Annotated in this window: 54 protein-coding genes, 1 riboswitch and 1 other annotated feature (2 of these 56 cut by a window edge); of the genes, 16 read left to right on the plus strand and 38 right to left on the minus strand. The window is 39.2% G+C overall.

What is annotated here, in order from left to right; all coding sequences use genetic code 11:
- The 4 genes in view from NE558_RS11290 to NE558_RS11305 are tightly spaced (at most 8 nt apart) and all read right to left on the minus strand, a layout consistent with a single transcriptional unit that may run on beyond the window.
- Window positions 1-171: the beginning of a hypothetical protein gene (locus tag NE558_RS11290; protein WP_256150177.1), read on the minus strand. It extends 177 nt beyond the left edge of the window; the window shows 171 of its 348 coding nt (coding positions 1-171); its start codon is at window positions 169-171; its stop codon lies beyond the left edge, outside the window.
- On the minus strand, window positions 155-709 hold the full coding sequence (gene scpB / locus NE558_RS11295) for an SMC-Scp complex subunit ScpB (RefSeq protein WP_256150178.1): 555 nt from the start codon (window positions 707-709) through the stop codon (window positions 155-157). The genes NE558_RS11290 and scpB overlap by 17 nt, the downstream gene beginning before the upstream one ends.
- Window positions 706-1476: a segregation and condensation protein A gene (locus NE558_RS11300; RefSeq protein ID WP_420314597.1), complete on the minus strand. Its 771-nt coding sequence runs from the start codon at window positions 1474-1476 to the stop codon at window positions 706-708. Before NE558_RS11300 ends, scpB begins: the two co-directional genes overlap by 4 nt.
- A gap of 8 nt (window positions 1477-1484) precedes the next feature.
- Complete coding sequence (locus NE558_RS11305) at window positions 1485-2084, minus strand: site-2 protease family protein (RefSeq protein WP_256150181.1); 600 nt, start codon at window positions 2082-2084, stop codon at window positions 1485-1487.
- A gap of 172 nt (window positions 2085-2256) precedes the next feature.
- Between NE558_RS11305 and NE558_RS11310 the strand changes: the two genes are divergently transcribed.
- Both NE558_RS11310 and NE558_RS11315 read left to right on the plus strand, forming a co-directional pair.
- The gene (locus NE558_RS11310) at window positions 2257-2463 is read left to right on the plus strand and encodes a helix-turn-helix transcriptional regulator (RefSeq protein WP_256150182.1); all 207 of its coding nucleotides are present in this window, start codon (window positions 2257-2259) and stop codon (window positions 2461-2463) included.
- Entirely contained in the window at window positions 2460-2891 is a 432-nt protein-coding gene (locus NE558_RS11315; protein WP_256150183.1) for a hypothetical protein, read from the plus strand. The genes NE558_RS11310 and NE558_RS11315 overlap by 4 nt, the downstream gene beginning before the upstream one ends.
- Window positions 2892-2987: 96 nt before the next feature.
- On the opposite strand, the gene NE558_RS11320 is transcribed toward NE558_RS11315, so the two are convergent.
- From NE558_RS11320 to NE558_RS11360, 9 genes are all read right to left on the minus strand, one after another.
- Complete coding sequence (locus tag NE558_RS11320) at window positions 2988-3899, minus strand: ketopantoate reductase family protein (RefSeq protein WP_256150184.1); 912 nt, start codon at window positions 3897-3899, stop codon at window positions 2988-2990.
- Window positions 3900-3923: 24 nt separating this feature from the next.
- On the minus strand, window positions 3924-4871 hold the full coding sequence (locus NE558_RS11325; protein ID WP_256150185.1) for a DUF2971 domain-containing protein: 948 nt from the start codon (window positions 4869-4871) through the stop codon (window positions 3924-3926).
- 13 nt (window positions 4872-4884) lie between these two features.
- Window positions 4885-6132: a glutamate-5-semialdehyde dehydrogenase gene (locus tag NE558_RS11330; protein WP_305145056.1), complete on the minus strand. Its 1248-nt coding sequence runs from the start codon at window positions 6130-6132 to the stop codon at window positions 4885-4887.
- 2 nt (window positions 6133-6134) lie between these two features.
- Window positions 6135-6698: a 5-formyltetrahydrofolate cyclo-ligase gene (locus NE558_RS11335; RefSeq protein ID WP_256150188.1), complete on the minus strand. Its 564-nt coding sequence runs from the start codon at window positions 6696-6698 to the stop codon at window positions 6135-6137.
- Window positions 6695-7318: a DUF2085 domain-containing protein gene (locus tag NE558_RS11340; RefSeq protein WP_256150189.1), complete on the minus strand. Its 624-nt coding sequence runs from the start codon at window positions 7316-7318 to the stop codon at window positions 6695-6697. The genes NE558_RS11335 and NE558_RS11340 overlap by 4 nt, the downstream gene beginning before the upstream one ends.
- 5 nt (window positions 7319-7323) lie before the next feature.
- A complete protein-coding gene (locus NE558_RS11345) occupies window positions 7324-7803 on the minus strand; it encodes a hypothetical protein (protein WP_256150190.1) in 480 nt (159 codons plus the stop codon).
- Window positions 7804-7824: 21 nt separating this feature from the next.
- Window positions 7825-8619, minus strand: a complete 795-nt coding sequence (proB, locus tag NE558_RS11350) for a glutamate 5-kinase (RefSeq protein WP_256150191.1) — start codon at window positions 8617-8619, stop codon at window positions 7825-7827.
- A 163-nt stretch (window positions 8620-8782) separates the two neighbouring features.
- Window positions 8783-11506: a diguanylate cyclase gene (locus tag NE558_RS11355; RefSeq protein WP_256150192.1), complete on the minus strand. Its 2724-nt coding sequence runs from the start codon at window positions 11504-11506 to the stop codon at window positions 8783-8785.
- A gap of 503 nt (window positions 11507-12009) precedes the next feature.
- A complete protein-coding gene (locus tag NE558_RS11360; protein WP_330643472.1) occupies window positions 12010-13686 on the minus strand; it encodes a glutamine--tRNA ligase/YqeY domain fusion protein in 1677 nt (558 codons plus the stop codon).
- A 536-nt stretch (window positions 13687-14222) separates the two neighbouring features.
- Here NE558_RS11360 and NE558_RS11365 point away from each other — a divergent pair.
- From NE558_RS11365 to NE558_RS11380, 4 genes are all read left to right on the plus strand, one after another.
- Window positions 14223-14678: a DUF5721 family protein gene (locus NE558_RS11365; RefSeq protein WP_256150193.1), complete on the plus strand. Its 456-nt coding sequence runs from the start codon at window positions 14223-14225 to the stop codon at window positions 14676-14678.
- A 121-nt stretch (window positions 14679-14799) separates the two neighbouring features.
- Window positions 14800-16818, plus strand: coding sequence for a molecular chaperone HtpG (gene htpG / locus NE558_RS11370; RefSeq protein ID WP_256150194.1), 2019 nt, complete (start codon window positions 14800-14802; stop codon window positions 16816-16818).
- Between the two features lie 405 nt (window positions 16819-17223).
- The gene (locus NE558_RS11375; RefSeq protein ID WP_256150195.1) at window positions 17224-17724 is read left to right on the plus strand and encodes a hypothetical protein; all 501 of its coding nucleotides are present in this window, start codon (window positions 17224-17226) and stop codon (window positions 17722-17724) included.
- Window positions 17725-17921: 197 nt separating this feature from the next.
- On the plus strand, window positions 17922-19604 hold the full coding sequence (locus NE558_RS11380; RefSeq protein WP_256150196.1) for a carbon starvation protein A: 1683 nt from the start codon (window positions 17922-17924) through the stop codon (window positions 19602-19604).
- A gap of 65 nt (window positions 19605-19669) precedes the next feature.
- On the opposite strand, the gene NE558_RS11385 is transcribed toward NE558_RS11380, so the two are convergent.
- Window positions 19670-20425 (minus strand): exodeoxyribonuclease III, encoded by a 756-nt coding sequence (locus NE558_RS11385; protein WP_256150197.1) that lies wholly within the window; start codon window positions 20423-20425, stop codon window positions 19670-19672.
- Between the two features lie 236 nt (window positions 20426-20661).
- On the opposite strand from NE558_RS11385, the gene NE558_RS11390 reads away from it, so the two are divergent.
- The 3 genes from NE558_RS11390 to NE558_RS11400 all read left to right on the plus strand — a co-directional run bounded on the left by NE558_RS11390 (window position 20662) and on the right by NE558_RS11400 (window position 22355).
- Entirely contained in the window at window positions 20662-20997 is a 336-nt protein-coding gene (locus tag NE558_RS11390; protein WP_256150198.1) for an arsenate reductase family protein, read from the plus strand.
- 16 nt (window positions 20998-21013) lie between these two features.
- Window positions 21014-21826 (plus strand): nitrilase-related carbon-nitrogen hydrolase, encoded by an 813-nt coding sequence (locus NE558_RS11395; RefSeq protein WP_256150199.1) that lies wholly within the window; start codon window positions 21014-21016, stop codon window positions 21824-21826.
- A gap of 157 nt (window positions 21827-21983) precedes the next feature.
- Window positions 21984-22355 (plus strand): hypothetical protein, encoded by a 372-nt coding sequence (locus NE558_RS11400; RefSeq protein ID WP_256150200.1) that lies wholly within the window; start codon window positions 21984-21986, stop codon window positions 22353-22355.
- Between the two features lie 66 nt (window positions 22356-22421).
- Here NE558_RS11400 and NE558_RS11405 read toward each other — a convergent pair whose 3' ends face one another.
- The gene (locus tag NE558_RS11405; RefSeq protein WP_256150201.1) at window positions 22422-22772 is read right to left on the minus strand and encodes a winged helix-turn-helix transcriptional regulator; all 351 of its coding nucleotides are present in this window, start codon (window positions 22770-22772) and stop codon (window positions 22422-22424) included.
- 113 nt (window positions 22773-22885) lie between these two features.
- On the opposite strand from NE558_RS11405, the gene NE558_RS11410 reads away from it, so the two are divergent.
- Window positions 22886-23542: a flavodoxin family protein gene (locus NE558_RS11410; RefSeq protein ID WP_256150202.1), complete on the plus strand. Its 657-nt coding sequence runs from the start codon at window positions 22886-22888 to the stop codon at window positions 23540-23542.
- Between the two features lie 326 nt (window positions 23543-23868).
- Window positions 23869-24333 (plus strand): low molecular weight protein-tyrosine-phosphatase, encoded by a 465-nt coding sequence (locus NE558_RS11415; protein ID WP_256150203.1) that lies wholly within the window; start codon window positions 23869-23871, stop codon window positions 24331-24333.
- A gap of 209 nt (window positions 24334-24542) precedes the next feature.
- On the opposite strand, the gene trpA is transcribed toward NE558_RS11415, so the two are convergent.
- From trpA to NE558_RS11455, 8 genes are all read right to left on the minus strand, one after another.
- A complete protein-coding gene (gene trpA, locus NE558_RS11420; protein ID WP_256150205.1) occupies window positions 24543-25337 on the minus strand; it encodes a tryptophan synthase subunit alpha in 795 nt (264 codons plus the stop codon).
- Window positions 25330-26520: a tryptophan synthase subunit beta gene (gene trpB, locus NE558_RS11425; RefSeq protein WP_256150206.1), complete on the minus strand. Its 1191-nt coding sequence runs from the start codon at window positions 26518-26520 to the stop codon at window positions 25330-25332. The genes trpA and trpB overlap by 8 nt, the downstream gene beginning before the upstream one ends.
- A gap of 17 nt (window positions 26521-26537) precedes the next feature.
- Window positions 26538-27149: a phosphoribosylanthranilate isomerase gene (locus tag NE558_RS11430; protein WP_256150207.1), complete on the minus strand. Its 612-nt coding sequence runs from the start codon at window positions 27147-27149 to the stop codon at window positions 26538-26540.
- Window positions 27146-27928, minus strand: a complete 783-nt coding sequence (gene trpC / locus NE558_RS11435; protein WP_256150209.1) for an indole-3-glycerol phosphate synthase TrpC — start codon at window positions 27926-27928, stop codon at window positions 27146-27148. The genes NE558_RS11430 and trpC overlap by 4 nt, the downstream gene beginning before the upstream one ends.
- Before the next feature lie 13 nt (window positions 27929-27941).
- Entirely contained in the window at window positions 27942-28952 is a 1011-nt protein-coding gene (trpD, locus tag NE558_RS11440) for an anthranilate phosphoribosyltransferase (RefSeq protein ID WP_256150210.1), read from the minus strand.
- 17 nt (window positions 28953-28969) lie between these two features.
- Window positions 28970-29533: an anthranilate synthase component II gene (locus NE558_RS11445; protein ID WP_256150212.1), complete on the minus strand. Its 564-nt coding sequence runs from the start codon at window positions 29531-29533 to the stop codon at window positions 28970-28972.
- On the minus strand, window positions 29530-30993 hold the full coding sequence (gene trpE / locus NE558_RS11450) for an anthranilate synthase component I (RefSeq protein WP_256150213.1): 1464 nt from the start codon (window positions 30991-30993) through the stop codon (window positions 29530-29532). Before trpE ends, NE558_RS11445 begins: the two co-directional genes overlap by 4 nt.
- Window positions 30994-31043: 50 nt before the next feature.
- Window positions 31044-31301: a binding site (T-box leader), on the minus strand.
- A 270-nt stretch (window positions 31302-31571) separates the two neighbouring features.
- Window positions 31572-32357, minus strand: coding sequence for a PhzF family phenazine biosynthesis protein (locus tag NE558_RS11455; RefSeq protein ID WP_256150214.1), 786 nt, complete (start codon window positions 32355-32357; stop codon window positions 31572-31574).
- Between the two features lie 117 nt (window positions 32358-32474).
- Here NE558_RS11455 and NE558_RS11460 point away from each other — a divergent pair, with 117 nt between their 5' ends.
- Window positions 32475-33887 (plus strand): PLP-dependent aminotransferase family protein, encoded by a 1413-nt coding sequence (locus tag NE558_RS11460; protein ID WP_256150216.1) that lies wholly within the window; start codon window positions 32475-32477, stop codon window positions 33885-33887.
- Window positions 33888-34017: 130 nt separating this feature from the next.
- Here NE558_RS11460 and NE558_RS11465 read toward each other — a convergent pair whose 3' ends face one another.
- The 6 genes from NE558_RS11465 to hemW all read right to left on the minus strand — a co-directional run bounded on the left by NE558_RS11465 (window position 34018) and on the right by hemW (window position 41233).
- Window positions 34018-34935: a cation diffusion facilitator family transporter gene (locus NE558_RS11465; RefSeq protein WP_330643474.1), complete on the minus strand. Its 918-nt coding sequence runs from the start codon at window positions 34933-34935 to the stop codon at window positions 34018-34020.
- Window positions 34936-35019: 84 nt separating this feature from the next.
- Window positions 35020-35099, minus strand: a riboswitch (NiCo riboswitch).
- A 55-nt stretch (window positions 35100-35154) separates the two neighbouring features.
- Window positions 35155-36312, minus strand: a complete 1158-nt coding sequence (gene dnaJ / locus NE558_RS11470) for a molecular chaperone DnaJ (RefSeq protein ID WP_256150217.1) — start codon at window positions 36310-36312, stop codon at window positions 35155-35157.
- 86 nt (window positions 36313-36398) lie between these two features.
- On the minus strand, window positions 36399-38231 hold the full coding sequence (gene dnaK, locus NE558_RS11475) for a molecular chaperone DnaK (RefSeq protein WP_256150218.1): 1833 nt from the start codon (window positions 38229-38231) through the stop codon (window positions 36399-36401).
- A 39-nt stretch (window positions 38232-38270) separates the two neighbouring features.
- Window positions 38271-38864 (minus strand): nucleotide exchange factor GrpE, encoded by a 594-nt coding sequence (gene grpE, locus NE558_RS11480; protein ID WP_256150219.1) that lies wholly within the window; start codon window positions 38862-38864, stop codon window positions 38271-38273.
- Between the two features lie 17 nt (window positions 38865-38881).
- Window positions 38882-39940, minus strand: coding sequence for a heat-inducible transcriptional repressor HrcA (gene hrcA / locus NE558_RS11485; protein WP_256150220.1), 1059 nt, complete (start codon window positions 39938-39940; stop codon window positions 38882-38884).
- A gap of 150 nt (window positions 39941-40090) precedes the next feature.
- Entirely contained in the window at window positions 40091-41233 is a 1143-nt protein-coding gene (hemW, locus tag NE558_RS11490) for a radical SAM family heme chaperone HemW (protein WP_256150221.1), read from the minus strand.
- A 136-nt stretch (window positions 41234-41369) separates the two neighbouring features.
- Here hemW and NE558_RS11495 point away from each other — a divergent pair, with 136 nt between their 5' ends.
- Window positions 41370-43247: an LTA synthase family protein gene (locus NE558_RS11495; RefSeq protein WP_256150222.1), complete on the plus strand. Its 1878-nt coding sequence runs from the start codon at window positions 41370-41372 to the stop codon at window positions 43245-43247.
- A gap of 145 nt (window positions 43248-43392) precedes the next feature.
- On the opposite strand, the gene dpaL is transcribed toward NE558_RS11495, so the two are convergent.
- The 4 genes from dpaL to NE558_RS11515 all read right to left on the minus strand — a co-directional run bounded on the left by dpaL (window position 43393) and on the right by NE558_RS11515 (window position 47528).
- The gene (dpaL, locus tag NE558_RS11500) at window positions 43393-44607 is read right to left on the minus strand and encodes a diaminopropionate ammonia-lyase (RefSeq protein ID WP_256150223.1); all 1215 of its coding nucleotides are present in this window, start codon (window positions 44605-44607) and stop codon (window positions 43393-43395) included.
- A 163-nt stretch (window positions 44608-44770) separates the two neighbouring features.
- Window positions 44771-45646 carry a protein translocase subunit SecF gene (secF, locus tag NE558_RS11505; protein ID WP_256150224.1) on the minus strand — a complete coding sequence of 292 codons (876 nt, stop codon included), beginning with the start codon at window positions 45644-45646 and terminating at the stop codon, window positions 44771-44773.
- Window positions 45647-45659: 13 nt separating this feature from the next.
- Entirely contained in the window at window positions 45660-46898 is a 1239-nt protein-coding gene (gene secD, locus NE558_RS11510) for a protein translocase subunit SecD (protein ID WP_256150225.1), read from the minus strand.
- 195 nt (window positions 46899-47093) lie between these two features.
- Window positions 47094-47528, minus strand: coding sequence for a TIGR04086 family membrane protein (locus tag NE558_RS11515; protein WP_256150226.1), 435 nt, complete (start codon window positions 47526-47528; stop codon window positions 47094-47096).
- Window positions 47529-47714: 186 nt separating this feature from the next.
- On the opposite strand from NE558_RS11515, the gene NE558_RS11520 reads away from it, so the two are divergent.
- Window positions 47715-48599, plus strand: coding sequence for a PHP domain-containing protein (locus tag NE558_RS11520; RefSeq protein ID WP_256150227.1), 885 nt, complete (start codon window positions 47715-47717; stop codon window positions 48597-48599).
- 82 nt (window positions 48600-48681) lie between these two features.
- Here the strand turns inward: NE558_RS11520 and NE558_RS11525 are convergent, their stop codons facing one another.
- The 3 genes from NE558_RS11525 to NE558_RS11535 form a co-directional block, all read right to left on the minus strand.
- Window positions 48682-50223, minus strand: a complete 1542-nt coding sequence (locus tag NE558_RS11525; protein ID WP_256150228.1) for a stalk domain-containing protein — start codon at window positions 50221-50223, stop codon at window positions 48682-48684.
- Window positions 50224-50511: 288 nt separating this feature from the next.
- Window positions 50512-52071: a sensor histidine kinase gene (locus NE558_RS11530; RefSeq protein ID WP_256150229.1), complete on the minus strand. Its 1560-nt coding sequence runs from the start codon at window positions 52069-52071 to the stop codon at window positions 50512-50514.
- The gene (locus tag NE558_RS11535; protein WP_305145058.1) at window positions 52055-52738 is read right to left on the minus strand and encodes a response regulator transcription factor; all 684 of its coding nucleotides are present in this window, start codon (window positions 52736-52738) and stop codon (window positions 52055-52057) included. Before NE558_RS11535 ends, NE558_RS11530 begins: the two co-directional genes overlap by 17 nt.
- Before the next feature lie 638 nt (window positions 52739-53376).
- Here NE558_RS11535 and NE558_RS11540 point away from each other — a divergent pair.
- Window positions 53377-54420, plus strand: coding sequence for a TlpA disulfide reductase family protein (locus NE558_RS11540; protein WP_256150230.1), 1044 nt, complete (start codon window positions 53377-53379; stop codon window positions 54418-54420).
- Window positions 54421-54505: 85 nt separating this feature from the next.
- On the plus strand, window positions 54506-55792 hold the full coding sequence (locus NE558_RS11545; protein WP_256150231.1) for a glycosyl hydrolase family 18 protein: 1287 nt from the start codon (window positions 54506-54508) through the stop codon (window positions 55790-55792).
- Window positions 55793-55919: 127 nt separating this feature from the next.
- On the opposite strand, the gene NE558_RS11550 is transcribed toward NE558_RS11545, so the two are convergent.
- Both NE558_RS11550 and NE558_RS11555 read right to left on the minus strand, forming a co-directional pair.
- Window positions 55920-57188 carry an HlyC/CorC family transporter gene (locus NE558_RS11550; protein ID WP_256150232.1) on the minus strand — a complete coding sequence of 423 codons (1269 nt, stop codon included), beginning with the start codon at window positions 57186-57188 and terminating at the stop codon, window positions 55920-55922.
- Window positions 57189-57284: 96 nt separating this feature from the next.
- Window positions 57285-57671 carry the end of an ABC-F family ATP-binding cassette domain-containing protein gene (locus NE558_RS11555; protein ID WP_256150233.1) on the minus strand. It continues 1521 nt past the right edge of the window, so the window shows 387 of its 1908 coding nt (coding positions 1522-1908); the start codon falls outside the window, past its right edge — the gene reads right to left on this strand; it ends in the stop codon at window positions 57285-57287.

Here is a 57671-nt window from a genome sequence, read left to right on the forward strand (position 1 = left end):
GGTCTTTCTCATTAATTCATTTTTTGAGAGTAAGTCATCCACCATATCTACCCTTTTTTCAGGATACTTCTTCCAGCTTTCAGATGAAAATCTATGTATAAGAATATTTCGACCAAACAAAAATAGTAGAACAAAACCCATAATAAACAGTGTTCTAAATCTGTAAATCATTTTGCTCATGCAGCACCTGACTTTCCTGTATATCACCCAGGGGCGGCAGCTCTTTTATACTCTTAAACCCGAAATACCGCAAAAATTCATTGGTTGTTCCAAACATAATGGGCTTACCTGGAGTATCCATACGCCCCACCTCACAAACCAGTTTTTTCTCAACCAATTTGCTCACGGCATGCTCCGCGCTGACACCACGAATCTCCTCAATCTGGGCACGAGTAATGGGTTGCTTGTAGGCAATGATTGCCAATGTCTCCAGTAAAGCTTGGGTTAATCCTTGTCTATTAGGACTTTTATACATATTTCTTATATACTCAAAGCACTCCCCAGCAGTACACATTTGATAAGAACCATCTAGTTCCACAATGCGAATGCCTCGTTTTTCACTTTCATATTTATCCGCCAACGTATGAATTATGGCTTTTGCCGTGGCCTTGTCCATCTCAATGGTCTGGGCAATAGCCGATAAAGGCACCGCCTCGCCGGAAATAAACAGCAAAGACTCTACTACCGCTTCCAACTCCGATAATCTCATGCACTATCCCTTCCGTCATATTTTGTTATGGTAATTTCTCCAAAATTTGTAGTCTGAAATATATGTACCTCTTTCCGCTTAATCAATTCCAGCAAAGCTAAAAATGTAACCACCTTTTCCATTTTGTCTGCATTTTTTCGAAAAATAGTAAAAAAAGTGGATCTCGGCTGCAAAATCAACATATCCCGAATATAGTTCATCTTTTCTTGAACCGTAAAGATATCTCTGGGAACGCCTTTGAAGGCGCTGCGAACATGATCCACTTTTGTCTCTTTTCTGTCCATCACTTGGCGAAAAGCAAGGTATAAATCCTCCATGGTTACACCCTGTAAAAATTCCTCCAACTCCTGAGGTTTCTTCCCTTTTAACTGGGCAACCGCCTTATCTGCTTCCTTGAAAAGAAGCAAGGCGGCCTCTTCCTCTCGCTGACGCCAATCCTCAGTTACCTCTTTAATTTTCTTGTATTCCAAAAGCTTTAAAACCAGTTCTTCTCTTGGGTCTGGGCCTTCTTGTGCTTCATTTTTCGGCTTTGGTAAAAGAAGCTTGCTTTTGATTTCTAACAGCGTCGCTGCCATGACCAAAAACTCACTCATTCCATCCATATCCCGATCTTCCGCCAAATCCAAATATGCCAAATATTGATCTGTCAAACGGGCGATGGGAATATCATAAATATCAATTTCGTTCTTCTCTATCAGGTGATACAAAAGGTCTAAAGGCCCTTCAAAGGCATCTAATCGAATTGTAATTTGCTCCAATTTCCACACCCTCTGCTCTACAGAATCATACTCATAATCTGAATGATGACATTAATAATCACACTAAAAAATCCACCGGCAAGACCAACAAACAGCAAAAGCAAAAAAATCAACTGAATCATTTTTTCATATTGCAAATATTGAAAATATCTATTGGCAGGGATAGTTACCGATAATACCTTTGCGCAATCCATGGGGGCAACAGGTAAAATATTATATACCGCCAGACCTACGTTATAATAACAAAGATAATTAAAGAGCATGGATAAATACAAATTATTATTAAAAATCTTGCTTTGCAAAATTAAAAAAATAAAGCCTAAAACCAAATTCACCACTGAAGGGATTAACGCAACCAAAAGGGTATCTCTTTTTCGGTTTTTATAATATAATGCGCTGGTCTCTACAGGTTTCCCCCAGCCAAAACCGCCACTGTAAAACATTAACAAAAATCCAATGGGTTCAAAGTGGTTGAAAGGATTAAATGTTAAACGTCCTTTGTTTTTAGGCAGGGTATCTCCCAATGCTGTTGAAACTGCAGCCCTTGTAAATTCATGGATGGTTGTTGCAACAATAATTCCAGGGATACTAAATAAAAAAATCAAAAAATAATTCATTCTCTCAAAATTCCTTTCCAAAAATTCCTTCTTTACTTTTTTTATGATAACAGAAATTCAAACCCCAGTCAATTTTACCTTTATTACAATTTTCTTGCAAAGTACACTTGACAATAAGTGCAAAGTAAACTATACTAAAAGCAAAGTTAGCTTTGCAGAAAGGAAGGATGCCATGAATACACGTATTGCAGAACTTAGGCGCCAACAAAAACTGTCTCAAGAAGACTTGGCAAAAGCCGTTGGGGTAACCCGCCAAACAATTACCTCATTGGAAGTAGGCAAATATACAGCTTCACTAGTGCTTGCCCACAAAATTGCACGCTTTTTCAGTTTAACCATTGAAGATATATTTCTGTTTGAAGAGGAGGAAAATCTATGAAAACCATGCCCTTTGAAAAGCGATTAAATATGCGTCTTTCCGTAAATATTGGCTGTATGATTGTTTCTATCATTTTATTTGCAATTACCTTTGGCAGCAAAAATTTTGAATCATTAAGGCCTATGTACGCAGGCTCCTTTATCGGTCTTTTTGTGGTTTCACTCTCATTGTTTATAAGAAACAAAGCTCTTAGAAAAAACCCGGAAAAGATGAAGAAAATTGAGCTGTTGGAAACAGATGAGAGAAATATCTATATTCTTCGGGTAAGCTATACCATTTTCACCTATGTATCTATTGGAATTTTATATGTTGCTATGTTGATTTCCGGTTTTTTTTCCATAACCGTTTTCTATACCATAGAAACTCTGCTTTGTGTTAACCTTCTGCTGATCCTTTTGATTCGTCACATAGTAGAAAAAAAGTATTAAACTGCATCAAATCTCTACTCTCTATGCAAAGAAGGGAAGTGGCAAAACATTTTGTTTTGTCCTTCCCTTTTTCTTCAAACTCTAATATTCCAATTATTATTCTGCTTTCGTCTGATACACCTTTTCCATATAAGGTACCGAAATCCCCATCTCTTGGGCTAATTTGTAACCTCCACCTATCACCCATTCAAATTCTGTTTCTTCTTTTCCCTCACGAATATCCCTATATAAAGAAGAAATGGTTTGAGGTGGTAGAGTTAAAAAGTGCTGATAATACTTCTCAGGCATATCCTCTAAACCGGAAACCCCTGATGCCTTTGCCAAACGGAGAATGTCTTCATAAATTCCCCGTAAAAACTCTAATTTACTGGCATCCTTTTGAATGTCTCCCGCTTCACAATCATAGTAGATGAATGCACAGCTGTTTCCGCACATCATGGCGTACTTTTCCCAAATGCTCATCATAATATCTTGCCCGTAATTAGAAGGTAATCCTCCCTCCTTCAGCATTGAAACAAGCTGTCTGGCCTTCTCATTGTCTTTACCATCTGCAAAGCCTATACCGATACGTAAAAGCTCTCCACGGTTATACACATGCCCCACTTCCACAATATTTGAAAAACAATAAATAAAGCTGTCACTTACAACGCCCTTGCCCTTCAACCATTGTGAAACATTTCTGGAAGTCATGATGCCATTTTGCAAGGGAACAACCAATGTGCTTTCCCCAATAATATCTACATACTTTTTGCAAGCTGTCTCTAAACTGTAGCTTTTACTGCAAAGAATCAAAACATCCACTGTGCCGATTTCCTTGGGATCATCAGATACCAACCCTGGATTAATTGTTTGATTCCCCAATTTGTCCGATTCCAAATACAAACCCTTTTCTCTCAGTACCCTTTTTGTTTCACCTCGGGCAATAAAAATCAAATTCTTTTCATATTTCTTTAGTCCCCCTGCAACGGTGGCTCCTACCTCGCCAAGACCTAATATAGCAATTTTCATTGTATCCCCCACCTCCTAAGCTTTTTAATACCGCAGAGGAATATCCGATAGGGTAACAGGAATATTATCAAGACCTTGCCCCATCAGAAAAGATCGCATACCTCGCACAGCAATATCGCTATTATTCTTTGCTCCTACGGTAACAGAGGTCAACGGAATTGGCGCTGCAAATCCATCCAGCTCCACCATAATGTATGGTAAAAATATCTGCTTTAGAATTCGAAATCTAGGCTGACCACCACGATCCGTTCGTAAGGGTGAAAATACAAAACGATATTCCTCTTCTCCCTTAAAGAATTCGCTTTTAAAGAACATGGCATAAACAGAGCATACCATAGCCATGTCTCCACCAATTTCCATTAAAGCCTCATCACCGATTTCAGCATTTTCTTCATATATCGTATCCAATTCAACGAAACCGTCATTCACACCCCTGCGGACACAAGCAATCAGTGCATCCAAAAGGCAGGAGATTTGAACTTCTTCACTATAAATGACCGTTCCATGCAAAAATGATCTGCCGGTAAATCCTTGCACAAGCTTATCATAATCAAACCCAAGACAATACCCTCTAAAATCAGTAAATTCAGCCCAAAGCAGTGCACTATTATCCAGCTTAGAGAAAGAAATTACATAAAAACTTTTGTCCTCATGGTCCGGTACACAAACTGTTTGGCAAGAAGGAGTGATAATCGCAAGCTCATCCATCTCCGCCTTTATAATTTTATACAGCCTACGACCCAAATCCTTATTTACGATATAAGTGTCAATTACTTTTTCTAAAACCTCTAGAGAATACAAAAACTCAAGCTTGTCATTTAAGAAGTCACTTTTTGTGGCAATAAATTGTCTGTTTTCGATAATGCCTTGAACCCCTTCCGCAGTGGTATAGTGGTACAATTTATCACCTTTATCACAAAGGGGCACCCGCACCCAATCATCTAAATATTTTGTTGTTCTATTTGCTTCCACCAAATATCCTCCATTACTGTCTTATTTGCCCGTTTCCATAAATAATGTACTTCGTCGTGGTCAGTTCCTTCAGACCCATGGGGCCCCTTGCATGGAGCTTTTGGGTACTGATGCCAATTTCTGCACCAAAGCCAAATTGTCCACCATCCGTAAAACGGGTAGATGCATTCACGTATACTGCCGCTGCATCCACTTCATTTAAAAAACGCTGGGCATTGGAATAGTTTTCTGTAAGAATCGCCTCGGAATGCCCTGTGGAATATTTACGTATATGGGTAATGGCGTCGTCAAAATTATTAACCACTCTGGTGGAGATAATATAATCCGTAAATTCCGTAGCCCAATCTTCCTCCACTGCAGGAACAGACCCAGAAATTAGGGAACAGGTAGCTTCGTCTCCACGAATCTCAACGGCCTTTTCTTGCAAAGCCTTTCCTACCATAGGAAGAAATCTTTCCGCAATCTTTTCATGTACCAAGAGGCTTTCACAGGCATTGCAAACTCCGGGGCGCTGGGTTTTGGCATTCAACACAATAGCCACCGCCTTATCTAAATCCGCAGTCTCATCCACAAAAATATGACAGTTACCAACGCCTGTTTCGATTACAGGAACAGTACTGTTTTGCACCACACTTTGAATCAAACCTGCGCCGCCACGAGGAATCAATACATCCAAATATCCGTTGAGACGCATCATTTCATTGGCTGTTTCCCTTGAGGTATCAGGCACCACCTGCACAATATCCGCCGGCAGTCCCACCTCTTCCATGGCCTTACGAAAAACCGAAACAACAGCTTGATTGGTACGGAACGCCTCTTTGCCTCCCCTTAGTATAACCGCACTGCCTGCCTTTAAGCATAAACCAAAGGCATCAGCGGTAACATTAGGTCTAGCTTCAAAAATAATTCCAATTACACCCATAGGCACTCTCTTCTGTCCAACGATTAACCCGTTGTCTAAAGTTTTCATAGAAAGTACTTCCCCAACAGGGTCATCCAGAGCCGCAACTTGACGAAGTCCTTCCGCCATTTCCTGAAGTCTTGCATGGGTCAAAGTTAAACGGTCAATAAAAGCACCCTTAATACCCGACGCCAGTGCATCTTCCACATCTATCTGGTTGGCTGCAAGAATCTCTTTCTCAGCCACCAAAAGAGCCTCTGCCCCATGGCAAAGGGCTTCATTTTTTTTCGGTGCGGACAATACCGACAATACAACGGATGCATCCTTTGCTTTCTGTCCCATTTCAGATAAAATACTCATCATTAAAAACCCCCTATCAAACCATCTTCCGTTATAATACAATCAACGGGTTTATCAAATGCTTCCACTTGCAAATCAAAATCCATAACCTGAAAAGAAAACGCAACAGCGATTTTAAATATACTTGGATATTTCTCAAAGAACCGATCATAAAATCCACCGCCATAACCATATCGGTTTCCTTTTTGATCAAAAACACTGCCTGGAACAAGAAAAACATCCGTTTCTTTTGGAATGATGCTCTCTTCCTTTTCTTTTTCAGGCTCCATAACACCAAATCGACTTTTTTTTAGTTCCGAAAAAGAATCAATAGGAACAAAATACATTTCTCCTTTTGCTTTTGCAATGGGAACAGCAACTTTTTTTCCATCTTGCCACGCTTGCTCAATCAAAGGATATGTATTTACCTCCTTATCCATAGAGATAAAAGTGAATAACGTTTCCGCTTTTTCATATCTTGCACTACTCCTTAGGGTAGCTGTAATTTTAGCACTTTTCTGCTGGCGTTCCTCTTCAGACAGTTCCTTGCGCTTTTGCAATATTTCTTCACGTAGCCTGTTTTTCATTTCCGCAACACCCCTATTGTTAAAATAATAAAAAAGCTTGCACAAAAAGATAAAAGCCAAAAAGGCAGTTTCCCATTTCCCGATAGATTTTTCATAATCAAATAAATCAAATCGGACCAAAAACAAACAATTCCCAGCACAACAATTACCGAGGTTGCAAAATAGCTTCCTATATTCATCCAAAGCATAACTCCAAATAGAAGGGTAATTCCCACCACCAAAAGCTGCTCTACAAAAGATTGAAAAATAGGTTTATTGTTCTCTGCTCCCACCGTAAAGTTTGCGCCTAAAAGAAAAAATCCTGGCAGTGATGCCCCTGCCAATGCACCAGTAACCACCCTTAGAAGCTGGGTACTTTCCCAAAAGCCTAAATAACTGAAAAATCCGTCAATGGAAATCGGGATAAAGGCTAAGGCTCCCAGAAGCATTCCCTTGGTTGTGTAGGGTTTGTTCCCATGAAGCCTTTTAAAAATGAAAAAAAATACCATAGAGAAGATTATTCCCGAATAAATTCCAGTACATCGGGCACAGACAGGCAATTGCTGTCCCTGTAGAATAAAACTGCGCTCTGCCATCTGATGACAGACGGCAGAGCCAATCATTTTAAATATTGTATTCATAGCAATTAATAATATGGGAAGTAATACATCATACTTCCAAAAACCCCAAACACTCCCTGTACCACGCAGCACAATAACCAAAATGCCAGCATAACACTACTAATGATAATTAAGGTTTTACCAAATCTACTGTAATCCTCAATGGGGCTTTTCAATAAAATTATACCTGCAATCAAGCCTGCAATTTGACCAAAACCTCCTACAAAAAGAGTAAAGAGTATGGCAATGACTTTTAACACCGTAGGAATAACCTGCTCTTGCACAGGCTTAGGCTCCTGTGATTGATAACTTTCCCAGCTTCTGGCTTCACTTTCTCCCTGAAATTTCTGAGACGTACCATCTTTATCTTCAACGGTAAATTCATTGATTACCTCCGCCTCTTCCAGATTAGCTTCGGCAGTATTCTTGCTTTCGTTTATCGTACAGACGGGGCAACCAAGACTTTCGTCAAAAATCTCTCTCCCGCATTTTGGGCAAAAACTCATATACATCGCTCCTTATAAAATCTATTTTTTATCACTATTAAAAAATGTACCTACATCTTCACCAGCTATCACTCGATGGATAATGGTAGGGTCCTCACCCAGCACAATAGCCATTTTAACCCCTGCATCTTGACAAATCTCTGCCGCCTGCAATTTTGTGAGCATACCTCCAACGCTAAAGGCTGAACCTTTGTCACCAGCCATCTGCCTAACCTCATCCGTAACCCAATCCACAAAAGAAATACGCTTTGCATCCGGATTTAATTTTGGATCATTGTCATAAAGCCCATCAATATCTGTCATCAATATTAAGATATCTGCACAAATAATTTCTGCTACTATAGCAGAAAGCCTGTCGTTATCCGAAATCCCAATTTCCTCGGTAGAGATACTGTCATTGGCATTGACAATAGGAATGACTCCTAGCTCCATCAATGTTTCAAAGGTATTCTTTGTATTCTGATATCGCTCCTCACTGCTTACCTCTTCCTTCGTCAACAAAACCTGAGCAACCGTTTGGTTATAACGATCAAAAAAATTATGATAAATCTGCATGATCATAGCCTGTCCAACAGCCGCAGCAGCCTGCTTTTGGCGCATCACTGTGGGTCTTTCCTTCATACCCATACGAACTGATCCAACACCAATGGCACCGCTTGTCACCAATACAACATCTTTGCCGCTGTTTTTGAGATCTGTTAAAACCCATGCCAGCTCTTCTACGCGTTTCAGGTTCAAAAGACCGTTTGGGTATGTAATGGTAGATGTACCAACCTTAACAACAACACGTTTGCAATCCTTCAATAATTCCCTCACTTTAATCCACTCCAATTCCTATGTATAGACAAAGTATACTATATTTTTTCATTGTTAAAAAGGGATTTCGCGAATACAAAGAAAATATTAAAGGTTTCTTTAAAGTTACAGCGTATTTCTTATTCCACGTTTCCATCTAGAAAAATTTGTTTTGTACAGAAAACTATTTATCAAATATTTCTTTATCTTTTTCATTCATTTCCTTGATCACACGAATAAATACTTCTGTTAATTTTGGATCAAAATCCTTTCCTGAAAGCGCTATTATCTCCTTTAACGCAAAAGCTGTATCGCTTTTTATAGAATCCTTTTCTATTTTTAACACCATTTCTTCATATCTTCCTATAATAGCCATCATTCTTGATATAAAAGGAATTTCTTCTCCTTTTAGTCCCTTTGGTATACCCGTTCCATCCCATTTTTCATGCAGTGCATAAACATAGTCTGCCAGATCCAAGGTATTGTCGAATAAATTCAGAATCCGAAATCCAACAATTGGGTGTTGATTCAACTGAAACTGTTCTTTTTCACTTAACTCTTCTTTCTTAAATATTTCTTCATCCAAAACAATTTTTCCAATTCCATGGATATAAGCAACATCTGTTAGGCGCTTTTGCTCATGCTCTGTAAGGCCTATTTTTCTGCCCATTCTATTACATAATGAAACCACTCTTTCCGTGTACTCTTTTTCTCCGGGATTTCTATCATAAAGCATTTTCAAAATAGACTGTATGGTTTCAATACTATAATTTTTCTTTGACAACAATTTTTCTTTATACATCTCTCTTTCTGCATTCCCCATTACCTTCTCAATATTTTGGGAGGAATGATCCTTAGTATCAAATCCAATGGCAATGCTAGACTTTATGCCGAAAACCCTTTCTTTTGACATTTCAGTTTTTATCTGCTTCATAATCTGTAAAGCTTCCTCAGCATCTGTTTTAGGTAACAAAACAATAAATTCGTCCCCGCCAACTCTTGCCGCAATATCAATCTCTCTGCTTGCCTTTTTCAAAACTTCTGCTGTCTTTTGAATAAGCATATCTCCGGCGCCATGTCCAAATACATCATTCATTAGCTTCAATCCATTTAAGTCCCCAAAAATAATTGAAATAGGAAAAAACGATGGTTTGTCATATTCCTTTACTTTGTCTTCATATCCGCTTCTGTTTAAAAGTCCCGTTAAAGCATCATGACTACTCAAATATTTAATTTTTGCTTCCCCTTTTTTCTTCTCTGTTATATCAATAAAAGTAATAACTGCTCCAACAATTTCCTCATTCTTTAACTTTGAGCGTGCGTGATATGCAACACTTATTTTGCTTCCGTCCGCCTTCCAAAATGTTTCTTCCTCTGCTGATACTTTCTCATTAGAAAGAATACACTTTAATATGTTATGATTTTTCAGAGGGGCAATTTCTATGCTGTCTTCATTAGACAGAATCGAGTTAAGATGTTTTCCAAGAATTTCTTCCTGAGAATGATAACCCAAAAGCTTTATACAGCTATTATTGCAAAAAATGCATTTTCCAGTCAAATCAATTCCTAAAATTCCTTCAGCTGTACTGTCCAAAATCAAAAACAAGCTATCTTTTGTTCGATTCATTTCCTCATTTGCAAGTTCCAGAGCTTTCGTTCGCTCCTTTACCTTGTCTTCTAAATTATTCACCAGTTCATACATTCTATCCGCCATAAAATTAAAGGAAAGACAAAGATTTCCGATTTCATCATTTCTTATTCTTGATGCTCTGGTGGATAAATTGCCTGCTGCAATCTGATTTGAAACCGAAACCAAATCATCGATGGGCCTAAATAACCACTTAATAAACCCGCGATACACTATAACAATGCAAATGAATGCCAGTACCATAATCAGCGCTGTTAATCTCATATTTTCGTATATTTCATTTGTAAAAAGATTGCTTGGTATCGCCGATACAATAACCCAGTCTAAACCATCATTTTGATAATTCACCACATTCACATAGTAACCTGTTTTCTGATAAAAAAACTCAAACCTATCTACTTGGTCTTTATTATACTTTTCCATAATTCCCGAGATGAATGCATTGTTTAAATCGCTAACGTTATTTCTTTTCAAACTTCCATCTTTTAATGCTGTAAAATTATTACCACCAAAAGAATTAGCAATCAAAGTATTTGTATCTTTTTCTAAAACCAAAGCATAGCCGTGATACGCCTTTACAATCCCCTGCATATATTGATTAATGTTCGTTAAATTCATATGTGTTCCCAATACTCCCAGCAGCTTCCCCCGCCCATCAAAAATGGGAGTTGCAGCGGATATTGTTAGATCTTCCATTACAAAGTGCTTATACACAGGTGAAAAGGTTTGTTTTCCTAAAGTCTTAGCCGAAATATACCAATCTCTGGTTCTGGGGTCAAATTTATTTGTCTTCAAGACAACCTCCCCTCGAGATAAATCCTCATTCACGGAGTAATACCATGAGCTTCCTCCGGTATCAGAATTATTATCAACAATTTGAAGCTCACCTTTTTCATTTCTTCTCACCCCAAAATATGTTCCATCCTCTAAACCATATGTAAAACTATAGATCTCATCTTGATGTGATTGAATTACCCCAAGAAAATATTTATCCCGCTCCTTTTCAGAGTTTATATCAATTAGATTCCCTTCAATTAATTTTCCATTTACCTCATTAATATGCTTTGGCACATTCATGAAAAGGTTAATTCGATTGGCAATCTCACGATTAATGTCAAAAGCCAGCTTCTCTGTTATTTTCTCGGTGGAAGATATCCAACGGGAAAAAACCATATCCCCAATAAACACTACAGAGAGAAACATTATCAAAACAAAAGAAAGCATTATAATTTTACGCATTGATATATATCTTTTTTTCATTTTGAGCACTTCCTTTCGTTTGAATTCACAATTTCCAGCATATCAAATTTTAACAAAAAATTTCATCTTATGTCATTTCATATAAAAAGTTACATTTTGATTTGATTTTATATTACCACAAAAGAAAATTGATGAAAATAAGAATTGTTATTATTTGTTTAATTATGCAAAATTTTAACATATCATATGTTTTAAAACTACTTCAAGCACCATAATATTGAACCATTAGAAAAAATGTTTGTTCTGTATCTTGTTGCATATTTGTAAATAAGACATAAAATACCATCATTCTCACAAAAACTCTAAAAAAAATGTTTACCAATAAATCGTAGGTAAATCCTTATATTCCCATTCTCAGAATTTATCACTTGAAAATCTCTAAGATAAATCATCGCCTGCCTATAAAATGTAATCCTATTCCCCTGCTTTGACTATATCACTCTGGTTAAGACGGGTGGCAATAAAAAAACCAACGGACAGCTGCTATCCGTTGGTCATATTCATTAAGATAATTTAAAAGAACTCTTTAATGGCACAATACGGTTAAATACAAATTTTTCCTCTGTGGTGTCCTTTGTATCTACAATATAGTATCCGTTACGCATAAACTGGAATCGCTCCCCTTTTGCGGCCTCTTTCACAGTTGGCTCAATAAAGCATTCCTTTACTTCTAGGGAATTGGGATTCATAATCATTTCTCCGTTGGAGTCCTCGGGATTATCCAGCATCATATAATCATATAATCTTGCTGTAGCCTGAACATTTTCCGTTGCACTCACCCAGTGAAGGGTTCCCTTTACTTTTCTGCCCTCAAAGCCACTGCCACTTCTTGTTTCGGGATCATAGGTGCAATGTACCTCTACTACGTTTCCGTCCTCATCCTTCACAAAATCAGTACAAGTCACAAAATATGCACCTTTTAAGCGTACTTCCTTCCCTGGCGCCAAACGGAAGAATTTTTTCACAGGCTCCTCCATGAAATCTTCTCTTTCGATATATAACTCTCGGGTAAAAGGCACTCTTCTTGTGCCAAGCTCAGGATTTTCAGGGTTATTTTCCAACTCCATCATTTCCACTTGACCTTCAGAATAATTTGTAATGACAAGCTTCAAAGGATCCAAAACCGCCATAACAACCTTTGCTTTCGCCTTCAGATCGTCACGAATACAATAATCCAATAATCCGCTGTCAACAACGCTGTTTGCCTTGGATACACCAATACGCTCGCAAAAATCCCGTATCGCTTCTGGTGTATATCCTCTTCGGCGCAAACCACTGATGGTAGGCATACGGGGGTCATCCCAGCCGTCAACCAAACCATCTTCAACCAAAGCACGTAGCTTTCTTTTGCTCATCACCGTATTTGTCATCCCCAAACGGGCAAATTCTATCTGTCTTGGAGGATTCACCAAGTACCCTGCTTCTCTTACCACCCAATCATATAAGGGACGATGGTCCTCAAACTCCATAGTACAAATGGAATGGGTAATCCCTTCAATGGCATCCTCTAAAGGATGGGCAAAATCATACATAGGATAAATGCACCATGCATCCCCTGTTGTGTGGTGGGTTGCGTGGGCAATTCTATAAATAACAGGGTCTCTCATGTTAATGTTGGGAGAAGCCATGTCAATCTTCGCTCTAAGGGTACGGGAACCATCAGGAAATTCACCGTTTTTCATACGTTCAAATAAATCCAAATTTTCATCTATACTTCTACCGCGATAAGGGCTTTCCTTACCTGGTGTGCTTAATGTTCCACGGTATTGGCGCATTTCCTCCGCAGGCAAATCGCATACAAACGCCTTACCTTCTCGAATCAACTTTAAAGCAACCTGATAGTACTGTTCAAAATAGCTGGATGCATAATATAATCTGTCTTCCCAATCAAAGCCCAGCCACTTTACATCCTCACGGATAGAATCAACATATTCCACGTCTTCCTTTGCAGGGTTTGTATCATCAAAACGCAAATTGCACTTTCCTCCGTAGAGATTTGCCAAACCAAAGTTCAGGCAGATGGATTTTGCATGACCAATGTGCAAATAGCCATTAGGTTCCGGTGGGAATCTGGTATGAATTTTATTTAATTCTCCCTTCAAGTCCTCCTGGATATAACTATGTATAAAGTTTCCAGTCGCACCTAATCCGCCATTTTCCATAATCTTTTCTTCTGCCATATTGCTATCCTCCCAAAATTGTGGTTGTACTACTAAAGAATACTACATATAAAATAATAAAGTTTCATATCAACATTTCATTAAGGATTCCCATTTTTTCGCATTTCAAACATCTTTGTGCCACATGAAAATCCATGAAAGCCCTGTTTTATAAAAGCAAATAGCCAGAAAGATTCGTACTTGCCGAAACATTTCAATATAAATCCTTTACTAGATGTATCATAATATCTCTTATTACCAACGAACCAAACAGCTTCCTCATTTTATAAGCCAAAAGGTTCCATCCCCATGTCATAATTACAATATTATAATATAGCCTGTCTTTAAACGCAATTCATTTCCAAATAAAATTTGCCTCACTAGCCCCTCCCTATCATTTTATTTGTTTTTTCTATCTTTTCATAGTAGAATAAAAAAGATATAAATATTACTTTGTGATTATTATTTAACCATATAAACTTTTAACCAAAAACTAGCAAATATATATTTTAAAAAATTTTTTTACCTTTTTCAAGATATATTCGGGAGGAGCAACCATGTTAGCGTTTACCGTTTTTGATACTAAAAAAATGATGGCATATTTATTAAAAGGGGATGCTTTTGACCACTTTACCTTTCGCCAAGGAGAAATTTACTCTTTTGCGTCCTTTACCATAAATGGCAAAAAAGAGGAAAGCTTCCTGACTGAAGAAGATACTGAGCCTTTTTGTCTTTGGGGGGACATCAAACCCTTTGTTTTTGAAACGGTAAAAGGAAAACGGCTTCCCAAGAGCATGAAATTGGTTTTTTCACTTCCCAAGGAGAAAATTGAAAGATACCCCAATGCGAAAGCAGTATTTTTAAATCTTCTATTTCGAGAAGGCACCCTTTTATGCACCACCTCCATTACCGAGGAGACCTTTTCCTTAGAGAAAAAGGCAACAAAGCAATGGGATGAAGACATTTTGAGCTTTTTTAAAAAGCATGAGATTCCAATTCAAATAGAAACGTAAGTTTTGTTAGCACTCGTTAAAATTGAGTGCTAATTTTTATTGACTTTTTACGCTCCTTTGGCTAAAATTACAATGTATGATACATGCTACAAACAATTTTTGTTTTAGGAGGTTATGCGAAATGAACGAAAAAGGAAATCTGTCTATTAACAGTGAAAATTTCCTGCCCATTATTAAGAAATGGCTTTATACTGACAAAGATATTTTTGTCAGAGAATTGGTATCCAATGCCTGCGATGCTGTTACAAAATTGCAAAAGCTCACACGCATGGGAGAAGCAGATATCCCTACGGAAGAACCATTCGAAATTCATGTTGTTTTAAATCAAGACCTTCATACACTGCAAATCATTGACAACGGGATTGGTATGACTGCAGATGAAATCAAAAAATACATTAACCAAATCGCTTTTTCCGGTGCTACTGATTTTCTTGCAAAATTCCAAGAGAAAGCCGATCAAGAAAATGAAATCATCGGCCATTTCGGTTTGGGCTTCTATTCAGCCTTTATGGTAGCCGATAAAGTGGAGATTGATACCCTTTCCTATCAGGCAGATGCCCAAGGAGCAAAATGGCTATGCGAGGGCGGTATTGATTATGAAATGGACGCCGGCAGCAGAGAAAAAAGGGGTACCACCATTACCCTCTATTTAGGTGAAGACGGCAAAGAATTTTTAGAAGAATCCACCCTTTATGCTGCCCTTCGCAAATATTGCTCCTTTATGCCGGTACCAATTTTTGTTGATATCGTGAAAGAAGCAACAGAAGCAGAAAAGGAAGCTGAACAAAAGGAATCAAATACCATCCATGTTTCTCCTGAAGAGGCAGAAAACCTAACCAAAGAAGATGCCTTAGATAAGCTTGCAGCGAAAAAAACTGAAGAGGAGGAAGAGCCTAAGCCCTTAAACGATACCACTCCTTTATGGCAAAAACAGCCCAAGGACTGCACCGAGGAAGAATATAAGGAATTTTATCACAAAGTATTTTTTGATATGAATGATCCTTTGTTTTGGATTCATTTGAATATGGATTATCCCTTCCGCCTAAAGGGTATTTTATATTTCCCTAAACTGGTGGAACATATGGACGTGATGGATGGAGAAATTAAACTCTATGCAAATCAAGTATATATTGCGGATAATATCAAGGAGGTTGTGCCAGAATTCCTTCTCCTGTTAAAGGGCGTTTTGGATTGCCCCGATATGCCCCTAAACGTATCCCGTAGTGCCTTACAAAATGACGGTTATGTTGAAAAAATGAGTACCTATATCACAAAAAAAGTTGCCGATAAGCTGACTCAGCTCTTCAAAAATGAACGTTCCATTTACGAAGGCTTCTGGAATGATATTGGTGTGTTCATTAAATATGGCTGTATGAGAGAAGAGAAATTTTATGACAAGGTGAAGGATGCGTTGTTGTTCAAAACCACTGACGACGTATACGAAACCCTTCCCGAATATCTAGAAAAAAATAAAGAAAAGCATGAAAATAAGCTATTCTTTGTTTCTGACGAAAATTTACAGGCACAATATATCCGTTTGTTTAAAGAACAGGGTCTTGAAGCAGCGATTCTCTCTACTCCCGTTGACAAGCCCTTTGTTTCATTCTTGGAGTACAAAAACACTGGTGTCTCTATTCAGCGTATTGATGCAGACATTTCTGAAACCTTACAGAAAAAAGACGATCCGGAAATCTCTGAGGCTAAAAAACAAGCTGAAGAACATACCAACACACGAATGGAAGCTTTCTTCCGTGGGCTTTTGCATAACGATTCCTTGAAAGTCAGTGTGGAGGATTTAAAAGCTGAAAGTGTTTCTGCCATGCTTCTTTTAAGCGAAAAATCCCGACGTATGCTGGAAATGATGGAGGCATATGGGAATGCCACCGAATTAAAAGCAATGTTTGCAGATGTGAAGCCAGAGGAAACCTTAGTTCTTAATCGCTCCAACGGTCTTGTTAAAAATCTGTTGGATATGAGCGAAAAAGAGGAGAAGAAAGAGGATGTTGAAATGCTTTCCCGTCATGTTTACGACTTGGCACTGATGAGCCATCGTCCCTTGACCTCCGAAGAAATGACAAGCTTTATTGATCGCAGTAATATTTTGTTAGAAAAGCTTTCTTCCCTTGAAGCAGGAAGATAATCTATTATAAAAAGATAAACTCCCTAAAACAAACCAATACAACCTCATCAAGCATAGGAAAATTCCTGTATCCAATGACATGTATTGAATAGTTTGGTTTTAGGGAGTTTTTTTAGTTTTTTGTTCGTACATCATTAGATACACATTAAATATTATTACTATTTTTTTATTCATTCATCAAAATATCTAATGGTTTTTTTTTGAATCCAAAATCATTATATATATTGCATATTTTTTATCAATAGGCGTTTCTATTTTTGTAATATTATGGTATTCTATTTTTCTTTTCTTTCTTCCCACATTTTAAGATGCTGAATTAAACCAAAAAGCCACTTCCAAGTTGTAATACCACTTCCCATAGGCGTATACTAATATAAAACAATAAAATGTATTTCGAGGTGACCTATGACAAAAGAACTTTTCTTGCAAAAGCTTATGCCCTCCTATGAGGCTTTTTTCGATATCCAATATAATGTTGCCCATGGTTCCATCCAGTTTCCTGCCATTGCCCAATTCCATTCACGGTCAGAAAAATATGTATTGGTGCGTTCTGCTAAGCTTTGGGCAACGGAAATGAACGAGTATGCATACTTCGCCTTTGCTGATCTTCCGGATAGAGAAGGGTTTGCTTCTTTAAAAAAAGAGGTCTTACAACTTGGACTAGCACAAATTAAACCCCATAGTGAGCATATGTATTCCTATGTTACTTTAATTTTAATTTCAGATTTGTTATCCGATGACATCATTGAGCAAATAAAAAAAACTAACTATCATAAAACCTATCTTTTTTCTTTTCACGGATGGATGTACCTTAGAATCGCTGCGGTAGACCTCAGCAACGGAAAGGTCTATTCAAACCACAAGGGAAAAGAAATCCTGCCGTTGCTACAAAATATTTTATCTTAAGAAGCACCTGATTTCATAGCAATTGCATATGAAAGAATATTTCATTAGAAAATAAAAAAGCTCTGGTAGCGAAATAATTGGCTTTTTGACCTCAAATCAAAATGGAATGTTCTCTATACATATGCGCCTGCGAAATGAATCAGCGTTTCCCCTAATCATCTATATTTTAATGCATTTCCTTGGAAAGGAGGATATTTATGAATTCATTGTTATTATTAATCATCTCCATTGCCGTACTTTTTATTGGCTACATTACATACGGCAGCTGGCTGGCAAAGCAGTGGGGGGTTGATCCCACAAAAGAAACACCCTCACACACACAGCGGGATGGTGTGGACTATGTCCCTGCAAAGGCTCCTGTTTTAATGGGTCACCACTTTGCATCCATAGCAGGTGCGGGTCCTATCAATGGTCCCATTCAGGCTGCTATCTTTGGTTGGCTTCCTGTATTGCTTTGGATTCTCATTGGCGGTATTTTCTTTGGTGCTGTTCAAGATTTTTCATCTATCTTTGCATCAATCCGTCACAAAGGGAAATCCATTGGGCATGTCATTGAACAAAATGTCGGGGCAAAAGCAAAAAAACTATTCTTAGTTTTTGCTTATCTAACATTGCTTCTGGTTGTTGCTGCTTTTGCAAGTATCGTCGTTGGAACTTTTAACGGCTTTACACCAGAGGGTGACATTGTTCCTGCAAATGGTTCCACTGCAACAATCTCGGTATTATTTATCTTTATTGCCATTATTTTTGGTGCTTTGGTCTATCGTAAAAATGCACCTCTTAGTGTAGCAACTATTGTGGGTATCTTTGCCATTATCGCTTGTATTGCCATTGGCTTAAAGTTCCCCATTTATTTATCTGCAACTACTTGGTTGATTTTCATTCTAATTTACATTTTTATTGCTTCTGTTACACCGGTTTGGATCTTGCTCCAACCCAGAGATTATCTAAATTCATTCCTTTTATATGGTATGATGATTGCAGCCGTTATTGGCATTATCGGAAGTCACCCTGTCATGGAGCTGCCTGCCTTCACTGGCTTTCAGGGGATTAACGGAAACAGCTCCTTGTTCCCAATGCTCTTTATCACCGTTGCCTGCGGCGCTATTTCCGGCTTCCATAGCTTGGTGGGTTCTGGTACAACTTCCAAACAGCTTAACTCAGAAAAAGATGCCAAAATTATTGGCTTCGGTGGCATGTTAATTGAGTGTGCTTTGGCAGTCATCTCTTTAATTGCAGTGGGCATTCTTTTTGCTGATGGATCAATGCCCAATGGAACGCCTACCCAGGTTTTTGCAACAGGTATTGCATCCATGATTGCTGCCATCGGTTTGGAATCCGCTTATAATGTAGCATATGCTATCATCATTCTGGCAGTGTCCGCTTTTTGTCTCACTTCTCTGGATACAGCAACAAGATTGGCAAGATATATGTTCCAAGAATTCTTTATCCCTGAAGGCACCGATCCGAAAACATTAACAGGTTTTAAAAAGGTTTGTGCGAATCCATATTTTGCAACCCTTGTTACTGTTATCATCGGTGGTATTATGGCAGCCGGCGGTTATGCTAAAATTTGGCCATTGTTCGGTTCAGCCAATCAGCTTTTAGCGGCGTTGGCTCTCCTAGCTGCTGCTGCTTGGTTAGGCAATATCGGCAAGAATAATAAAATGTTTATATTGCCAATGATTTTCATGCTCATTGCAACATTAAGCGCATTGGTTATCACGTTAATTAAAAATGTAACTGCCTTTTCTGCTGGAACTGCAACTCTTTCAACGGAAGGATTGCAAATTCTATTTATTGTTTTATTGATTGCTCTGGCAATTGACTTGGCAATTGAAGGATGCCGTGTTATTTTTAGCAAAAAGAAAACTGCATAAATTGCTTTTATGCTATAAAATATAGATGATAAAAGACCCGTGGATTCACGGGTCTTCTTATGTCATTAGCATATAATTTCTAGTTCCACAGGGCAATGGTCTGAACCCATAATATCACTATGAATCCTTGCATCCACAAGCTTCTCTTTCAGTCTATCAGAAACAACATAGTAATCAATACGCCAACCAGCATTGTTTTTCCGCGCGTTAAAACGGTAGCTCCACCATGAATAACTACCCGCTGCATCAGGATAAAAGAATCGATATGTATCAACAAAACCGGCATTTAACAGCTGGGTAAACTTCCCTCTTTCTTCATCCGTAAACCCTGCACTACGTCTGTTGGAAGATGGATTTTTCAGATCTATTTCATTATGGGCAACATTTAAATCACCACAAATAATGACAGGCTTCTTTTGGTCTAAATCGAAAACATACCCACGAAAAGCATCCTCCCATGCCATACGGTAATCAAGCCTTGCATTTTCCTGCTGTGAGTTGGGTGTATATACGGTAATATGATAAAACTCCTCAAACTCCAGTGTGATTACTCTTCCTTCGGTATCATGAGCATCATGCCCCAACCCATAGGTTACAGATAAAGGCTCTTTTTTTGTAAATACAGCGACTCCGGAATAGCCCTTTTTCTGAGCATAATTCCAATACTGAAAATACCCTTCTGTCTCCAATTCTATTTGCCCCTCTTGCAGCTTTGTTTCCTGCAAGGAGAAAATATCTGCATCCACTTCTTTGAAATATTCCATAAAGCCTTTGCCAACTGCGGCACGCAAGCCATTCACATTCCATGAAATCATCTTCATTGAAACACACTCCCTTTCAATTTACGAACCAAATCTATCTTTTTCAATCTACATTTTTTGATGCCTTTTGACACACTTTAATTCTAACATAGTCAGAAGTTTTTTTTCAACAAATTAAAATGGTAAAACCATCCCTTCCACCAAATATAATACTTTTGTTTGTTTTGCATATCCTTTGTCTTGTATCTTCTCTTAATTTCAACTAAAATCAGAATAGATTGAAAGGAGTGAGCTTGATGAACATACAGATTTATGGGTCACAAAAAAGCTTTGACACAAAAAAAGCAGAACGCTATTTCAAGGAGAGAAAAATATCTTACCAATATATTAATATTCACGAATTTGGAATGAGTAAAAGTGTATTTGAAGCTGCAAAGAGAAGTATCCCACTGGAGGATATGATTGACCGTAAAGCAAAAGCATATCAAACCTTGTTTATGGATTATATTGATGAAAGCAAACGGGAGGCCACCCTACTGGAGAACCCTATTCTTTTTATGACTCCAATTGTGAGAAACGCAAAGGATTTTACATTAGGCTACTGCCCTGATGTATGGAAAGAATGGAATTAAAAAGGAGGTAAAGCTGATGCGTATCGGTCTTGCTCAAATAGATATGGGCTTTGAACAAAAACAATATGCAAGAACACTTTGCCAGGAAATAATTCTTACTGGTGCAAAAGAGAACGTAGATTTTATGGTATTCCCCGAAATGACCTTAACAGGTTTCACTATAAACACAAAGGAATTAGGTGAAGCCATTGAAACCAGTGCGACCATTCATTTTTTTAAGCAGCAGGCCATCTTGCATCACATGGCTATCTGTTTTGGTCTGCCTATTGTAGATTCTGAAAAAGCCCAAAATCATTGTATAATCTTATCTGCATCAGGGGAAATGATAGCAAATTATGCAAAGATCCACCCCTTTTCCTTTGGTACCGAGAAGGAATTTTATACAGGAGGAACCACACTGTCTTCCTGCAAAATAAAAGATTTCACCTTGTCCCCCTTCATATGCTATGACTTGCGGTTTCCTGAAATATTTCAAATCGCCTCTAAAAATAGCACCTTGCTAGTGGTTATTGCCAATTGGCCTGTATCTCGTAAAGAGGATTGGGCAATTCTTTTAAAAGCTCGGGCAATTGAAAACCAAGCCTTTGTTGTGGGTGTAAACCGGTCAGGCACCGGTGGTGGCCTTAAGTATTTCGGCGATAGCATGGTAATTTCTCCTCGTGGAAAAATTCTGGCCCAAGCAAAAGATGGAACCAATCTTACAATCTTTGATATTTCTTGTGAGGAAGCCCTTCAATGCAGAATTAAATTCCCGTTAAAATCTGACCGACGGCCTGAGCTTTACCAACAGCTTATGATAAACCAAAATGGGGAAAGGAGTACCTTATGATTCGTGTATTATTTATATGCCACGGAAGGAATCCGCAATAGTGGTAGTAAGTCGGTATAAGTTCGCATAACTCGGCATTATATATGTATTTTTGTAAAAGAGGAATTATGCAAAAGGGCTCGAACTTATAGGTAAAACTGTAGAGTGGATGACCTTCATGGATATTTCATGCGAGAAGATCTTTGATGGTGTGGGGGCTTGCTCATCACTGTTACATGAGACCGCAGAGAATCTGCCTACAGTATTTAAGAAGATAGCCAGAGCAACGAAGGACAACGGCACCATATATGTTTCCTTCAAGCATGGCGAGTATGCCGGAGAACGAAACGGCAGATTTTTTACTGACCTTAATGAAGAAGGTCTGAATGAACTCATCAAGGGTGTTGATGTTAAAATTATTGATACTTGGATAACAGGTGACGTTCGTCCCAGAAGAGAAAACGAGAAGTGGCTTAATGCCATTTTGAAGAAGATATGGTATTGGGAAAAAATTTCGATTTTCTTAATAATGGAGAATAACTTGAATTAACTGAGTTGAAAGAGAGGATGCTTTATGAAAGATATTTCAAAAAGCATCCTCTTGCTAACAGTGAGTTTAACTAAGTTCCCATGCATCAGGCACATGCTTATGTCCCCAATCGCACAATGAGTCAAGTACAGGCATAAGCGAGATACCTAATTCAGTTAATGTATACTCAACTTTTGGAGGTACTTGTGGGTATTCGTTTCTAAAGATGACGCCATCGGTTTCTAATTCCTTAAGCTGGTTGCTAAGCATTTTGTGAGATACATTACCAAGGCGTCTTTTTAACTCATTGTAGCGAAGAACTTTTTCGTGCCAGATCCAAAATAGAATATGCATTTTCCATTTTCCGTTAATTAGGGAAATAGCATAAGCAAATGGGCGGATATCAACAGGATTGTCATCGGTAGTTGTAGTATTCATATACACTCTCCTTTTGGATAGTATCTAACATAAAGGTGCATACTATCCTTTTCGTTAAATTCATTTTATAATAATAAAATAAATGAAGTCAATTAAAAAAGGAGAATTTGAAGATGAAGGTCTTAATCGTAAATGGAAGCAGTCATCCAAATGGGACAACTATGGCTGCAATTAATGTAATGATAAAAGAATTTGATGTACAAAATGTAGAGTCTGAAGTGATTCAGCTTGGTGGTAAGCCAATTGCTGATTGTTTACAGTGTGATGTTTGTCAAAAAACTGGAGCATGTGTGTTTAAGGATGACGGCGTAAATGATTTTGTTGAAAAAACGAAAGAAGCAGATGGATTTATCTTTGCAACTCCAGTCTATTTTGCACATCCAAGTGGAAGAATCTTTTCATTTTTGGATCGAGTATTCTATAGCGGGGCGAAGAATGAAGTATACGAAAACTTTCAGTTTAAACCAGGCGCTGCAATTGCTGTTGCAAGAAGAGGGGGCTGTTCTGCAACCTTAGATGCATTGCATAAATATTTTGGAATTTCTCAGATGCCTATAGCAACATCGTCTTATTGGAATATGACACATGGTTTATTTGCAGATGAAGCATACAAGGATGAAGAAGGTATGCAGACAATGCAAAATCTGGCAAAGAATATGATCTGGATGATGAGATGTTTTGAGATGGGTAAACAGAATGGAATACCATTCCCACAGACATCAACAGAGGCATGTACCAATTTCTTGAAGCGTGATGATAATCTAAGATAATTAAATTGAAATACAATAACGACATTGAAGTGCCAGGTGGCAATTAAAATGCCATCTGCTATTTTGTTATGCAGGAGTAAAATTTCTGATAGAATGAGAGTGACTACATTAGGCTTGGGTAAATCGTTTAAAAGTGAACACCCTTTGAGTAGTAATTGCCCGTAGTTTTACTACTTTTTGACTACAACACACGGCTATGTTATGCCAACTTATGCCAAGATACGGCATATTATGTACTAAAATTCGAGCGAGAGCCGGGAGCCTACAGAGTGCCGTAAAGTGGCACAAACACGGCATATCTTGGCATATCGTGACAGGAGAATAATATGATTAAGGTACTTTTTATTTGCCACGGAAATATCTGTCGTTCCCCTATGGCAGAATTTCTATTTCGAGATATGTTGATAAAAAAGGGGATAAATCAAGCTTTTTATATTGCTTCCGCCGCCACCAGTCGAGAAGAAATCGGCAATACTGTGTATCCTCCTGCAAAGAAAAAGCTGAATTCTTTGGGAATAGATTGCAGTGGAAAAACAGCACGGCAAGTAACTAAACAAGATTATCTTGATTTTGATTATCTGCTGGTCATGGAAGCCTATAACACCAAAAATTTAATGAGAATTTTACAGGATGACCCTCGAAAGAAAGTATATCGTCTTTTGGATTTTTCAAAGCGCCCCAGAGACATTGCAGACCCTTGGTATTCAGGAGATTTTGATATTACCCATACGGATATTATGGAAGGGTTGGAAGCTTTTCTTACCTTTGCTTTGAAAAATGAACAGAATTGATGTTACAATTCAAAGCATACCTCTGGATTAAACTATCATATAGAGTCTATCATTCCCACACAGCAGCATCCATAGCATCACAATAAAAAGACAGCATGGAAATATAGTAGGCAAGCAGCTTTGTGCTGTTAGCCTACTATATTTATATTTACAGAATTATTCCGAGCTCTTATTTAGAAATAAGAAACTTTTATTGCTAAATATTATATTTATTTCTTATCAATTGCAGCCTTTATATTCCTAACAAATTCAGAAACAGGCTCTATACATTCCCTTCCATAATCTCCCACCATTTTCACAATTGCACTGCCCACAATAACACCATCGGCAACCTTGCTCATTTCTGTCGCTGTTTCAGGGTTTGAAATGCCAAAGCCAATGGCACAGGGAATATCCTTAGTCTTTTTCACCCTTGCCACCATTGCCCCAACGTCTGTTGTAATTTGATCTCTGGTTCCTGTTACCCCCAAAGATGAGACGCAATAAACAAAGCCTTCTGCCTCCATAGCAATTTTACTGATTCTTTCCTGAGAAGTAGGTGCAATCAGTGAAATTAACTTAACGCCGTATTCCTGAAATTTTTCCTGCATTTCATCCTTCTCCTCATAAGGAATATCAGGAAGTATAACACAACAAATACCGCAATCCTTACATAGAGAAAGAAATCTATCTAAACCATAGGTATACACAAGATTGGCATAGGTCATGAAGGCAAGGGGGACAGCAGATTTTTCTCGAATTTTCCTAACCATTCCGAATATACTGTCTGTTGTTACACCACCCTTTAACGCCCTTTCACTTGCCTCTTGAATCACCAAACCTTCCGCAACCGGGTCTGAAAAAGGTATCCCCAGTTCAATCAAATCTGCCCCTGCCTCCTCCATAGCATAAACCAGCTTCTCTGTTGTTTCTAAATCAGGGTCACCGCAAGTGATAAAGGGAATAAATGCTTTTCCTTTGGAAAATGCCTTTTCTATGTAATCTTGCGCTGTCATTTTATTCATAGATTTCAACCCCCTTGTATCTTGCAATCGCCGCCACATCTTTATCCCCTCGTCCCGAAACATTCACAACAATGATTTGGTCTTTCCCCATGGTAGGCGCCAGCTTCATTGCATAGGAAATTGCATGGGCGCTTTCAATTGCAGGAATGATTCCTTCTGTTCTTGAAAGGTATTCAAAGGCTTCCACAGCTTCGTCATCGGTAATAGGAACATATTCTGCTCTTCCCAAATCTCTTAAATAGGCATGTTCAGGCCCAATCCCAGGGTAATCCAGTCCTGCTGAAATAGAATAAACAGGAGCAATCTGACCATATTCATCCTGACAGAAGTAAGACTTCATACCATGAAAAATACCCACACTACCTGTAGCCATGGTTGCGGCAGTATCCTTTGTATCAATGCCTCTTCCCGCCGCTTCACAGCCAATGAGCCGGACCTCCTTATCCTCAATAAAGTTGTAAAATGCCCCTATGGCATTGCTTCCGCCCCCAACACAGGCAAGAACAGCATCAGGCAGTCTGCCTTCCATCTCCATCATCTGCTCCTTGATTTCCTTACTGATCACCGCCTGAAAATCCCGCACAATCAGAGGAAAGGGATGAGGCCCCATAACCGAACCCAAAACATAATGAGTATCATCAATTCTTTGTGTCCACTCTCGAAAGGTTTCATTTACTGCATCCTTCAGAGTCATGGTACCGCTGGTAACGGAATGCACCTTAGCTCCCAAAAGCTCCATACGATAAACATTTAAGGCTTGACGGTCAGTATCGTGTTTCCCCATATAAATTTCACACTCTAAACCCATCAGTGCCGCGGCTGTTGCCGTTGCAACACCATGCTGCCCCGCACCTGTTTCCGCAATCACTCTTGTTTTTCCCATTTTCTTTGCCAACAGTACCTGCCCTAAAACGTTATTGATTTTGTGAGAACCCGTATGATTTAAATCCTCTCGCTTTAAATATATCTTTGCACCACCGAGCTTCTCTGTCATATGCTTTGCATAATAAAGATTTGATGGACGTCCTGCAAAGTTATTCAATAAATCCTCCAGCTCTGCCACAAATTCAGAATCACCCTTGTATTTGTTATAGGCCTCTTCCAACTCAATCACTGCATTCATTAAGGTTTCAGGAATAAACTGTCCACCAAATTCTCCAAACCTGCCTTTTTTCTCTTTCATAAAATCAATCCTTCCTCTTATAGTAGCTTTGCAAGGGCTACCACCCCCATAAATTTTCTATCATCCTTATATCCATCTGTTTCACAACCACTGCTCACATCAAAGGCAAAGGGCTTGCAGGCTCTTGCCGCCCTGCCCATATTACTGGCATTTAATCCTCCTGCAAGAAAATATGGTTTTCTGATAGGCGGGATTACTCCATGGTCAAAGGTTTCTCCGCTACCGCCATAGTTGTATTCACGGTAAGTATCTAATAATAGATATTCGCAAGGAAGTTTTGCCGCCGCCAAAATTTCCCCTGCATTTTTCACCCGTACAGCCTTTATAATGGGGTTTTTCACAACCTCTTTCAACCGAAGAATATAGTCCTCATCCTCATCTCCATGAAGCTGAATCATATCAATTACCCCTTGGGAGCAAAGGCTTTCAATCATAGAAATCTCCTCATTTACAAATACGCCAACTGCACTAATACCCAAATCCAGCATACCTTTCAGTTGAGCGGCTTTTTCAGGGGTAACATATCTGGCACTTGGTGGATAAAACACAAACCCAATAAAATTAGGCTTATATAAATTTGCCATAATCATATCTTCTTCTCGTCTCAAACCACAAATTTTAATATTCATAATACTCCTTTCAACCTTTCCAGCCCTTTCTTTTTATTTTTTGCCCGCATCAGGGTTTCCCCAATCAAAACTGCGTCTATTCCTGCGTCTCTAATTTTGACAATATCCTCATAGGTCTGAATACCACTTTCTCCAATAGAGATTACATCCTTTGGAATATACTTTTTCAATCGAATACAATTTTGTATATCCACAGTAAAATCCTTCAAATTTCGGTTATTTACCCCAATAATTCTCGCCCCCGCCTTTACCGCCGAAGCAATCTCTGTTTCATCATGGGTCTCCACAAGAGCACTCAAACCCAAACGATCGCAGATTTTTATATAATGCTTTAGCGTATCAGTGTCTAACAAAGCGCAAATCAATAATATCGCCGAAGCTCCCAAGGCTTTTGCCTGATAAATCATATACTTATCCACCGTGAAATCCTTTCGCAAAAGAGGTACTTTCACCTGTTTACTGATTTCTGTCAAATACTCATCTCGCCCAAGAAATTTTGTAGGCTCCGTCAGAACAGAAATACAATCTGCGCCCGCCTGTTCATACTCCTGTGCAATTTCCAGATAAGGAAAGTCTTGTGCAATAATGCTCTTTGAGGGGCTCGCTTTTTTCACCTCACAAATAAAGGCAAGACCATCCTTTCGCAAGGCTTTCTCAAAGGCAAAGGGAATATTTGTGTCATTGGTTTTAGCAAGCTCCTTCATTTCCTCCAAGGAAAACCTTTTTTTCTGCTCTTCTACACGTTTTCGTGCACTGTTTGCCAACTCATCCAGAATCATATTCTTCCTCCAATCATTGGTTTGTTGCTTGAATAAAGGCTTCCAGCTTTTCCATTGCCTTGCCGCTGTCCAGCATTTGCTTTGCAACATGAATTCCCTCTTGAATGGTATGACATCTTTCGGCAATATAGAGGGAAACCCCCGCATTCAAAAGCACCACATCTCGCTTTGCTCCCTGCTCCTTTCCCGAAAGAATATCCAAGGCAATTTTCTTGTTTTCCTCAGGATTACCCCCAACAAGCTCTGATGATTTGCAATAGGAAAAGCCATAGTCCTCAGGGTCAATCACACGGTTTTTCAGTTTTCCGTTTCGTATCTCACAAGCTGTAGTTGTGGTTGTCATGGTGATTTCATCCAAACCGTCATCGCCGCAAACCACCATTCCTGCCTTTACCCCCAAATTCAACATAACTTGGGCAAGGGGACGAACAAGTTTCTTATCATAAACCCCCATCATCTCCATATTTGCCCCTGCTGGGTTAGCAAGGGGGCCAAGAATATTAAAAATCGTTCTCACACCCAAGCTTTTTCTCACAGGTGCCACAAACTTCATAGAAGGGTGATATTTTTGGGCAAACATGAAGCATATATTATTTTCTTCAAGACATTTGGTCATGACCTCTGTTTCCGCAGAAATATTTACACCCAAGCTCTCCAAAACGTCTGCCGCTCCACATTTGCTAGAAACGCTTCTATTTCCGTGCTTTGCAACAGGCACCCCCGCCGCTGAAATCACAAAAGCAGAAATGGTGGAGATATTAAAGGTGAACGCTTCATCCCCACCGGTACCCACAATTTCTAGAACATCCTTATCGTGGAGCAGTCTGGTGCAGGCTTTGCGCATTCCCTTTGCACTTGCGGTAATCTCGTCTATTGTTTCTCCCTTCATGCGAAGGGCTGTCAAATATGCCGCCATTTCTGCTTCCGAAGCACTCCCCGTCATAATTTCATTCATGACCTCTTCCGCCATTTCTGTTGAAATATTCCGTCTCTCCATGGCCAGTTTTATTGCTTCCTTAATCATAAAAATTCACCTCCCATTTATAATTCTAAAAAGTTCTTCATAATTTCCCTGCCATGCTGAGATAAAATGGACTCTGGGTGAAACTGCAAACCATAAATCTGCTTACCCTTTACCTTCACCGCCATAACTTCACCCTCAGCCTCCCCAAGAATTTCTAGGGTTTCAGGTATTGTGCCTCTATCTGCCACAAGAGAGTGATACCTTGCCGCAATTATTTTTCTAGGTAAGTCTCTAAAAATTGTTGCGGAATTATCTATCTTAATTTCACTTTGCTTGCCATGCATCAGCCTTTTTGCATGAATGATTTTAGCGCCGTAAACCTCACAAATTGCCTGATGCCCTAAACACACACCCAAAATTTTATACCGATTGCCAAGCTTTTGAATAACTGCCTCACTGATTCCCGCTTCATGGGGGTAGCAAGGCCCAGGGGAAATGATAATGCTGTCAGGTTGCAGGGCGTCAATCTCCTCAGGTGTTATGCTGTCATTTCTAAAAACCCTTATATCCTCATCAAACTGATATGCAAGCTGTACCAGATTGTATGTAAAGCTGTCAAAATTATCGATTACAACAATCATAGATCATTTGCCTCCTTTGCGTTTATAATAGCGCTTATGACAGCCTTTGCTTTGTTTTCACTCTCCAAAAACTCAGTTTCCCCCACACTATCGGCCACAATGCCACCCCCCGCCTGAACAAAAACCTTGTTGTTTTTCTTCACTGCCATACGAATGGCAATGCAAGTATCTAAATTCCCCGTAAAATCAATGTATCCTAATGCTCCACCGTAAACACCTCTGGGACAGCGTTCTGTTTCTTCAATAATCTGGCAGGCTCTCACCTTTGGTGCCCCGGAGAGGGTTCCTGCTGGAAGAATTGCCTTGACAGCATCATAAGCATCTAGCCCATCTCTCAGCTCTCCATTTACTTCAGAACAAATGTGCATGATTTTTGAATATTTTATAACCTTCATATATGCAGTAACAGAAACCGATAAGGGCTTTGCTATCCTCCCAATATCGTTCCTTGCCAAATCCACCAGCATATTGTGCTCAGAAAGCTCCTTTTCATCTTTCAACAACTCTTCTTCAAAATCCCTATCCTCTTCCTCCGTCAAGCCCCTTGGTCTTGAGCCTGCAATGGGGAAGGTGGAAAGTTTTCCATCCCGAAGCTTTACATGGGTCTCAGGTGATGCAGAAAGTATCTGGATAGAATCACATTGCATAAACACCATGTAGGGTGATGGGTTTGTGGTTCGAAGCACCCGATAGGCGTTGAGCAAACTGTCGTTGTAATCCGTTTCAAATCGCCTTGAAATAACAGCCTGAAAGATATCCCCATTGTAGATATATTCCTTCACCCGTTCTACCGCTTGACAAAATTCCTCTTTTGTGAAATTGCAAGTAAAATGGGGCTGACTCTTGGTGGTCTCTCTTTCTGTGGGCATCTGATTTGTTATAAACGCCGAGAGAATTTCAATCTCCGCTACTGCCTCACCATAGTTTTCTAAAACCTGATCTGTTTTCATGTTCACAATAATTTGTATTTTTTGTTTCAAATGGTCATAGGCAATTACCTTGTCAAAAAGCATAAAATCATAATCGTCCATTTCGTCTCTGGAAATATGCAATGTTGGTTCACAATAACCAATCATGGAATACCCGAAATATCCAACCAATCCCCCAGTAAAAGGAGGCATATCAGGTAGCTTTGGCGCTTTATACTGCTTCATAAGCTTCCTAAGTGCCTCAAAAGGCTCCTCTCGAATTTGTTTTTGCTCTCCATTTTCTTCTACCATCACCGCACCATTCCTGCAGGTAATACGCATAACGGGGTTAAACCCAAGAAAGGAATATCTGCCCCACTTTTCGCCCCCCTCTATACTTTCCAAAAGAAAAAATCGTTGATGATTCTTGGAAATTCTTCTTAACAGGGAAATTGGTGTGATGACATCAGCGTAAATCTCCTTTGCAATGGGTATCATGTCATATTTTTCTGCAAGCTTGCTAATGGTTTTTGCGTTTGGTTTCATACTCATAATGGCTCTCCCTTCGATTTTTGGTAATAAAAAAAGCCTTTGCCCCTTAACCAAGGGACAAAAGCTTATAGCCTCTGCGATACCACCCAAATTACCTGTATCAAAAAAATACAGATCACTCATTTTATGTACAAACATACACACCCCACTGATAACGGACAGGGTTCCCGTCGGACATTACTTTCGCCTAAGCGATTTCTTTCCGCCCTCACAAGTCCATTCGGAACAACAACACTGCCGCTTCACACCAACCAGCGACTCTCTGAAAGTGATTTGTTATGCCTACTCTTCTTGTTCTACGGTTTCAATTTTTGCTAATTGTAGCACTTGTATTTTTTTCTGTCAAGTATTTCATTTAATAATATTTAGCTATATTCAAAAATATACCCAAACTTTTTTTTGGTGGAATAAATATTAAGTTGTTTTTTATAGAAAATTTTCCTCTTCTTACAACAATAATAGTCATCCCTTTATGAATGGTAAAACCCCTAAACTTAAGGAAAAACCTTGTCTCCCATAGATATTTCATAAAATAAAAGGCTGTGCCATTCCTTGGCACAACCCTTCTGATTAGTCATTTATTTTCCAACAAATATTTCACCCTTCAAATACAGAATGGCGCCGCCACGTATACGTACCCGTTCACCCGCATTCTTGCAATGCAATACACCACCCCTTTGGGATACCTGTTTTGCAATCATCTCTTCCTTACCCAGTTTTTCCGCCCAATAAGGAATCAAAGTGCTATGGGCAGAACCAGTAACCGGGTCTTCGTTGATTCCTGCTTTTGGAACAAAGCATCTGGAAACAAAGTCAAATTCTGTCCCCTTTGCTGTTGCCACCAAAAGCATACCTTCCTCTAACTTTTCTACTTTATCAAAATCTGGATTTAATTCTACTACACTTTGTTCATCTTCCAGCAACAAAACCAAATCCCTGGATAAATATGCTTCTAAGGGCTTTGCACCAATGGCTTTTTCCATTTCCTCTGTCACCTTGATTTTTTTGGGCATCCAACTTGGGAAATCCATTTCAAGCAATTCTCCACTTTTCGTAACAGTTAAAATACCGCTTAAAGTGGAAAATTCCATTTCTGTGACTTCTGTATCAATAAAATTTGCAACGACAAAGGCGGCTCCTAAGGTTGCATGACCGCAAAGGTCAATCTCAACTTTTGGTGTAAACCAATTTAAATCATATTTTCCCAGTTCTCTTTTGAAAACAAATGCCGTCTCCGATAAATTGTTTTCTGCGGCAATACTCTGCATCATTTCTTTTGATAATGGCTCCTCCAGCACACAGACTCCTGCAGGATTTCCCCCAAATACATTTTCCGCAAAGGCATCCACAACGAAATATTTCATAAATATCGCTCCTCTCCTTGATAATTTAAATAAATACATCTATAATGCAATTATAATTTGCATATTGTATGGCTTCAAGCAGGAAATTGTATGTCGTACAAAAAAAGGAGAAAAAGTATGCCTGTCAATTCTTTTGAAGATTACCCTATGTCTTGGAAACCGGAAAAGTCAAAATTAACACAGCCTTTATATCTTTCTTTGGCAAAGCTACTAGAGCAAGATATCAAAGACGGTACGCTGGTACCCCATACAAAGCTGCCTCCACAAAGGGAGCTTGCGGACTATTTGGACATCAATTTAAGTACTGTTACAAAAGCCTTCAAGCTCTGTCAGTTAAATGGGTTTCTTTATGCCGTTATCGGCAGAGGTACCTTTGTATCTCCAAACGCTGGTGTTTCCATCGCCATACAAGATACCAAAACAAATCGAAATACCATTGAGTTTGGGATCATAAAACCATTGGATTTTATGAATCAATATACAGAAGAAGCAATGAAGAAGGTTCTAGCAAACAGTGCAGTGGACTCCCTTTTGGACTATAGCGCTCCCTTTGGCTCTCCCTATCAAAAAAGTGCCGCATTAAAGTGGTTCTCAAAATTTGGGCTGCATCCCCATGCAGAAGATATTTTTTTTACCACTGGAGGACAAAATGCCTTTGCAGTTGTGCTCATTACGTTGTTCCACCACGGAGATAAAATTGCAACAGACCGCTTTACTTATTCTAACTTTATTGAGCTTGCCAACATGCTGAATATCAAGCTGGTGCCCATTCAAGGAGATGAAAAAGGAATTCTCCCCGAGGACTTAGAAATGCAATGCCGCTTGCAGGGGTTACAGGGTGTATATCTCGTTCCGACTTATAGCAACCCTGTCGGAACCTTAATGGATACCCCTCGAAAAGAGGCCTTAGCAAAAATCATCAGAAACCATCACCTAACGCTGATTGAAGATGATATTTATGCATTTCTTGCGCCACCGGATTACGTACCTCTGTCGGCCTTCTGCCCCCAAGAGGGCTGTTATATTGCCAGTCTATCAAAGTCAATCTGTCCAGGGCTGCGTGTGGCAATCATGTCTGTGCCCCACCGCTTCACTGCTCTGATTGCCCGCGGTATTTTCAATATCAATGTGAAAACCTCATCCATCAGTATTGAAACTGCGGCATATATGATTCATACCGGCATTGCAGAGGAAATTATAAATAAAAAGAGAACTTTGGCTTTGAAAAGAAATCTAATTTTTGAACAATATTTCCCCAGTAGCACCCCTACACCTCTTTCTTTTTGTCGTTGGCTTCCCTTGCCTCAGGCTCTTTACGATTTGCCTATGGAACAGTTAGCCATGGAAGAAGGAATACATTTGTTTCATTCAAATCGTTTTTTGGTAGGAACTCCCCCTAAGGAGCAATTCCTTCGCATTGCCATTTCCTCTGCGGATACAAAGGAGGATTTAGAATATGGCTTAAAAAAACTGAAAAGCCTACTGTTTGAGGATGAACGAAAAGTCAATGATTTTACAATCATTATTTAATCACATAGGCGTTTTTCAATCCTCTGAAAAAAGACTTTCAGATAAAATATTGAAAACTAACTTGTCGTCTCACCTAAATATGATTTCCATAAAAAAGGATTATTCCAAAAATAAGAATAATCCTTTTCATTTATTCCCCCACTAACAAGTCTTCCTCAGCAGGGTTCACATGCACCATACAATGCTTTACATCTTGGAAATTGTTTTCTATTGCTTCATGTACCTGCTCTGCAATGGTATGGGCCTCACTTAATGTCATATGTCTGTTGGCGGCAATTTCCACATCAACATAGATTCTGGCGCCAAATAAGCGTGTTTGCATTTGATCTATGCCCGTTACGCCCTCTTGGGAAAGAATAATGTCTCGCATACGTTCCACAGTCTCATTGTCACAGGCAGTATCCAGCATTTTATTGATTGCATCCATAAAAATATCATAAGCCGCCTTCACAATAAAAACGCAGATAATTACGCTTGCTAAAGGGTCGCATATAGGATAGCCTAATCTTGCACCAATAATACCAACCATACTCCCTATGGAGGACATAGCATCAGAACGATGATGCCAAGCATCTGCCATCAAAGCACCTGAATTCACCTTAATCGCTGCAGCTCTGGTATACCAATACATACCTTCTTTTACAACAATGGATACTATTGCCGCAAGGAAAGCCAATATTCCCGGAGTTGCCAGATTCAATTGATCAGCATAGATGATTTTTTTAACGCCCTCATAACCAATGACAATCCCTGTTGCACATAAAATCCCTGCCAAAATCAATGCCGCTACGCATTCAATCCGCTCATGCCCATATTGATGATGCTCATCTGATTCCTTTGCTGATAATTTGTATCCAATCATTACAACAATGGTGCTAAGTACGTCTGATGCAGAATGAATACCGTCAGAAATCATTGCGCCGGAGCTGGCAATGATACCTGCCGCCACCTTGCCAACAGATAAAATGATATTGACTATCATGGTTTTCACAGATACACTCATTACAATTTTCTCATTTTCTTCAACTTTGCTGTTCTTTGCTTCCAAAATTAACCCTCCATTTTAATCCTATTTTATTCTATCCAAATGTAGGCGAGAAAATAATATAAAAAACGCCCACGAGGAACATATTACTGTCCCGCAGGCGTTTATCTGCTACTGCTTGCCCGGCCACATGGCTATAATGCCATTGCCTGATCAGTTCTTAACATTTTAATATAAGAAACTGATTTTTTCAAGTATTATTTCGACTATGCTTTCCTATTCTTACTCCTTAAACAGATCTTTCATTTTTTCAGAGAAAGATTTTTTTTCTTCGGAGGTACTCTTATTTTCATTGGCATTTACAGTCTCATCTTTATAAAACTGACGTAACATATCTTTTTGTTTTTCATTCAATTCCGTAGGAATTTTCACCTTCAAAGTTACAACTTGATTTCCACGAACCTTGGGGTTTCTTAAATTGGGGATACCAACACCCCTTAAAGTCACAACTGTTTCCGGCTGAGTTCCTGGCTTAATGCTATATTTCTGCTCACCGTCAATGGTTTTTATGGTGATTTCACCACCTAAAGCCGCCTGAACAAAGGTAATCGGCACATCGCAATACACATCAAAGCCTTTTCTGATAAACATAGGGTCTGGTTGTACATAAACGGTTACTAATAAATCCCCGTAGCCGCCGCCATTTTCACCAATTTCCCCTTTGTTTGCCAAACGGATGGTCTGACCGTTATCAATGCCCTTGGGAATATTTACTTCATACTTCTTGTTTTTCTTCACCTTACCTGTACCACGGCAAGTGGAACAAGGATCTTTAATAATCTTCCCTGTACCTTGACACTGGCTGCAAGTACGCACTGAGGTTACAGAGCCAAACATGGACTGCTGAACAAATCTCTCCTGTCCTGTGCCGTTGCATTTGGGGCAACTTTCCGCATGGGTACCGGTCTTTGCTCCTGTTCCATGGCAGGTTTCACATTCATCATATATGCTTACGGAAATTTCCTTTGTGCAGCCAAATGCGGCTTCTGCAAAGCCAAGCTGAATATTTACGTTTATATCATTGCCACGTCTTGGGCCGGTTCTGCGGGTGCTTCCGGTAAATCCACCAAAACCAAACATGCTACCGAAAATATCGCCCAAATCTCCCATATCAAAACCTTGGCCATAAAATCCGCCGCCTGCGCCACCTTGTTCAAAAGCAGAATGGCCAAACTGGTCATATTGCGTTCTTTTTTGAGAATCGCTCAAAACTTCATAGGCTTCGCTCACTTCTTTAAACTTTGACTCAGCTTCTTTATCTCCGGGGTTTTGGTCAGGATGGTATTTTATTGCCATCTTCCGATAAGCCTTTTTCAGCTCTGCGTCAGAAGCATCTTTGCTTACCCCCAGTATTTCATAATAATCTCTTTTATCTGCCAACTTCCTCACCGCCTTATTCCTTCAAGGTCTATTTACAGCAAAAGCAGGGGCGGATAACCGCCCTTGCCATGCAGAACTCTTTTATTTTACAGTTCTTTGCCTTCGCCGTCAACCACATTTGGGTCTGCACCGTTAGGGTCTGCGCCCTGAGCCGCCTGTGCCTGCTGATACAACTTTTCAGAAATCTTATAGAATTCTTGTGTTAACGCCTCTGTTGCGGCTTTCAGCTTCTCAACATCAGCCTCTGTCATTGTTTCAGCGTTCATATCCTTAGCTGTATCTTTCAATTTGCTCAATTCAGCTTCTACAGCACTCTTCTCTTCATCACTCAGCTTGCCTTCCAGCTCACCCAATGTTTTTTCTGTCTGGAAGATCAAAGAATCTGCTTCATTTTTCGCATCAATTGCTTCTTTTCTCTTTCTGTCATCTTCTGCAAACTGTTCTGCTTCTTTTACTGCTTTTTCGATTTCATCATCGCTGAGGTTAGACCCTGCGGTAATGGTGATTTTCTGTTCTTTGCCTGTACCCAAATCCTTAGCGGAAACGTTTACAATACCGTTGGCATCAATATCGAAAGATACTTCAATCTGAGGAACACCACGTCTTGCTGGCGCAATACCATCCAGTTTAAAGCGTCCCAGTGTTTTATTATCCTTTGCCAAAGGTCTTTCACCCTGTACAACGTGGATATCAACTGCTGTTTGGTTATCATCAGCGGTGGAGAAAACCTGTTTTTTGTTTGTAGGGATTGTGGTATTTCTGTCGATGAGCTTTGTTGCAACGCCGCCCAATGTTTCAATACCCAAGGACAAAGGAGTTACGTCTAACAAAAGCACACTGCCTGCACCTTCATCACCTGCTAATTTACCACCCTGAATTGCCGCACCAACTGCTACACATTCGTCTGGATTAATGCCCTTGAAAGGCTCTTTTCCTGTATATTTTTTCACTGCATCCTGTACAGATGGCATTCTTGTGGAACCACCAACCAATAATACCTTGTCAATTTCACTTGCGTTAAGGCCCGCATCAGACAATGCCTGACGAACAGGTCCCATAGTGCCATCTACCAAGTCAGCTGTTAATTCGTCAAATTTTGCTCTACTCAAAGTAACATCTAAGTGCTTAGGTCCATCCTGGTTCATTGTGATGAAAGGCAGATTGATGTTGGTTGTTGTCACTGTAGAAAGCTCTTTTTTCGCTTTTTCCGCAGCTTCTTTCAATCTTTGCATAGCCATTTTATCTTTGCTTAAATCCATTCCTTCAGCCTTTTTAAATTCAGCAACTAAAAAGTCAATCACTCTCTGGTCAAAATCATCTCCACCTAAACGAGTGTTACCATTTGTGGAAAGAACCTCGATAACACCATCACCAATTTCAATAATGGAAACGTCGAATGTACCGCCACCTAAGTCGTAAACCATAATTTTTTGTTCATGTTCGTTATCCAAACCATATGCCAATGCAGCTGATGTAGGCTCGTTAATAATACGCTTTACTTCCAAGCCGGCAATACGACCAGCATCCTTTGTTGCCTGTCTCTGGGCATCATTGAAATAAGCGGGAACAGTAATAACCGCTTCGGATACAGTTTCACCTAAATAGCTTTCAGCATCTGCTTTTAATTTCTGCAATACCATTGCGGAAATCTCCTGAGGAGAATAGCCTTTTCCTTCAATATCTACTTTGTAGTTTTCGCCCATTCTTCTTTTGATAGAGCTGATTGTATTATCAGGGTTTGTGATCGCCTGACGCTTTGCAGTCTCACCAACCAGTCTTTCACCGTTTTTTGCAAAACCAACAACGGAAGGTGTTGTTCTAGCACCATCACTGTTTACGATAACAACAGGCTGACCGCCTTCCATAACTGCAACGCAAGAGTTGGTTGTTCCTAAGTCAATACCAATAATTTTTCCCATAACCTTATCCTCCTATTAATCAATTAATCTCTCATTTTTTTAGTTAGCGACCTTCACCATACTGTGTCGTATGACTTTGTCTTTATATTGATAACCCTTTAGCATTTCCAGTATAATTTCATTTTCTCCATAGTTTTCATCATCTTCATGAGCTACCGCCGCATGTAGATTGGGGTCAAACTTTTCTCCCAATGCTTTAATTTCTTCTACGCCCAAACCATGTAAAATCTCCTGAAATTGCTTTAAGATCATTTGTACACCTATCAAGAAACTATCGTTTTTATCCACCTTGCCTTCTTGTGCTGCAACCGCTCTTTCTAAATTGTCAACCACACTCAAAAGCTTTTCTACTGTATCTCTCACACCATCATCATACATTGTTGCCTTTTCCTTCATGGTGCGTTTACGGAAGTTATCAAATTCAGCCAAGCTTCGTTGGTACTTATCAAAATTCTCCGCCGCCTGCTGCTCCAATTTCAAAATCTTATCTGCAGTCTCGTCAACAATTTCTCCCTCAGTGACTTCAGCTTCCTGTTCTACTTTCTCCTTAGTTTCAACCATTTCTTCCTGTAAAGTGTCTTCCTGTAATGCCTCTTCTTTTAAGGCTTCTTCTCTGTCTTTATTTTCTGCCACTTCATTCCCTCTTTTCTCTAGCCATCTTTATTGTCTTTATTATTATTATCCGTCAGATTTCTCAATACCCTCTCAATATTTTTAACCATTCCGTTTAAAACGGAAACCACTTGGGAGTAATCCATTCTAGTTGGCCCTACAATGCCAATGGTACCTCTGGTATCATCACTCAGCTTATAGGTCGCTGTAATCACACTGCAATCCTTCATGCCTTGCACTGTATTTTCACTGCCAATTAATATCTGCAAATCATTGCATTTGCTTTCTTCCAGTAAGGTAATTAAAACGTCCTTTTCTTCTAAAGTCTGAAATAACGATTTCGCCTTGCTGATATCTGAGAACTCAGGAAAGGCTAACATATTTTTTGCACCACTCATATGAACCTGAACCTTTTCCGCCGCTTGCATTGTATTCTCCAATGCTCTTAAAATTGGCCCTAATAAGCCTTTATAATCTCCCAATTCAATTTGCAAACGCTGGATGACCCCTTGATCAATCTGCTGTAATGCACAGCCTTGAAAAGCCCTGTTTAAATACGTTCCAATTTGAAAGATAATATCGTCCTCAGGTGCTGTACCCACTTTAATGACATGGTTTTTCATAAAATTATCTTCTGTCACAATAACCAATAGCACAGAAGCCGAATCCAGTGGCAGCAACCGTATTTGTTTTATTCTTGCCCTTTGTCCCACAGGCTCGGAAATAAAGGTAGTGTAGTTTGTCAAAGCAGAAAGTACCTTTGCTGTTTCTTCCATTAAATAATCAATTTGGCTGATATCTCTGGAAATAACACTTTGTAAATAGCCTTGTTCGTCTAGGCTTAGCTCTCGCTTTTGCATCAGATGATCCACATAAAGCCTATATCCCAAATCTGAGGGGATACGCCCCGAGGAAGCATGGGGCTGCATGATAAAGCCCATCTCCTCCAAATCGCTCATTTCATTGCGGATTGTCGCGGAACTGATACCAAGGTTATATTTTTTTGCTATGGTTCTGGAGCCGACCGGTTCCGCCGTTTCAATATAGTCATTGATAATTGCCTGTAATATCTGAATTTTCCTGTCATTCAACGACATCTGAGCCGCCCCCTCTCTTGCATTGTTAGCACTCACTTAGCACGAGTGCTAATTCATATACATAAGATAGCACTTGACACCTTATATGTCAAGCGCAAATTGTAAATTTTATTATAATTTTACCAAGAAAAAAAATATATTAAGAATTTTTTATTTATCTAATAAAAACTCAGTAAAAACCTGATTGCTTAAGTCGATTCCTATTTCAGTCAGTGCAATTCCTTCTTTTGTTTGTCTTAGTAAATTCCTTTCCAAAAGATCTGAAATCACCTTGTTGTATATTTCTTTCATCTCAACACCAAACCGTTGTGAAAATTCTTTAAAAGAGACACCTTCTGTTAGGCGAAGCCCCAAAAACATAAACTCCTCCATGGCTGCCTTTTTTAATAGCATTTCATGTTCTTCTTCTAACCTATTTATTTCCCCATTCGCTAAAATATATTTGTCCAAATCATAGGTATTGTGGAAGCGGCTTCCTCCAAAGAAGGAATGTGCACCTAATCCCAAACCCAAATAGGGTGTTGTCTGCCAATATATTTTATTGTGCCTACTCTCTTGCCCATGTTTTGCAAAATTTGAAATTTCATATTGCTGGTAGCCTTTTTCTGCTAAAAAAGCTACAGCATAGTGATACATTTCTCTGTCCAGCTCTTCATCTGTTTCTAAAAGCTCACCTTTTTCAAACTTTTCATAAAATGGTGTTCCTTCTTCAATAATTAAGCTGTATGCTGAAATGTGTTCGGGATTTAAGTTTGTAATTCTTTCAAGGGTCTCCCTCCAATCTGCGGAGGTTTGGGTAGGCAGAGCAAACATGATATCCACATTAATATTGTCAAAACCCGCTTTTCTTGCATTATGAAAATTATCCTGAAATTCCTCAATGGTATGAATGCGTCCTAAAATGGATAATAACCGATTTTGCCATGCCTGAACACCCATGCTTAAACGGTTGAACCCCATTTTCCGCAACGCCATTGCCTTTTCTTCCCCCATAGTACCGGGGTTTGACTCAATGGTAATTTCTGCCCCCTCAGCAATGTTAAAAGATGCTTTTATTTTCTCAAGCAGACTGCTCAGCAATTCTTCAGAAAGCACCGTGGGTGTTCCACCGCCAAAAAATATGGAAGTAACCAGATAATCCAAGGATTTTTCTCCACGTTTTTCAATTTCTTGCTCCAATGCATAGACATATACATCAAATTTATCCTCCACGCCCCCAAAGGAAGGAAAATCACAGTAAAGACACTTTCGTTTGCAAAAGGGAATATGAACATATAACCCCATGTTTTTCATCATAGCTCATCCTTTCTTTCCCATATCATAGCATAGGCTTTCCTTGAAAAAAAGGAGTTTTTGTGCTATAATTTGTGATTGTGGAAAATAAATCAATTTAATTTTCTATAAATTACGAAACTGCGAGGTCTTTCCTATGAGTGCTTTTCATGAAATGAAAGAAGATATAAGGGCATTTTTTAGTCGCAATCTGCTGTTTAAAATTTTAAAATGGATCATTGTAATTTTATTCCCATTCTTTCTTACCTTAGCAGTAAATTATCTATCCTTTGGAAATACAACTCAATTGTATACACTTTTTACGAAAGGTCTGGGCTCCTTAGCCTTTGGCTTACTATTGGTTTGGTTGGCCTTTCTCTTTTTTGCCGCAGTAATACCTAATATTTCCTTAGCGGCACTGGTCTGCTCCATACTATTTATTAGTTTCTCTCTCGTTGATTATTTTAAATATGCAATTTTAGAAGTTCATTTTTTCCCATGGGATATTTATCTGGCTCGAAATGCTTCAAGCTTTCAGGAGTTTCTAAGTACCATCACAATACCCCAAGCCCTTTGGGAGGTTCTTTTTAGCACATTGTTTTATTGTATTTTGCTTTATCTGTTAGCGCCCAAAATTTCAATAAAATGGAGATTTCGTGTATTGATGTCCCCATTATTTTTTATTGGTTTTTATCTTCTTATGACAAACCCTACTGTACAGCGAGGTCTCACTCCTATTTTAGGAATCCCCTCAGAAAAGACATCGGATCAAAATGCCTTTTATGGGAAGCATGGCTTTCTAACTGCCTTTTCTCTAAACTTTGGCAGTGCGCAAAATATAAATATACCTCAAAATTATAGCAAAAGCTCCATTCAGCATGACTTTGAAAACTATCTGCCTCAGCAGAACAGTGGAGATACCTTTCAAAATCCCGATATTGTTGTGGTACTTTCTGAGGCTTTTTGGGACCCCACTGTTTTAAATGGTGTTACCTTCTCTGATGACCCATTAAAAAATTATAGGAAAATTGCAGAGACTAACCCCAGCGGAAAAATGATCTCCCCTACCTTTGGCGGCGGCACTGTTCGGCCTGAATTTGAGATTTTGACAGGTATGTCCACCAGCGCTTTACCACCGGGAAACATTCCTTATCAGCAGTATGTAAAAAATGATATTTTTTCATATCCAAGAGTTTATAAAAACCTAGGATATGATACAATCGGTCTACATACCTATCAGAAAACCTTTTATGATCGTGACAAAGCATATCCCCTTATGGGTTTCGATGATTTTTTAGGGGAATATGATCTTCATGCGGAACAGCATTGGAACAGCGGGCCATATATTACCGATGAAACCATTGCAGAGGAGATTATGTATCAGTTGGATCAACCCCATGATGTAGGGGTATTTGTAATGGCAATTACCATGGAAAACCATAGTATGTATCAAAATAAATTCGATGAATCAGATAGAGTGATTCAAGTAAGTGGTAACAACTTGACTTCTCAGCAAATTTTGACCTTAGAAAACTATGCCGCCGGTGTGAGAGATTCTGACCGTGCGTTAAAATCAATTTATGATTATGTCATGAGCCGAGAGAAGCCTACAATTGTGTTGTGGTATGGAGACCATTTGCCAACCCTGGGAGATGATTTTGACCCCTATCTGGCAACAAGTACTATTTCCTGCCCAACAGCATCCCAATGGTCTGAAGAGGAAAAGCATATTATGTTTTCCACCCCGTATTTGATTTTTACAAATTATGATACAGGAAGAGCATATTTGGCAGATAACCAGTCTGTTTCTCCTTTTCTGCTCCCTGCTCTTATGGCAGACTATATTGACGCACCACAGTGCCTGCAAACCAATTTTTTATTGGAATTGTATCGTACATGCCCTATTATGAGTAAATATTATAACTTCTACTCCCCTAGCGCAGATAAAACCAAGCGGGAACAAATGCGAGAGCTTCATGAGCTGTTGACCTATGATATGCTCATTGGGAAAAACTACATCTCAGAAATAAATTGACTTCCATTAAACCAACCAATTATGCTTGGAGAAAATCTATTTCTCCAAGCATAATTTATTTCATAAAAAAAGCATTTCCCATGGAAGAAACGCTCTTTTCATAAAACTCATGTATTCGTCTTAACCTCAATACCGGATTATTATTTTAACATTCTTGTCTTCTTATCCCTGCCCATGCACCATCCCAAACAATAGATTGATACCCTCCTTTATCTGTATCCCCCTCGGTGCTAAAACATAATACTCTGGCATTTCTATCAAGCTTTAGTTTTTCCCGCCACTCTCTCAAATTGGGATTTCTCATGATTTCTGCTACAATTCCAAAGGTCACTGCGCCGCTTTCTCCTGAAATAATACGAGGATCACCCTTTGTAGGATTTCCCATAATACGCATCCCTTGTGCAGCCACATAATCAGGGCAAGAAATGAAATTGTCGGCATACTCCCTCAAAATCTCCCATCCAATACTACACGGCTCACCACAGGCCAGCCCCGCCATAATCGTATCCATTTCTCCAGTCACACAGTGAAGCTTCCCATCCTGTGCCTCTGCAGTACGATAAATGCAATCTGCCTTATTGGGCTCAACAATAGTTATCAAGGGGCAATCCTCTTTATATATTGACGCAAAAAAAGCTGTTACCGCCCCTGCCATAGAGCCTACACCTGCTTGCAAAAAAATATGTGTTGGCTTTTCACTTATTTGGGTGTATGCCTCGTAAGCCATAGTTCCATAACCCTGCATAATCCATAGGGGAATGTCCTCATATCCCTCCCACGCAGTATCCTGGACCATAATCCAGCCCTTTTCTTCTGCCTGCTTATGGGCAAAACGAACGGCATCATCATAATTCATATCTGTAATAGAGGCCTCCGCTCCCTCACGGAGAATATTTTCTAATCGCTCCTTTGCACTACCCTTTGGCATATAAATCACTGCCTTTTGTTTTAGGGTTTTTGCCGTCCAAGCCACCCCTCTGCCATGGTTTCCATCTGTAGCCGTAACAAAGGTCATCTCCCCCAACGCATCTCTTGTTTCCTTAGAAACCAAGTTATTGTATGTAAAATCATCTATTTTTCTGCTTATTTCTTGCGCCATGTAATTCCCAATGGCAAAGCTGCCCCCCAAAACTTTAAAGGCATTTAAACCAAATCGAAAGGACTCATCTTTAATGGATATATCCCCTAGACCCAACTCGTCGGCTGTATTTTGGAAAGAAAACAAAGGTGTTTGTTCATAGATTGGAAAGCTACTGTGAAATTTCTGCACCTTTTTGGCGTTCTCCAAACAAAACTTGCTTAAGTCGCCTTTTCGCCTACCCTGACGGCTATATTGCACAAGCTTAAATTCTTCTTTCAACTTAATCCCTCCTTGATACAATTTTTACCTTTCATTCAGTATACTCACTATTCTCTCTCGGCGCAATAAAATAAAGAGAGCTGAATGTAGATAATAACCCAGAGGGTAGTTGACTTTTCCACAACAAAAAAGCAGCAGGGTTTTTCTCCCTACTGCTTATAAATTACTTCTCGTTTTTCGGTAACAGCATGTACCAAATGGAACCTGAAATACAGATGGAAGAATAAGCTCCCATAATAATACCCACCATCATAGGAAGGGCAAATTCTTTGATGGACTGTACACCGATTACATAAATTGCACCAACGGTAAATAATGTAGTCATCGAAGTGTTAATAGATCTGGCCAAAGTCTGACTCACACTCTTATTAATTTTCTCAGCAGCTTGATGTGATGAAAATCTATCATGATTTTCACGAACTCTATCAAAAATAACAATCGTTGAATTGATGGAGTAACCCAAAATCGTTAAGATTACTGCGATGAAGGAATTATTCACAGGAATACGAAAAACAGCGTAAGTGGCAATAACAATCAAAATGTCATGCAATAAAGCAATAATAGCACTGCCGCCAGCTCTGATATCTCTAAACCGAATGGAGATATAGATTAACATTGCAACACATGCAATTAATGTTGCCTTAATTGCCGCTTGCTGCATCTCACTGCTTACTGTACCACTCACATCAGAGGTTGATTTCACCTCAGCTGATGGAAATGTAGTCTTAATGGATTTATCCAATTCTATTCTTGTTTCACTGTCAATGGATTGCATTTTCAGCGAAACCTCGTTTGTACCAATAATATCCTGAATCTGAGGAGCCTTTTGCCCTGTGACATTAAAAATCACTTCCTCAAGTTTTGCGTGGTCATAGGCTGCACCCATATCAATTTCCATAGAAGTACCACCTGTAAATTCAACATCCCAATTCAATATACCATTACCCTTACTGCCTTGATAAAACATAGCCGCAATTCCCACTAAAATCAGTATCAAGGAAAGGGCAAAAAATTTCTTTCTGTTCTCAATTATCTTCATCTTTGCCGCCTCCTCACTTTACGCGAAACCCATAATTTTTGGGGTTATGCAATCCTGCTTTTATCATACAATTTACAATAACTCTTGTCACAAACAACGCAGTGAACATAGAAAGGATAATACCAATAATCAGCGTTGTAGCAAATCCTTTAATTGTGCCTGAACCTAAGAAGAATAATACTACTGCCGCAATTAATGTGGTAACATTGCCATCCACAATGGCAGGCAATGCTCTTGAGAAACCAATCTTTACAGCAGAGCGCAATGTTTTTCCAAGAATCAGTTCTTCTTTTATACGTTCAAATATAATAACATTGGCATCTACAGCCATACCGATAGAAAGAACAATACCTGCAATACCTGGTAAAGTTAATGTGATATGGAACAAGCTTAATACCAATAAATCCAGTGCAATATAAATAATCAAAGCCCAATCAGCCGCAAAGCCCAAAAGCTTGTACATAAACAGCATGTACAGTAACACAAGCACAATACCTACAAAACCTGCTGTAATACCTGAGGAAAGTGCATCCGCACCCAATCTGGCGCCAACATTCTTCATTTGAATAACATTTAGGTTAAATGGCAAAGAACCTGCACGAATCAATGCCGCCGTGTTTTCTGCTTCCTGCCCAGTAAAGCTACCTGTTATAATAGCTTTTCCATCTGTAATTGCCGTCTGCACCGTTGGTGCACTAACCACAGTCTTATCCATTACTATCATTATTTTCTTGCCGATGTTATCTGCAGTTGCTTGAGCAAATCTCTGTGCCCCTTCATCGTTAAACTCCAATGAAACATAGGGAGCTGAAGGACCATTCTTCGAGGTGGCTCCAACTTGCTTTGTGGCATTTTTTACCATATCGCCTGTTAGCAATACATTTCCAGCTTCGTCAACAAAAAGAAGCTGTGCTGTCTGACCAATTTCCTGAATCGCTTTCTCTGCATCATCAACACCGGGAATCTGCACACGAATACGATTTGTACCTTCTTGTGCCGCTTCCGCCTCTGCCCAGCCGTTCCAATCCAGACGACCTTGCAACAAAGAAATTGCTGCTGACATTTCCTCATCTGAAACATTCTGTTTATCGGCCTCATACACAATGTCAACACCGCCGCTTAAGTCTAAGCCCTGCTGAATATCATTGACACTAAACCGCTTGTCCTTGCCAATTCCGTAATAGGTTAATGCACTTAACCCTAATGCTACGACAAGCATGAGCAGTAGCATTAATCTTCCTTTTGTTTTCATTATCCAGTCCCTCCTGAAATCTTTGTGTGCCAGTGTGATTTTGCACAAAAGAAAGGCGGCTCTCCTTTTGTTTTCAAAAAGGAGGAACCAGCCTAATTCGCAATTTTTGAGAAAATCTCTCAAGAATATGTAAATAAGAGATTTTTGCTCTCAGCAGTCAGTATATCACACTGTACAAATTTTTCAAGTATTTTTTTATTTTTTCCCATTAACCCCAAAAATACCACCAATTCCACCACCTGCCAAAGCGACAATTAACGACATTATTTTCGACATACCCATGGTAAACGTATCGCTGGCTAGAGCCGTTACAAGAAAAAGAATCATTGCATAAAGAAACCCAGCCGCCAGACCCATCAGTAAGCCTTTTTTCTTTCGGCACTTTGCCCAATCGTATCCCGCCACAGCTGAAGATAGAGCAGTACACACCAACGCAATCATAGGCAGACTTTGTTCAGAAACATTTGTGTATGTTAAAATAAGCCCATAAGCGATAAAGAAAATACAAGTGATTCCATATGCAATGGCCATGCCCTTCGCCATACAGGTCCAGCTCTGGTCTCCCTGTTTTTCCATAACATCTCTCTTTTTCTGTATTTTTTTCATATTTTCCTTTTTTTTCTTTTTCAAAGATATCCTCTCCCACTTTGCTTTGGTTTATTCTATGGGAGAAGCCTTAAAAATATGATACCATCTTTCATTAGAGTACTGGGGAATGAAGAAAGCCTCCCCTTAGGTATATCATTCCTATGTCTAAAATTGTTTTTTAACTCATTCATCCATTTTATGGTATACTGTAGGAAAGGAGGCGAGCTTATGAAAAATAGCGGCATCATCGACCTACACACCCATTCTTATTTCTCTGATGGCACTTATTCACCTGAGGAGCTCATTCTTTTGGCAAAAGAACAAGGACTTTGCGCTCTAGCTCTCACTGACCATGATACCATAGAAGGCTTAGAACAGTTTATGATAGCAGGAAAAAAACATGGTATAGAAACAATACCTGGGATTGAGCTGGCAGCCCAATGGGGGCGCTTTCATCAACCTGAGCTTCATATTCTAGGTCTTGGCTTTGATCCCGAGGCAACAATTTGGGAAGAGCAAATGGATACCTTTGTCCAAAATAGAACCATTAGAAATATAAAAATGGCAGAACAATTGACTGAAATCGGTTTGCCTATCACCCTTGATGAAGTGGCAGAAAATGCAGGGGGAGAAATTGTTACCCGTGCCCATTTTGCCAGTGTGCTCTTAAAAAAGGGATATATCCGTACACGGGACGAAGCATTTTCAAAATATCTTACCCAAGGCCGCCCTGGCTATGTGGCAAAAATACTGCCAACCCCCGCTTCCTGCATCCAAACTATCCACTCCGCCGGTGGCATCAGCATATTGGCTCATCCCACCCTATATAATCTAGCTCAAGATCAATTAGATGCTTTATGTGAGGAATTGGTTCCTCTTGGATTAGATGGGATAGAATGCTTCTATTCGACCTTCACACCCTCTCAAAGAAAGAACATGATGAAATTGGCTAAAAAACACCATTTGTTCCCCTCGGGAGGCAGTGATTTTCATGGAAAGAACAAACCTCTCATCCGCTTGGGGTCAGGTAGAGGAAACCTTTCCATTGCATATTCTCTCTGGGAGAATATGCAGCCTCGTATAAAAGCTTTGAAAGAAAACACAGCTTTTTGATTCCGTTGCCTTCAAAAATCAAAAAACGGTATTATTCAAATTAAAAAAAAGAGCAGTGTCTTTTGACACTGCCCTTTCTTTTTTACTTTTTAGCTACTGTTACCTGCTTCAAACCGTCAACCTTTTCAAATTCTACACCATAGCCTAATTTCTCAAAATCACGCACGCTGATGAAGGATTTGCCGTTCTGTACAAGACCTTCCATTGCTGTTTTTCCGTCTACACGAACGATATACGCTTTTTTCTCAGCGTTATTCCATTCTACCTTTTCACCCATTGCTTCGCAAATCACGCGCAAAGGCAAATATACACGACCATCAGCCTCAACATACTCTGCTAAGTCTACATCGTTACCAGCAGAGAAGAAAGCGTCATCTTTTCTTACTTTTGTCAATATTGCTTGGGAATCGTCTGCGCCGCCCCAAAGAGCAGTTACAGCAGTAATAGGATTATACTTTTCATCCAAAGCTGTCATTTTTGCTTCAAAATCAGCCATGCTTACGCTGCCTGCGGGCATTGTAACCTTGCCACTGCCTGCCTTAACGTCACTAATACCTGTTACCTTCAATACGCTCTTGCTACCATTTGTAATGCCAAATGCTTCTGTTGAATGGAAGCCAGCACCGGATTTTGTTACAGTTGCTTCATAAGCAAAGCTATTCAAAGCTTTGGAAACGTCAGGTTTTGCAATCGCCTGCTGAACCATCACTTTAATAGAATCTGTAGCAGTCTTAATAGATGCTGTATCTTTCTTTGCTTCTTCCATACCTGCCTTAAATGCAGCCATTTCCTCTTCGGAAGAGTTCATAGCCTTCATAACATCCATCATGTATGTTGTTGTTGCACTCAAAACAGTATCAGGGTTATTGCCAACATAGTCTAATAAGTTAACAAACAAATCAGCAACTGCTTTGCCGTCTGCTTTGACTTTGTAACCACCGGAAACTTCACTTACCATATTGGTTGTAAAACCGGTGAATGCATTTTTGTAGAAGTCCATTACAGAAGCATACAATTTGCTGTAGCCGTCTTCAGGAACCATCTTCTTAATCTGATCATCAGTCATGCCCAAATCCTTCATAGACAAAACTTTGATGTATTTGCTACCATCTAAAAGTGTTTTTAATTCTTTTGCAAAGTTTTCATCCTGCAGATAGCTGTCTTTTTCCTTACCTGCTAAGTCCTTTGTCAATTCATACGTACCCCAAACGGTTTTACCGGAAACATAAACACCATCTGTCATTGCGTAGTACATATCACCCATGTCATATTTCTTTCCATCATAGGTAACATCCAAATCTACATAATAAGCAAAGGTTTTCATATCCATTTTCAATGTGTAATCAATTACAGCAGACTTTTTGCCTTTTAAAGCATCTAAGCCCTGAATAGTATCTTTCAAATCTTCATCAGTAGCGCCGGAAGCTTTCGACAGATCTGCAACATACTCTTTCATTGCATCTGCATCTAATTCCACATTCACTTTACCAGAAGCCTCACAAACATCCATTTTGGTTAACATGTCTGCGCTCATCTGCAGATATCCCAGCTCTGCACTGGAACAGCCTGTGAAAGAAGCAATGCACATTACCGCGCACATAAGTGCCGCTAGTTTTTTTCTCATACGTATTTCCCCCTTAAAATAATTTGAAATAATTATCACATATGGGCCTTGGTTTTTACAAATCAATTCAATTGAAATAGAAAGAGAGGTAATTTTAGATAAGTTAGAGTTAAAAGCCGGAAACCGTTCGTTTTCCGGTAGACAGCCTTAATCGGAATTATGCAAAAAGCCTCTATACTTTCTCCCGTAGAACTCACTTTGCATACAACCTAAAACACACATGTATCTCTATTAGTATACTCCCATTTATACCCTGAATCAAATAAAAGGGGAAACCTTAAGGAAAACTTAAAACTTGCGGCTCTCCTCGCCTTCTTTTTTTATTTCATCCTTCTTCATCTTGCCGCTCAACGCAAAGACATTGGTGAATGTGGTTCCTTCTCCCTCCGTACTTTCAACTAATATATGACCAAAATGACTGTCAGCGATCCATTTTGCAATAGAAAGCCCTAACCCCGTACCGGAAATCCCCTTATTTCTGGATTGATCCACACGATAAAATCGGTCAAATATTTTAGACAAATGCTCCTTAGAGATACCTGCTCCATTATCTCCAACAGAAACAAATGCATCTTTTTTATCCTTCCAAACACGAAGGGTAATCAAGTCTCCATCCTTCGTATATTTTAGTGCATTCTCAGCATGAATCCATAGTAGTTGCTTGATTAAATCAGGGTCACCCCAGATTTCCGCCTTGTCCTTTTCCTCAAAAACAATTTTTCGGTTTACTTCAAGAACCTCCAGCTCTTTCACAACTTCCCCTGCAATTTCATTTAAAGATATCAGCTTTTTTTGGACAAGCATTCGGTTCTGGTCACCCTTTGCCAAAAAAAGGAGCTTTCGTATCAATGCACTCATATGCTCCGTCTCACTTAAAATGGAGTCTATTGCTTCTTGCAAAATAACAGGATCACTTTTTCCCCAACGATTAATCAGGTTTGCATACCCCTGAATAACAGAAATCGGTGTTCTTAATTCATGAGATGCATCTGAAATAAATTGATTTTGCCGCTGAAAAGAGCTTTCCAAACGATCTATCATAGAATTAAAGGTTACTGTTAACTCTTTCATCTCATCATCAGGACCATCTGTATCAATACGTTGACTCAAATCCTCAATGGTTATGCGCTCCGCCGCCGCACGAATTGCCTCTACAGGGCGCAGCATACGCTGACTGATATACCAACCAATCAAAAATGCACATAGTATACCAATAAAGTTTACTGTTGCCAGCTTGCCAATAAAGCCACGAATAAAGTTTGAATTAATTCCAATCAGCTTATAGGCTTCCACACGATACTGCCCACCCTGTGCTGGAATAATAGTGGAAATCAGCATAATTTGCTGTCTATTATTATTTTCTAAAATGTACTCAGTACAATTCTCCACTTTTTCTTTTTGAGCGCTGATTTTGAATCCATCCTGCGCCAAAGTCTGCTGACCATGCCCCATTAATTCATCCTTGTTTGTAAAAATCCCCTCAGGAGTAGGAAAATTAGACTCTCTCAACTGCATCAATAAGGGTTCTTCACCGAAATGACTAAAATAATACATATTCTGATATTGGGAATAAACATTGACCTCAACATATTTATTATCCAATAAATCCCGAAGGGTATCATTATTCAAGCTCTTTCCCTGTTGGAGATACGCCTCAATATTGGAAATCGTCAGCGTAAGCTCTCTCCTGATAATATGTTGCTGAATTCCGGGTATATTTATGGTCATAAAAAAACTGATAACTAAAATAGAAAAGGTAAAAATCCCACTATAGAGGAACGTAATTTTTCTGGCAATTGCCATATGGCGTATACCCCAAAAAAAGGATTGCTTATTCTTCCTTGACATAATACCCTACCCCTCGTATGGTATGAATAAACTTTTTCTGAAAAGCTTCATCTATTTTTGCTCTTAAATAGCGTACGTAAACATCCACTACATTTGTTTCACCAATATAGCTGTAGCCCCATACTTCATTTAAGATTTGTTCTCTGGTTAAAACAATATTTTTATTTTGTACTAAATACAAAAGAAGTTCATATTCCTTCTTGGTCAGTTCAACCACTTCTCCACCAACGGTGACCAAGCGCTTCTCCGTATCAATTTCTAAATCCTGCACCTGCAAAAGAACTTTTTTTGACATCTTATCTTCGCAGTGCTTAAATGCAACACGCATTCTTGCCAACAGCTCCTCAATGGCAAAGGGCTTTGTCAAATAATCGTCAGCACCGCTATCTAGCCCTGCAACCTTGTCAATCACCTCATCCTTAGCGGTAAGCATAATAATGGGTACATTGGAATTCTTGCGAACTCTACGGCAAATTTCTATTCCTGTCAGTCCGGGCAGCATAAGATCCAAAAGAATCATATCAAAATTCCCTTCGCTAATCAAAGATATACCCTCTCGGCCATCGTGACATACCGTTACTTCATAACCCTCATATCTTAACTCTAGCTCAACAAAACGTGCTAGTTTAACCTCATCTTCAATTAATAGAATCTTCTTTTGCATCATGATTCTGTTCTCCTTTACATAATTTTGGTATATTATACCATAAAATACAAAAAATAAGTAAAAAAATGTCAATAAAAGTTGTTTTCTTTTTGAAACTCTTTTTAATTATAACGTTTTCATTCCACTAAAACCATCAATCTACTCTATTTTCTGTTTAATACAAATAGATTATCCCTTTTTATTTTTATTTACATTTCCTATATAAAATATAAATGCTCTTTCAATCTATCAAAGTTGCTTGTGTCAATAAGAATGAGCATCATCGTTAAGCTTATTATCCTTTCCCATCTTCATACGTAAAAAGTATACCTTTATGCAGTTAAAAGCATATTGTCTTATGATTAAAAAGTAATTAAAAATTGAAATCCATTGTTTTTTTCTGTCGTTTTTTCCATTGCGGCTGAAACAGTTTTTCTGTATAATGGTGTGGCATGTTTAACGCAGGCATTGAACGAATTCTAATCGTCACCGTTTAAATTTTATAAATAACGGACAGCCTTATGAAATGGGATGGATGATTGGTTTTAAAAGCCTGCCATATATAAAATCGGCTTTTTCCTTTTGCCGGTTCAATCAAAACACAATAGAAATAAAACAAGTAGTTTCGTTTTATTTTATATCTTTTAGGAGGAATCAAAATGAGAAAACAACTGGCACTTTTCCTGACGCTTATCTTATCCATTGGTATTTTAGGCGGTTGTGGAAAAAAAGAATCTGCTCCCCCGGAAAATGGGAGCGAAGAGAAGAAAACAGACTACCGCTTTGAACAATGCGGCTTGGCATATAGCCTTCCAAAAGAATGGCTTGAGCGCAAAAACGTAAATCTAATTCCTGTTACCTTTGTAAAACCCGACGGAGAGATTTACGCCAAAATTGAGTATGACTTTACACCTGATGAAAATATGGATGAATTAAATAATCCTGATTCCAAAATCCCTGTGGATGAATTGATGGTTCCTGTTTTTACCCTTTTGGTTGTGAAAGAAGAAAATATAGAATCTCAAAGTGTAAAAGAAGAACTGGCTCTGTATAAAAACTGTGAAGAATTACCAAAGCAAGAGAAGTTCCGCTTTTATTATCTTACAGATTATATTGGCAGTACCCCTAGATTCTCCAATGACTCCGCTAAAACTTTTGAAACTCTGAAATCTGAATTGCCAATGCTGCAAAAAACCATTGAAACCTTTGTACCAGATGAAACTTCCGTACAAACCCAAATTGAGGATAGTAAGGCATACCTTAATTTTATGTCTACCACTCTGTCAGGTGATCCTATTACGAGCACGGTTTTTTATGATTATGACCTAACTGTTATAAACTTCTGGGCATCCTATTGCTATCCTGATATTAATGAGCTGGCTACCCTAGAATCCTTTTATAAGCAGCTTAAGGAAAAATACCCAAATGTTAATTTTGTCCAAGTTGTAATTGATCTGCCTGGTGAAAAAGCAGAGGCCACCGTGAAACAGGCATATGAAGAAGCTGGTGTAACTTTTACCACAATCATCCCTGACCAAGCAATGGCATCGTGGATTATCGATCATCTAAAAGGGTTGCCAACTACCTTCTTTGTAGATAACAAAGGACGCCCTTTGGAGACAAAAATTGAAGGTGTCAAAGATTTAAAATATTATATGGAAACCACGGCAACTGCGTTGGAAAAAGCAAAAGCAGAAAGCTAAAAATTTCCCTTTCATTAAGAACGCATTTTATTGGTGCGTTCTTTTTTTTTGGATTCCAGCATAAACTATTAGCGGAGGTGGGCCGATGACAATCCATGTAGTAAGTGCCGGTGACACAATTTATTCGATCGCAGAGAAATATAACGTAAGTGCAAGGCTGATTATGGAGAATAACGGAATAACCAATCCGAACCTATTAACTTTGGGGCAAGCCCTTCTGATTTTAGAACCAGATGTAACCTATCAGGTACAGCCGGGAGATAGCATCTTTCTCATTGCACAAAGGTTTGGTGTTTCGCCAAACGTGCTGTTGCAAAACAACCCACAGCTTGCCATAACAGACACAATTTATCCGGGTCAGACCATAATCATCTCGTTCAAGGAACCCCCTCAAGAGGAATATCTGGTAAATGGGTATGCGTATCCCTACATTGATGAGACTTTATTGAATCAAACCGTTCCTTATTTGTCGTTTCTCTCTGTTTTCTCCTATGGGTTTCATGCCAACGGTGAATTGATCCCTCCCGATGATATGAACTTAATTTTGGCCGCAAGAGCCTTTGGCGCAGCACCGATTTTAGTTTTGACTCCTTTAGATGAAAACGGAAAATTCAGCAATAAACTCATATCCGAAATGGTAAATAACCCAGAAGCAAGGGCAAATCTTATCTATAATCTTATGGTTGTTATGGGGCAAAAATCCTATTTCGGCATAGATGTAGATTTCGAGTTTGTGCTGCCCACAGATAAAGAGGCCTTTATTACCTTTCTTTCTGAATTGCAAACGGCCATGAATGAAGTAGGATTTCGTGTTTTTGTTGCCCTTGCACCAAAAACCTCCTCAACACAACCAGGACTACTTTATGCCGCCCATGATTACAAACGAATCGGAGAAATTGCAAATTATGTATTGTTGATGACCTACGAGTGGGGCTATGCCTACGGACCTCCCATGGCTGTAGCTCCATTAAATAAAGTGAAAGAGGTCTTAGATTATGCCGTTCAGGAGATTCCTCCGGAAAAAATCATCATGGGAATCCCCAATTATGGCTATGACTGGACACTGCCATTTACCATGGGCGAAGGCAGAGCATTAACCGTTGGAAATCAAGAAGCCGTGCAAATGGCTATGGATATTCGTGCAGAAATTCTCTTTGATGAGGTTGCCCAAAGTCCCTATTTCTTTTATACCAGCGAAGACGGTAGTGCCCACGTGGTATGGTTTGAGGATGCGAGAAGTATTGACGCAAAATTACGTACTGTTAAAGAATATGGCTTTAGCGGAGTGGGTTACTGGAACCTTATGCGTCCCTTTATACAAAACTGGATGCTCATCTCCAATGTATATGATATCAATAAGTTTGGAATCTAAAGCTTAATTACAGACAAATATCTTGTGTTGATTTGTTTGAATACCTATTTCTTAAAATAGAAAAAGCGGTGACCCTAAGGGTCACCGCTTTTCATGATAGAAGTTAAAGGGAATCAATTTAAATTGATTACGCTTCTTCAGGGGTATGATTAATATATACACGCAACTTAGAAATCCTATTTTTGTCCATTTCTTCCACAACAAACTTTAATCCATCGGACTCCAAAATCTCTCCACCTTCAGGGAAATTGCCTAATATCATCAGTACGTATCCGGCTATGGTATCTACCTCGTCAGATTCTAAACGGCTGCCCACCATTTTGTTAAATTCCTCCAAGCGGGTACCTCCGTCTACCACATATTCATCCTCTTTAATAACCTCTATTTCATCTTGCTCATCATCATATTCATCAGCGATTTCGCCCATGATCTCTTCTATAATATCTTCCATTGTGGCCAAACCGGAAGTTCCACCATATTCGTCCAACACAATGGCAACAGCCAAATGATTTTGGCGCATCTCAGAAAAAAGTTCTGCTACGGGTTTCGTCTCATAGGTAAAATAGGGCTCTCTCATATATTTGTCTGCACAAAATTCGTTTTTGTCTACAAAAAATACATCCTTAACATATAGAATCCCAACAATATCATCAATATCCTCGTCATAAACAGGGAAACGGGAAAAGCCTTCTTCGTTTACCAGCTCAACAAATTCCTCATAACTTACATCACAAGAAACCGTTACCATATCTGTTCTTGGGGTCATAATATCTTTTGCCTTGGCATCCCCAAAGTTAAAGATATTGTTAATCATGATTCTTTCCTCTGACTCCAAAACACCCTCTTCATGGCTAACATTCACTATGGTTTTCAGTTCAGCCTCTGTAATGGTGGGAAGTTTTTCATCTGGATTATGCCCAAACAAACGGGACAACGAACTGGTCGCCGCCGACAGAACCACAACCACAGGACGCAAAACAAAAACAACCACAGAAATGATATTTACCACAAGCAAAGCTACTTTCTCCGCCTGCTTTGCCGCAATGGTTTTGGGAGTAATTTCTCCAAAAATCAAAATAACTACCGTAATAAATGCCGTCGCAACAGTGGCACCACTGCCTGCATCCCCGTGAAACACCTGAATTGCCAAAGCAGTTGTCAAGGCGGATGCGCCATTGTTTACCAAGTTGTTGCCTACAAGGATAGAGCTAAGCAATCGATTGGGATCATCCAAAAGTTTGCTGATTTTGTCTGCGTTCTTAATCTTTTCCTCCACCATATTACGAAGGCGAATCCTACTTAATGAGGTTAACGCCGTTTCAGAGGCAGAAAAAAATGCAGAACAACAAACTAAAAAAATTAAAAGCCCTATCAGGTACGGACTGGCACCGTCCACTAAAATCACTCTCCATTTCAAAACAATCACATATTATCATATTTTTATTACTCAAAATACCACAAAACCCATCTGGCGTCCAGAGAAAAATATCGTTCAGCCTCGCTCACCACGATTTTTCTCTATTTCCTCAGCCAATTCTGTCAGTTCCATCCAGCGCTCCATTCGGCTTTCCAATTTAAGCTCCAACTCTTCTTTTTCCAGCGACAACCTTTGCAGCTCTGTATAATCTGTGGTACAGCCTTCCATTACTTTGTTCATTAACCATATTTTTTCTTCTATTTTTGCTATTTCTACCCCTATGGTATCATATTCACGTTGGTCTTTATAGCTCATTTTTGTAACTGGACTTTTTTCCTTTACGGCTTCTACTTTGTGAGGTCTAGTCACCTCCACTGTGTCGGGTTCTTCTTTTTCTTTCGCTGCCTTAAAATCAGAATAGCCACCTTCATATTGCTTAATTCTTCCATCTCCAAGGAAGGC

The organism is Anaerotignum propionicum, from assembly GCF_024461735.1.
Taxonomy (GTDB): Bacteria; Bacillota; Clostridia; order Lachnospirales; family Anaerotignaceae; genus Chakrabartyella.

Coding starts and splice junctions, on each gene's coding strand:
- scpB (WP_256150178.1), bottom strand. CDS start 709: ATGAGATTATCGGAGTTGGAAGCGGTAGTAGAGTCTTTGCTGTTTATT.
- NE558_RS11305 (WP_256150181.1), bottom strand. CDS start 2,084: ATGAATTATTTTTTGATTTTTTTATTTAGTATCCCTGGAATTATTGTT.
- NE558_RS11310 (WP_256150182.1), top strand. CDS start 2,257: ATGAATACACGTATTGCAGAACTTAGGCGCCAACAAAAACTGTCTCAA.
- NE558_RS11315 (WP_256150183.1), top strand. CDS start 2,460: ATGAAAACCATGCCCTTTGAAAAGCGATTAAATATGCGTCTTTCCGTA.
- NE558_RS11320 (WP_256150184.1), bottom strand. CDS start 3,899: ATGAAAATTGCTATATTAGGTCTTGGCGAGGTAGGAGCCACCGTTGCA.
- NE558_RS11330 (WP_305145056.1), bottom strand. CDS start 6,132: ATGAGTATTTTATCTGAAATGGGACAGAAAGCAAAGGATGCATCCGTT.
- NE558_RS11335 (WP_256150188.1), bottom strand. CDS start 6,698: ATGAAAAACAGGCTACGTGAAGAAATATTGCAAAAGCGCAAGGAACTG.
- NE558_RS11340 (WP_256150189.1), bottom strand. CDS start 7,318: ATGAATACAATATTTAAAATGATTGGCTCTGCCGTCTGTCATCAGATG.
- NE558_RS11345 (WP_256150190.1), bottom strand. CDS start 7,803: ATGAGTTTTTGCCCAAAATGCGGGAGAGAGATTTTTGACGAAAGTCTT.
- NE558_RS11355 (WP_256150192.1), bottom strand. CDS start 11,506: ATGAAAAAAAGATATATATCAATGCGTAAAATTATAATGCTTTCTTTT.
- NE558_RS11360 (WP_330643472.1), bottom strand. CDS start 13,686: ATGGCAGAAGAAAAGATTATGGAAAATGGCGGATTAGGTGCGACTGGA.
- NE558_RS11365 (WP_256150193.1), top strand. CDS start 14,223: ATGTTAGCGTTTACCGTTTTTGATACTAAAAAAATGATGGCATATTTA.
- htpG (WP_256150194.1), top strand. CDS start 14,800: ATGAACGAAAAAGGAAATCTGTCTATTAACAGTGAAAATTTCCTGCCC.
- NE558_RS11375 (WP_256150195.1), top strand. CDS start 17,224: ATGACAAAAGAACTTTTCTTGCAAAAGCTTATGCCCTCCTATGAGGCT.
- NE558_RS11380 (WP_256150196.1), top strand. CDS start 17,922: ATGAATTCATTGTTATTATTAATCATCTCCATTGCCGTACTTTTTATT.
- NE558_RS11385 (WP_256150197.1), bottom strand. CDS start 20,425: ATGAAGATGATTTCATGGAATGTGAATGGCTTGCGTGCCGCAGTTGGC.
- NE558_RS11390 (WP_256150198.1), top strand. CDS start 20,662: ATGAACATACAGATTTATGGGTCACAAAAAAGCTTTGACACAAAAAAA.
- NE558_RS11395 (WP_256150199.1), top strand. CDS start 21,014: ATGCGTATCGGTCTTGCTCAAATAGATATGGGCTTTGAACAAAAACAA.
- NE558_RS11400 (WP_256150200.1), top strand. CDS start 21,984: ATGGATATTTCATGCGAGAAGATCTTTGATGGTGTGGGGGCTTGCTCA.
- NE558_RS11405 (WP_256150201.1), bottom strand. CDS start 22,772: ATGAATACTACAACTACCGATGACAATCCTGTTGATATCCGCCCATTT.
- NE558_RS11410 (WP_256150202.1), top strand. CDS start 22,886: ATGAAGGTCTTAATCGTAAATGGAAGCAGTCATCCAAATGGGACAACT.
- NE558_RS11415 (WP_256150203.1), top strand. CDS start 23,869: ATGATTAAGGTACTTTTTATTTGCCACGGAAATATCTGTCGTTCCCCT.
- trpA (WP_256150205.1), bottom strand. CDS start 25,337: ATGAATAAAATGACAGCGCAAGATTACATAGAAAAGGCATTTTCCAAA.
- trpB (WP_256150206.1), bottom strand. CDS start 26,520: ATGAAAGAGAAAAAAGGCAGGTTTGGAGAATTTGGTGGACAGTTTATT.
- NE558_RS11430 (WP_256150207.1), bottom strand. CDS start 27,149: ATGAATATTAAAATTTGTGGTTTGAGACGAGAAGAAGATATGATTATG.
- trpC (WP_256150209.1), bottom strand. CDS start 27,928: ATGATTCTGGATGAGTTGGCAAACAGTGCACGAAAACGTGTAGAAGAG.
- trpD (WP_256150210.1), bottom strand. CDS start 28,952: ATGATTAAGGAAGCAATAAAACTGGCCATGGAGAGACGGAATATTTCA.
- NE558_RS11445 (WP_256150212.1), bottom strand. CDS start 29,533: ATGATTGTTGTAATCGATAATTTTGACAGCTTTACATACAATCTGGTA.
- trpE (WP_256150213.1), bottom strand. CDS start 30,993: ATGAGTATGAAACCAAACGCAAAAACCATTAGCAAGCTTGCAGAAAAA.
- NE558_RS11455 (WP_256150214.1), bottom strand. CDS start 32,357: ATGAAATATTTCGTTGTGGATGCCTTTGCGGAAAATGTATTTGGGGGA.
- NE558_RS11460 (WP_256150216.1), top strand. CDS start 32,475: ATGCCTGTCAATTCTTTTGAAGATTACCCTATGTCTTGGAAACCGGAA.
- dnaK (WP_256150218.1), bottom strand. CDS start 38,231: ATGGGAAAAATTATTGGTATTGACTTAGGAACAACCAACTCTTGCGTT.
- hrcA (WP_256150220.1), bottom strand. CDS start 39,940: ATGTCGTTGAATGACAGGAAAATTCAGATATTACAGGCAATTATCAAT.
- hemW (WP_256150221.1), bottom strand. CDS start 41,233: ATGAAAAACATGGGGTTATATGTTCATATTCCCTTTTGCAAACGAAAG.
- NE558_RS11495 (WP_256150222.1), top strand. CDS start 41,370: ATGAGTGCTTTTCATGAAATGAAAGAAGATATAAGGGCATTTTTTAGT.
- secF (WP_256150224.1), bottom strand. CDS start 45,646: ATGAAGATAATTGAGAACAGAAAGAAATTTTTTGCCCTTTCCTTGATA.
- secD (WP_256150225.1), bottom strand. CDS start 46,898: ATGAAAACAAAAGGAAGATTAATGCTACTGCTCATGCTTGTCGTAGCA.
- NE558_RS11520 (WP_256150227.1), top strand. CDS start 47,715: ATGAAAAATAGCGGCATCATCGACCTACACACCCATTCTTATTTCTCT.
- NE558_RS11525 (WP_256150228.1), bottom strand. CDS start 50,223: ATGAGAAAAAAACTAGCGGCACTTATGTGCGCGGTAATGTGCATTGCT.
- NE558_RS11530 (WP_256150229.1), bottom strand. CDS start 52,071: ATGTCAAGGAAGAATAAGCAATCCTTTTTTTGGGGTATACGCCATATG.
- NE558_RS11535 (WP_305145058.1), bottom strand. CDS start 52,738: ATGATGCAAAAGAAGATTCTATTAATTGAAGATGAGGTTAAACTAGCA.
- NE558_RS11540 (WP_256150230.1), top strand. CDS start 53,377: ATGAGAAAACAACTGGCACTTTTCCTGACGCTTATCTTATCCATTGGT.
- NE558_RS11545 (WP_256150231.1), top strand. CDS start 54,506: ATGACAATCCATGTAGTAAGTGCCGGTGACACAATTTATTCGATCGCA.